Source organism: Thalassotalea sp. G20_0, from assembly GCF_017744175.1.
Lineage (GTDB): Bacteria > Pseudomonadota > Gammaproteobacteria > Pseudomonadales > Endozoicomonadaceae > Endozoicomonas.
This window is the reverse complement of sequence record NZ_JAGHQV010000023.1, coordinates 1-57671: the sequence shown is the minus strand read 5'-3', so window position 1 is coordinate 57671 and position 57671 is coordinate 1. Positions and strand designations below refer to the sequence as shown.

General features: G+C 48.2%; 51 protein-coding genes, 2 tRNA genes and 1 rRNA gene (1 of these 54 running past the window's edge). 22 read left to right on the top strand and 32 right to left on the bottom strand.

Translation table 11 applies throughout. The annotated features are described in order from the left end of the window. Positions 1–39, top strand: partial view of a tyrosine-type recombinase/integrase gene (locus J7438_RS14830; protein WP_209277146.1) — the end only. 1014 nt of this gene lie to the left of the window's left edge; the window shows 39 of its 1053 coding nt (coding positions 1015–1053); its start codon lies beyond the left edge, outside the window; its stop codon occupies positions 37–39. A gap of 86 nt (positions 40–125) precedes the next feature. Here the strand turns inward: J7438_RS14830 and J7438_RS14825 are convergent. The 5 genes from J7438_RS14825 to J7438_RS14805 form a co-directional block, all read right to left on the bottom strand. Then, positions 126–212 (bottom strand) — tRNA-Leu (locus J7438_RS14825). A 33-nt stretch (positions 213–245) separates the two neighbouring features. Beyond that, positions 246–332: transfer RNA gene (locus J7438_RS14820), tRNA-Leu, on the bottom strand. A 393-nt stretch (positions 333–725) separates the two neighbouring features. Then, the gene (locus J7438_RS14815) at positions 726–1085 is read right to left on the bottom strand and encodes a helicase (protein ID WP_209277145.1); all 360 of its coding nucleotides are present in this window, start codon (positions 1083–1085) and stop codon (positions 726–728) included. A gap of 181 nt (positions 1086–1266) precedes the next feature. Continuing rightward, on the bottom strand, positions 1267–1539 hold the full coding sequence (locus J7438_RS14810) for an HU family DNA-binding protein (protein WP_209203199.1): 273 nt from the start codon (positions 1537–1539) through the stop codon (positions 1267–1269). A 202-nt stretch (positions 1540–1741) separates the two neighbouring features. Continuing rightward, positions 1742–1912 (bottom strand): rubredoxin, encoded by a 171-nt coding sequence (locus J7438_RS14805; protein WP_503003912.1) that lies wholly within the window; start codon positions 1910–1912, stop codon positions 1742–1744. Between the two features lie 364 nt (positions 1913–2276). On the opposite strand from J7438_RS14805, the gene J7438_RS14800 reads away from it, so the two are divergent. The 5 genes from J7438_RS14800 to J7438_RS14780 all read left to right on the top strand — a co-directional run bounded on the left by J7438_RS14800 (position 2277) and on the right by J7438_RS14780 (position 7808). Continuing rightward, a complete protein-coding gene (locus J7438_RS14800; protein ID WP_209277144.1) occupies positions 2277–3974 on the top strand; it encodes an ABC transporter ATP-binding protein in 1698 nt (565 codons plus the stop codon). Further along, positions 3974–5074 carry an ABC transporter permease gene (locus J7438_RS14795; protein ID WP_209277143.1) on the top strand — a complete coding sequence of 367 codons (1101 nt, stop codon included), beginning with the start codon at positions 3974–3976 and terminating at the stop codon, positions 5072–5074. The genes J7438_RS14800 and J7438_RS14795 overlap by 1 nt, the downstream gene beginning before the upstream one ends. Next, positions 5074–6000, top strand: a complete 927-nt coding sequence (locus J7438_RS14790) for an ABC transporter permease (protein ID WP_209277142.1) — start codon at positions 5074–5076, stop codon at positions 5998–6000. Before J7438_RS14795 ends, J7438_RS14790 begins: the two co-directional genes overlap by 1 nt. 85 nt (positions 6001–6085) lie before the next feature. Continuing rightward, a complete protein-coding gene (locus J7438_RS14785; RefSeq protein WP_209277141.1) occupies positions 6086–7171 on the top strand; it encodes a BMP family ABC transporter substrate-binding protein in 1086 nt (361 codons plus the stop codon). Between the two features lie 7 nt (positions 7172–7178). Then, the gene (locus J7438_RS14780; RefSeq protein ID WP_209277140.1) at positions 7179–7808 is read left to right on the top strand and encodes a chorismate--pyruvate lyase family protein; all 630 of its coding nucleotides are present in this window, start codon (positions 7179–7181) and stop codon (positions 7806–7808) included. Positions 7809–7851: 43 nt separating this feature from the next. On the opposite strand, the gene J7438_RS14775 is transcribed toward J7438_RS14780, so the two are convergent. From J7438_RS14775 to J7438_RS14765, 3 genes are all read right to left on the bottom strand, one after another. After that, positions 7852–8742 carry an ankyrin repeat domain-containing protein gene (locus J7438_RS14775; RefSeq protein ID WP_209277139.1) on the bottom strand — a complete coding sequence of 297 codons (891 nt, stop codon included), beginning with the start codon at positions 8740–8742 and terminating at the stop codon, positions 7852–7854. Positions 8743–8774: 32 nt separating this feature from the next. Next, positions 8775–9740, bottom strand: coding sequence for an ankyrin repeat domain-containing protein (locus tag J7438_RS14770; protein ID WP_209277138.1), 966 nt, complete (start codon positions 9738–9740; stop codon positions 8775–8777). Positions 9741–9987: 247 nt separating this feature from the next. Then, positions 9988–10800, bottom strand: a complete 813-nt coding sequence (locus J7438_RS14765; RefSeq protein ID WP_209277137.1) for a DUF3050 domain-containing protein — start codon at positions 10798–10800, stop codon at positions 9988–9990. Between the two features lie 159 nt (positions 10801–10959). On the opposite strand from J7438_RS14765, the gene ubiA reads away from it, so the two are divergent. From ubiA to phoR, 3 genes are all read left to right on the top strand, one after another. Then, a complete protein-coding gene (gene ubiA / locus J7438_RS14760) occupies positions 10960–11865 on the top strand; it encodes a 4-hydroxybenzoate octaprenyltransferase (protein ID WP_209277136.1) in 906 nt (301 codons plus the stop codon). Positions 11866–12098: 233 nt separating this feature from the next. Continuing rightward, positions 12099–12788, top strand: a complete 690-nt coding sequence (gene phoB, locus J7438_RS14755; protein ID WP_209277135.1) for a phosphate regulon transcriptional regulator PhoB — start codon at positions 12099–12101, stop codon at positions 12786–12788. 115 nt (positions 12789–12903) lie between these two features. After that, entirely contained in the window at positions 12904–14232 is a 1329-nt protein-coding gene (gene phoR, locus J7438_RS14750; protein WP_209277134.1) for a phosphate regulon sensor histidine kinase PhoR, read from the top strand. 122 nt (positions 14233–14354) lie between these two features. On the opposite strand, the gene J7438_RS14745 is transcribed toward phoR, so the two are convergent. From J7438_RS14745 to J7438_RS14710, 8 genes are all read right to left on the bottom strand, one after another. Continuing rightward, positions 14355–14795 (bottom strand): H-NS family histone-like protein, encoded by a 441-nt coding sequence (locus J7438_RS14745; protein ID WP_209277133.1) that lies wholly within the window; start codon positions 14793–14795, stop codon positions 14355–14357. A gap of 369 nt (positions 14796–15164) precedes the next feature. After that, positions 15165–16667, bottom strand: a complete 1503-nt coding sequence (locus tag J7438_RS14740; RefSeq protein WP_209203211.1) for a SpoVR family protein — start codon at positions 16665–16667, stop codon at positions 15165–15167. Then, positions 16664–17941 (bottom strand): YeaH/YhbH family protein, encoded by a 1278-nt coding sequence (locus tag J7438_RS14735; protein WP_209277132.1) that lies wholly within the window; start codon positions 17939–17941, stop codon positions 16664–16666. Before J7438_RS14735 ends, J7438_RS14740 begins: the two co-directional genes overlap by 4 nt. 76 nt (positions 17942–18017) lie before the next feature. After that, the gene (locus J7438_RS14730) at positions 18018–19940 is read right to left on the bottom strand and encodes a PrkA family serine protein kinase (protein ID WP_101748262.1); all 1923 of its coding nucleotides are present in this window, start codon (positions 19938–19940) and stop codon (positions 18018–18020) included. A gap of 523 nt (positions 19941–20463) precedes the next feature. Then, positions 20464–21555, bottom strand: a complete 1092-nt coding sequence (locus J7438_RS14725; protein WP_209277131.1) for a dihydrolipoamide acetyltransferase family protein — start codon at positions 21553–21555, stop codon at positions 20464–20466. A 118-nt stretch (positions 21556–21673) separates the two neighbouring features. After that, on the bottom strand, positions 21674–22657 hold the full coding sequence (locus J7438_RS14720) for an alpha-ketoacid dehydrogenase subunit beta (protein ID WP_209203214.1): 984 nt from the start codon (positions 22655–22657) through the stop codon (positions 21674–21676). After that, complete coding sequence (gene pdhA / locus J7438_RS14715) at positions 22650–23774, bottom strand: pyruvate dehydrogenase (acetyl-transferring) E1 component subunit alpha (RefSeq protein ID WP_209277130.1); 1125 nt, start codon at positions 23772–23774, stop codon at positions 22650–22652. The genes J7438_RS14720 and pdhA overlap by 8 nt, the downstream gene beginning before the upstream one ends. Positions 23775–23785: 11 nt before the next feature. Beyond that, positions 23786–24832, bottom strand: a complete 1047-nt coding sequence (locus tag J7438_RS14710) for a Leu/Phe/Val dehydrogenase (protein WP_209203216.1) — start codon at positions 24830–24832, stop codon at positions 23786–23788. A gap of 411 nt (positions 24833–25243) precedes the next feature. On the opposite strand from J7438_RS14710, the gene J7438_RS14705 reads away from it, so the two are divergent. Next, on the top strand, positions 25244–25615 hold the full coding sequence (locus J7438_RS14705) for a PilZ domain-containing protein (RefSeq protein WP_209203217.1): 372 nt from the start codon (positions 25244–25246) through the stop codon (positions 25613–25615). Positions 25616–25684: 69 nt separating this feature from the next. On the opposite strand, the gene lrp is transcribed toward J7438_RS14705, so the two are convergent. After that, positions 25685–26173 carry a leucine-responsive transcriptional regulator Lrp gene (gene lrp, locus J7438_RS14700; RefSeq protein WP_020582577.1) on the bottom strand — a complete coding sequence of 163 codons (489 nt, stop codon included), beginning with the start codon at positions 26171–26173 and terminating at the stop codon, positions 25685–25687. Between the two features lie 444 nt (positions 26174–26617). Between lrp and potA the strand changes: the two genes are divergently transcribed. The 3 genes from potA (at position 26618) to J7438_RS14685 (ending at position 29775) form a co-directional block, all read left to right on the top strand. Next, positions 26618–27787: a polyamine ABC transporter ATP-binding protein gene (gene potA / locus J7438_RS14695; protein WP_209277129.1), complete on the top strand. Its 1170-nt coding sequence runs from the start codon at positions 26618–26620 to the stop codon at positions 27785–27787. Positions 27788–27943: 156 nt separating this feature from the next. Next, positions 27944–28894, top strand: a complete 951-nt coding sequence (locus J7438_RS14690) for an ABC transporter permease subunit (protein ID WP_209277128.1) — start codon at positions 27944–27946, stop codon at positions 28892–28894. A 50-nt stretch (positions 28895–28944) separates the two neighbouring features. Beyond that, positions 28945–29775, top strand: coding sequence for an ABC transporter permease subunit (locus J7438_RS14685; protein ID WP_209277188.1), 831 nt, complete (start codon positions 28945–28947; stop codon positions 29773–29775). 248 nt (positions 29776–30023) lie between these two features. On the opposite strand, the gene J7438_RS14680 is transcribed toward J7438_RS14685, so the two are convergent. The 7 genes from J7438_RS14680 to J7438_RS14650 all read right to left on the bottom strand — a co-directional run bounded on the left by J7438_RS14680 (position 30024) and on the right by J7438_RS14650 (position 39182). Then, the gene (locus J7438_RS14680) at positions 30024–32345 is read right to left on the bottom strand and encodes a macro domain-containing protein (RefSeq protein WP_209277127.1); all 2322 of its coding nucleotides are present in this window, start codon (positions 32343–32345) and stop codon (positions 30024–30026) included. Between the two features lie 313 nt (positions 32346–32658). Continuing rightward, positions 32659–33075: a hypothetical protein gene (locus tag J7438_RS14675; RefSeq protein WP_209277126.1), complete on the bottom strand. Its 417-nt coding sequence runs from the start codon at positions 33073–33075 to the stop codon at positions 32659–32661. A gap of 109 nt (positions 33076–33184) precedes the next feature. Next, positions 33185–34216 (bottom strand): hypothetical protein, encoded by a 1032-nt coding sequence (locus tag J7438_RS14670; RefSeq protein WP_209277125.1) that lies wholly within the window; start codon positions 34214–34216, stop codon positions 33185–33187. 157 nt (positions 34217–34373) lie between these two features. Next, on the bottom strand, positions 34374–35240 hold the full coding sequence (locus J7438_RS14665; RefSeq protein ID WP_209277124.1) for a hypothetical protein: 867 nt from the start codon (positions 35238–35240) through the stop codon (positions 34374–34376). 85 nt (positions 35241–35325) lie between these two features. Further along, positions 35326–36456, bottom strand: a complete 1131-nt coding sequence (alr, locus tag J7438_RS14660; protein ID WP_209277123.1) for an alanine racemase — start codon at positions 36454–36456, stop codon at positions 35326–35328. Positions 36457–36732: 276 nt separating this feature from the next. Continuing rightward, on the bottom strand, positions 36733–37737 hold the full coding sequence (locus J7438_RS14655) for a YcjF family protein (RefSeq protein ID WP_209277122.1): 1005 nt from the start codon (positions 37735–37737) through the stop codon (positions 36733–36735). Next, positions 37734–39182 carry a YcjX family protein gene (locus J7438_RS14650; protein ID WP_209277121.1) on the bottom strand — a complete coding sequence of 483 codons (1449 nt, stop codon included), beginning with the start codon at positions 39180–39182 and terminating at the stop codon, positions 37734–37736. The genes J7438_RS14655 and J7438_RS14650 overlap by 4 nt, the downstream gene beginning before the upstream one ends. Before the next feature lie 152 nt (positions 39183–39334). Between J7438_RS14650 and J7438_RS14645 the strand changes: the two genes are divergently transcribed. Further along, on the top strand, positions 39335–42100 hold the full coding sequence (locus tag J7438_RS14645; protein WP_209277120.1) for a hypothetical protein: 2766 nt from the start codon (positions 39335–39337) through the stop codon (positions 42098–42100). A 64-nt stretch (positions 42101–42164) separates the two neighbouring features. Here J7438_RS14645 and J7438_RS14640 read toward each other — a convergent pair whose 3' ends face one another. Continuing rightward, on the bottom strand, positions 42165–44309 hold the full coding sequence (locus tag J7438_RS14640) for a hypothetical protein (protein WP_209277119.1): 2145 nt from the start codon (positions 44307–44309) through the stop codon (positions 42165–42167). A gap of 299 nt (positions 44310–44608) precedes the next feature. On the opposite strand from J7438_RS14640, the gene J7438_RS14635 reads away from it, so the two are divergent. Further along, positions 44609–45043 (top strand): hypothetical protein, encoded by a 435-nt coding sequence (locus tag J7438_RS14635; protein WP_209277118.1) that lies wholly within the window; start codon positions 44609–44611, stop codon positions 45041–45043. 243 nt (positions 45044–45286) lie between these two features. Continuing rightward, on the top strand, positions 45287–45679 hold the full coding sequence (locus tag J7438_RS14630; protein WP_209203230.1) for a hypothetical protein: 393 nt from the start codon (positions 45287–45289) through the stop codon (positions 45677–45679). A 41-nt stretch (positions 45680–45720) separates the two neighbouring features. On the opposite strand, the gene J7438_RS14625 is transcribed toward J7438_RS14630, so the two are convergent. Then, a complete protein-coding gene (locus J7438_RS14625) occupies positions 45721–46173 on the bottom strand; it encodes an Lrp/AsnC family transcriptional regulator (RefSeq protein ID WP_209203231.1) in 453 nt (150 codons plus the stop codon). Next, positions 46166–47092, bottom strand: coding sequence for an SIS domain-containing protein (locus tag J7438_RS14620; RefSeq protein ID WP_209277117.1), 927 nt, complete (start codon positions 47090–47092; stop codon positions 46166–46168). Before J7438_RS14620 ends, J7438_RS14625 begins: the two co-directional genes overlap by 8 nt. Positions 47093–47228: 136 nt before the next feature. Between J7438_RS14620 and J7438_RS14615 the strand changes: the two genes are divergently transcribed. Continuing rightward, positions 47229–47705 (top strand): hypothetical protein, encoded by a 477-nt coding sequence (locus J7438_RS14615; protein ID WP_209277116.1) that lies wholly within the window; start codon positions 47229–47231, stop codon positions 47703–47705. A 146-nt stretch (positions 47706–47851) separates the two neighbouring features. Here the strand turns inward: J7438_RS14615 and J7438_RS14610 are convergent, their stop codons facing one another. Together J7438_RS14610 and J7438_RS14605 are read right to left on the bottom strand one after the other, a co-directional pair. Continuing rightward, the gene (locus tag J7438_RS14610) at positions 47852–48166 is read right to left on the bottom strand and encodes a Rieske (2Fe-2S) protein (RefSeq protein WP_209203234.1); all 315 of its coding nucleotides are present in this window, start codon (positions 48164–48166) and stop codon (positions 47852–47854) included. A gap of 100 nt (positions 48167–48266) precedes the next feature. Then, positions 48267–48449 (bottom strand): type II toxin-antitoxin system RelB/DinJ family antitoxin, encoded by a 183-nt coding sequence (locus J7438_RS14605; protein ID WP_209203235.1) that lies wholly within the window; start codon positions 48447–48449, stop codon positions 48267–48269. Positions 48450–48798: 349 nt separating this feature from the next. On the opposite strand from J7438_RS14605, the gene J7438_RS14600 reads away from it, so the two are divergent. Then, complete coding sequence (locus J7438_RS14600) at positions 48799–50784, top strand: transglycosylase SLT domain-containing protein (RefSeq protein ID WP_209277115.1); 1986 nt, start codon at positions 48799–48801, stop codon at positions 50782–50784. A gap of 89 nt (positions 50785–50873) precedes the next feature. Then, positions 50874–52109, top strand: coding sequence for a flavodoxin-dependent (E)-4-hydroxy-3-methylbut-2-enyl-diphosphate synthase (gene ispG, locus J7438_RS14595; protein ID WP_101748237.1), 1236 nt, complete (start codon positions 50874–50876; stop codon positions 52107–52109). Between the two features lie 170 nt (positions 52110–52279). Here the strand turns inward: ispG and J7438_RS14590 are convergent, their stop codons facing one another. Then, the gene (locus J7438_RS14590) at positions 52280–54616 is read right to left on the bottom strand and encodes a penicillin acylase family protein (protein ID WP_209277114.1); all 2337 of its coding nucleotides are present in this window, start codon (positions 54614–54616) and stop codon (positions 52280–52282) included. A gap of 328 nt (positions 54617–54944) precedes the next feature. Between J7438_RS14590 and J7438_RS14585 the strand changes: the two genes are divergently transcribed. After that, on the top strand, positions 54945–55604 hold the full coding sequence (locus J7438_RS14585) for a 7-cyano-7-deazaguanine/7-aminomethyl-7-deazaguanine transporter (protein ID WP_209203239.1): 660 nt from the start codon (positions 54945–54947) through the stop codon (positions 55602–55604). Positions 55605–55699: 95 nt separating this feature from the next. After that, positions 55700–56101 carry a PPC domain-containing DNA-binding protein gene (locus tag J7438_RS14580; RefSeq protein WP_209203240.1) on the top strand — a complete coding sequence of 134 codons (402 nt, stop codon included), beginning with the start codon at positions 55700–55702 and terminating at the stop codon, positions 56099–56101. Here the strand turns inward: J7438_RS14580 and J7438_RS14575 are convergent. After that, the gene (locus tag J7438_RS14575; protein ID WP_209277113.1) at positions 56098–56637 is read right to left on the bottom strand and encodes a chorismate mutase; all 540 of its coding nucleotides are present in this window, start codon (positions 56635–56637) and stop codon (positions 56098–56100) included. The genes J7438_RS14580 and J7438_RS14575 overlap by 4 nt on opposite strands. A 321-nt stretch (positions 56638–56958) precedes the next feature. On the opposite strand from J7438_RS14575, the gene J7438_RS14570 reads away from it, so the two are divergent. Continuing rightward, entirely contained in the window at positions 56959–57429 is a 471-nt protein-coding gene (locus J7438_RS14570) for a hypothetical protein (protein WP_209203242.1), read from the top strand. Positions 57430–57562: 133 nt separating this feature from the next. On the opposite strand, the gene rrf is transcribed toward J7438_RS14570, so the two are convergent. Next, positions 57563–57671, bottom strand: a 5S ribosomal RNA gene (gene rrf, locus J7438_RS14565); the annotation flags it as partial.

Here is a 57671-nt window from a genome sequence, read left to right as displayed (position 1 = left end):
TATATCCGGAAAACCCAGGAAGTACAGGGTACGAGATAACAAAAGGGAAGAGATATGAGAGAAGATATCACCGGGCAGTTGTCCGGTTTTTTTTGCCGCCAATTACACGACATATCTTTGAGAATTGGTGCCCAGGAGAAGACTCGAACTTCCACAACCATACAGTTACCAGCACCTGAAGCTGGCGCGTCTACCAATTCCGCCACCTGGGCATATACGACACTTTTATACTTTTTGACGATGTTTGGTGCCCAGGAGAAGACTCGAACTTCCACGACCTTGCAGTCACTGGCACCTGAAGCCAGCGCGTCTACCAATTCCGCCACCTGGGCATCGTCAAAAATTTTGCTGAACTCTATTGAACTTTCGTTCAAAAAACAAGACTATTTTTTAGCCAGAGGTTTTAGGATTTATTTTAGGAAACGACATATGTCATCTACCTTAACAAACCTGCAACCATTTGTTTTGCAAGGACAAAAGTCCGAAAACAAAACGACGCATGGTTTAACTCACACCAGCACCTGAAGCTAGCGCGTCTACCAATTCCGCCACCTGGGCCTTGCCATCGCTGTTCAACATCTCAGCGATGCGGCGCATATTAGAGATCGCTGGGTGGACTGTCAACCACTTAAAATCAGATTAACCAAAGATTATGGAAGCTACGTATCCTGCTATCGGTTATTTACATCGCATCCGATAGCAGGGCGTTAAGAGGATAGAATTTACTACCCCTTCATGGCTCTGGTCATGGTTTGAAACCACATCACTTTACTGAGATCACCGGTTGCCACGATATTCTGCTCCTGAACACCACGCATAAAGGCTTCCTGGGTATTTTTTGCCGTCAGGATTTCAAACCCTTTCGTGGCACTGGAGAAAGAAAGCTCAAATGTTGGCTCGGTGGTGGTTCCGGCAACCGGGTAAACCTGTTTGCCTTTGACAATATAGTGCCGGGCGACACCGTCTTTACTGCTGAGCTGAAAGGTCAGGTCCTGGCCTTCAAGCGTCTTCTGAAATGTGGGGTTCTTTCGACTGGCACGTTTCATCATGAAACCCAGTGCCCATAACAACAATTTGAATTTCACTACTTCAGTCCCGAACTCTATTTAAAAAGAAAACACTTCCCCATGGCGCAACTTGCAAAAGCTGGCAATGGAAAAATGCTTTCTGAGAGGTTGTGCAAACAGTTTTTATGAAGATAGTAAAACCGGTAGCCGGTTTACCATTCTCTGGCACATCAATGGCAGCTGGCCAGATGGAGATCTATCAGTTTACGGCTTCTTTCAGGGCTTTGCCCGGCTTGAAAGCCACCGTCTTACTGGCCTTGATCTGGATGGTTTCACCGGTTTGGGGATTTTTACCGGTACGGGCTGCACGGCTGCGCTGTTCAAAAGTACCAAAGCCAACAAGGTTGACAGAGTCTGCTGATTTCATGGCACCGGTGATGGCTTCAAGTATGGCATTAAGCGCCAAAGAAGCCTTGTCCTTGCTGATATCCGCTTCGTCAGCGATGACATTGACCAGATCGGGTTTACGCATAGGTAATACACTCCGTTTTGTTTTTCTTGTTTCTTCCCTTGAATCAAGGGTTTTTTGCTTCCTGAGCAAGGACTGCAACAGCTCTTGACTGCAGGTGTATGGCTCACAGACAAAAACAGACTAAAACACCGCTGCTCTCAGGGCAATAGTCTGGACCAACTGTTTGTAAGATTTTTGTCAGAAATCCGGGTTTTTCGATCAATCAACTCACTTCCATCATCTCAAAATCAGATTTGCTGGCTCCACAATCCGGACAGAGCCAGTCCTCCGGAACATCCTCCCAGGCAGTTCCGGCAGGTATGCCATCATCAGGCCAACCGACAGACTCATCATAAACAAAACCACAGACGATACACTGCCACTTTTTCATCATTCTCTCCGGTTCATACATGCCAATCGCTGTTTATTTCTGGCATGTTTTGTGCTTTTAAAAACACCCCAAATGCTCAACAGGTAAATCCATAAACAAAGATTCACACTGCAACTGCCAGCATAAATCTTTTCTGGTAGTAAAAAACTGTGATCTTCTGGCAAAATGCCCATCCTGAGTTTTGCATTATTGGCTGTTGCATTTCTGCTCTGAACAGAGTACTGCCTACGAGCGATTAAACTGTGCAAACCGTGAGATCCAGCAACATTATGTTTAGCAAAAAAAATCAAAAAAGCGCTGTATCAAACAGACTCCAGTGATAAACGGATTCACCTAGAAGAATAAATATACGTCATCAGAGATCATCATGCCCGCAAGTCACCAGCCGGAATCCAGCCGGTCACACCGCCTGGACAGTAAAGGCGCTGTTTTTGACAACCGCAGCGGTGAAGACCGCCGCTACCGTATTCGCTGTGCAGGAATCACCAAAGTCTATCCCGGGGTTGTTGCCAATGACCACGTTAGCCTTGCCATCCAACCCGGTGAAATCCATGCGCTGCTAGGCGAAAATGGTGCAGGCAAAAGCACCTTGATGAAAATTCTCTATGGTGTGACGCAGCCAGACAGTGGAAGTATCTGGTTTGATGGCCAGCAGCACACCCTTAAATCTCCAGCCCATGCAAGACGCCTTGGCATCGGCATGGTATTCCAGCACTTCTCATTGTTTGAAACCTTAACCGTGGTGGAAAACATTGCACTCTCTTTTTACGGGAAGGCGATGGATAAAAGAGCAGCAGGCCAACTGAAGGATCTAGCCCGACGCATCGAGGAAATCTCCAGCCATTACGGCATGCCCATTGATCCTCATCGCCATGTGCACAGTTTATCCACCGGAGAACGCCAGCGGGTTGAGATCATTCGCTGTCTGGTACAAGACATTAGTCTTTTGATTCTGGATGAGCCCACCTCGGTGCTGACACCACAAGAAGTCAGCAGCTTGTTTGTCACCTTGAAAAAGCTGGCCGCTGAAGGCTGCAGTCTGCTGTTTATCAGCCACAAGCTTCAGGAGGTCAAAGCCCTGTGTGATAGCGCCACAGTGCTGAGACACGGAAAAATTGCCGGAACCTGTGATCCAAAAACCACCAGCACTGAGGATATGGCCAGTATGATGGTGGGCAGCCAGACGACACTGGGTCAGCGCTACAGTTTTTCCACCAGTAAGAAAGGAGATAAACGCCTCGCCGTCACAGGGCTGACGGAAGCGGCAATGGGTGAGTTTGGCACTCCATTGCACGACATCCATTTTTCGGTAAAACCCGGGGAAATTCTTGGTATCGCTGGTGTTGCTGGCAATGGCCAGAAAGAGTTAATTCAGCTGCTCAGCGGGGAGAGGCTGGCTACCTCAGCGGATTTTATCACGCTGGATAATCAGCCCATTGGCCAGTTAACCCCCCGTAAACGACGACGCCTGGGCATGGCCGTAGTGCCGGAAGAACGCCTTGGTCGCGGAGCGGTGCCTGATATGTCGCTGTCAGAAAATGGCCTGCTCACCGGCTTTTTACAAAACCTGGTGTCCGGTGGTTTTTTAAGACAGCGACGAATTCACGGATTTGCCAACGACGTTATCAGCCGCTTTCGGGTAAAAGCCCACGGCAACTCAGCGGATGCCAAAAGCCTTTCCGGCGGTAATCTGCAGAAGTTCATCATTGGCCGTGAAATTTTACAAGATCCCAAACTGCTGATCTGTGCCAGCCCTACCTGGGGCGTTGATGTTGGTGCCGCCAACCTGATCCATCAGTCCCTGATTGATCTGCGGGACAAGGGCACGGCCATCGTCGTGCTTTCTGAAGACCTGGATGAGCTGTTCCAGATTTCGGACCGAATTGGTGCACTCTGCCACGGCAAACTGTCGCCGGTGAAACCGGTCAAAGAAACCTCCATTAACGAAGTGGGTCAGTGGATGGCCGGTGTGTTTGGTCACCCGGAAGCATCAGCACCAGCCTCAGTGCTCCCGGGCGGGATAGAAATGGAACCTGACAGACAGGCAAAGGAGTATACCCCCTGATGAAGATTGCCATTGAAAGACGGCCACAAGACTCCAGCCTGATGAAATATCTATCCCCCGTTCTGGCGGTGTTGCTCACCTTGATGGCCGGGAGTGTGATTTTTGCCTTGCAGGGGCAGGACCCATGGACCGGCTTATATACCTTCTTCATTCTGCCCGTCAGCGATAGCTATGGCCTGTCCGAGCTGGGTGTCAAAGCCGCCCCGATACTGCTCTGTGCCATGGGTCTGGCGGTGTGTTTTAGAGCCAATATCTGGAACATCGGCGCGGAAGGACAGTTACTTATGGGGGCTCTGATGGGCAGCTGGGCCGCCCTGAGCTGGATGGATTCAGAAGGCGTCTGGGTACTCCCCGCTGTACTGATAACCGGCGCTGCGGCCGGTTTGCTCTGGGCATTGATCCCTGCGGTTCTGAGGAATCATTTCAATACCAATGAAATCCTCACCACCATCATGTTGAACTATATTGCCCTGAATCTGCTGCTGTATGCCGTACACGGCCCCCTGAAAGATCCCCATGGTTTTAACTTCCCGGAATCCGCTCTATTTACCAATGCGGTTACGCTGCCACTGTTGCTGGAGGGAAGCCGCCTGCATATTGGCCTGGCCTTCGGACTGCTGACCGGGGTGTGCATCTGGGTCTTGATGACCAGGACCTTTCTGGGCTTTCAGCTGAAGGTCATTGGTCTGGATGCCAGTGCCGGGCACTTTGCCGGTTTCCGTGAGCGCCGACTGGTGTATTTCAGTCTGTTGCTGTGCGGTGCTTTGGCCGGGCTTGCCGGTATCTCGGAAGTCAGTGGCCCGATTGGTCAGCTGGTGCCATCGGTCTCCCCCGGATACGGTTATGCCGCCATTATTGTTGCCTTTCTTGGTCGCCTGCACCCTATTGGTATTTTACTGGCCAGCCTGCTGATGGCGCTGGTTTATATGGGGGGCGAGATGGGTCAGATTGACCTTGGCCTGCCTCTGGCCATGGGCAGTCTGTTTCAGGGGATGTTGCTGTTCTTCCTGCTGGCCTGTGACTTTCTGATCAGTTACCGCTTGAAAATCTCTGCTCATCAACCCCCGGCTCACGGACATCATGCAGGAGTCAATGGCTAATGGATATGGACCTGATCACTAACATTCTGTTTGCCATGGTTCGAACCGGCACGCCACTGCTGCTGGTTGCCCTGGGGGAACTGGTCTGTGAAAAGAGCGGTGTGCTCAACCTGGGGCAAGAGGGCATGATGCTTATGGGCGCGGTGATCGGCTTTATTGCCGCACTCACCACAGGCAGCCTGATCTTCGGGGTGATAATGAGCCTGCTGGTTGGCATGACCATGGCTATGTTGTTTGGCCTGCTGGCGATCCAGTTACGGGCCAATCAGGTGGCCACCGGCCTGGCCCTGACCATTTTTGGTGCAGGCCTGAGCGCTTATGTGGGCACTGACTACATCGGTCAGGCACTGGCAGGCTTCCAGCCAATGTTGATCCCGCTGTTATCAGACATACCAATTCTGGGCAAAGCCCTGTTCAGTCAGGACATTCTGGTTTACTGCTCTTTGGGTATCGCGTTGGCTATCTGGCTGTTCTTCCGCTTCAGCCGTCCCGGCCTGATGGTGAAAGCCATCGGGGAAAGTCCATATTCAGCCACGGCCGTAGGCTTACCGGTGATAATGACCCGGTGGCTGGCCTTGCTGTTTGGTGGTGCCATGGCTGGCCTCGGGGGCGCTTATCTGTCACTGGCTTATACGCCACTGTGGGCGGAAGGCATGACTGCAGGGCGCGGCTGGATTGCCCTGGCCCTGGTGGTATTTGCCAGCTGGAAGGTAGAGCGGGTATTACTGGGGGCCTGGCTGTTTGGTTTGGCAAGCATTATGCATCTGGTACTGCAGGGGATGGGTGCCTCTATCTCATCCAATCTGCTGGCGACCCTGCCTTATCTGGCAACGATTGTGGTGCTGGTACTGCTATCAAGCAACCAGTCCAGAAGCCGGTTGCTGGCACCAATGTCCCTTGGCAAACCCTACCATCCGGCGGGGTAGTCATTGACGTTTTCACTCTGGCCTGACAGGGAACCCGGGCCATTATTCTAACGATAAAACAGACCTGTAAGGAGTTGATCATCCCATGAAATCCCTGATTAAAAAGGCCCTCGTCTGTGTGGCAACGGCCGGATTGATGACCCTGTCGACACTCTCGTCGGCGGTTGAAAAGCCGCTGAAAGTGGGCTTTGTCTATGTCGGCCCGGTGGGTGATGCCGGCTGGACCTATGGTCATGATGAAGGCCGGCTGGAGATGGTTGAGAAGCTGGGCAAGAATATCGAAACCACTTATGTTGAGAGTGTCTCTGAAGGTGCCGATGCCGAGCGGGTCATCCGTAAACTGGCACAACAGGGACACGACCTGATCTTTACCACCTCGTTTGGCTACATGAACCCAACACTGAAAGTGGCCAAGCAATTTCCCAACGTTAAATTCCAGCACGCCACAGGTTACAAGCGTGGCAAGAATGTTGGTACCTACTCTGCCCGCTTCTATGAAGGCCGTTACCTGACGGGTGTTATTGCCGGACACATGACCAAGAACAATGTGATTGGCTATGTGGGTTCATTCCCGATTCCTGAAGTGGTTCAGGGGATCAATGCCTTTACCCTCGGCCTGCGCAGTGTCAACCCGGATGCCACCGTGAAAGTGGTCTGGATCAACAGCTGGTACGACCCAGCCAAAGAGCGTGAAGCGGCTGAGTCACTGATTGCCCAGGGTGCCGACATCATCAACCAGCACACCGACTCTCCCGCTCCGGTGCAGGCCGCCCAGGACAAAGGGGTGTATGCCTTTGGCTATGACACGGACATGACACGTTTTGGTCCCGATGCCCACCTGACCGGCAGCATGGTTCACTGGGGTGGCTTCTATACCGACACGGCCAAAGCGGTACTGGATAAGCAGTGGAAGGCAGAAGATGTATGGGGTGGCTTCTCCGCAGGTATGGTTGAAATGGCTCCTTATAACAAAGCTATTCCTGAAACCGTCGTGGCCCAGGTTGAAGCCTTCAAGGCACAGATTGCCGATGGCACCTTTACCATTTTTGAAGGCCCCATCAAGGCACAGGATGGTTCCATTAAAGTTTCAGAGGGTACAAAGCTTAACGATGGTGATATTCTGTCCATGAACTGGTATGTGGAGGGTGTTGAAGGCTCTTTGCCTAACTGATCCCCACTTGATTGACAGATCCCGGAGTCATCGGTTTGGCTCCGGGCAGGATGTACTGCCGATGCCCTTTGCTGACATGAACTGGCAACCCGCCCAAGATGCCAAAGCGATACCCAGCGCACTGCGTGACATGATACTGGATCAACATTCGTTGACCCGACGGCTGAAGCTAACACACAACAACGATTTTTTTGTCCGGGTCATCTCCCACGATTGGCAGGAACCGCATGCATCAGAGAAAGCCTTTCTTCATTGCGATGATCAGCGTGCCAGTATAAGAGAAGTCCTGCTGTTTGGCTCAGGTCAACCGGTGGTTTTTGCCCGCAGTGTGTTACCAGAGTCCAGTCTGTCCGGTGAGAATAGAGTACTTCTGGAACTGGGGGACCGGCCATTAGGTGAATATATTTTCAGTCAGCCCGGCCTACGCCGTGGACCGATTGAAGTCGCCGATATAAAAGCCAGTGAATTTAACGCACACCTTGATGTGGAATTTACCGCAGAAATCGCCTGGGCCAGACGATCCCTGTTTTATTTGCGGGAGAAACCTATTTCTGTTTGTGAGGTTTTTTTGCCGGAATGTGAGAGCGCAGAGAGGCTGTCTGAGAATAGCGCATGTTTACCTCCCCGAAGCATGTGAAGGGGTATTCCAGTAAGCCGGTAAATTTTTCGCTGCTAATGCCCTAAGAGCCAACGCTACCAGGCCGGGGCTTTAACTTGCAATTTACGTAAATAAAATTATCTGGATTAAGGATATTATCAAGAAAATTGTCTATGGATTCAGGATTTACATAAAGCCCCATTCCAAGCACTCCTTTAATGAAATAGGTACAAAAATCGGGTTTTTTAAATTGTTCATAATTTCGTTGTTCACGATATTCCCTTAATAAATTGCTGATAAGGGCCTGTTTAGCTCCCTCGTTAAAAGCTAAGTTAATTTCATCCACCACCATGCCATGGTCATCAAGAATTTCAGTGTCAGCTCCCCACCCTAATAATTGCTTCACTACGTCTATATGCCCGTACATAACCGCCAACATGAGCGCAGTACGTCCATGAGTCCCGTTTTCGCAGTGAAATGCCTGGTTTACTTGTTCCTGGTTGGCATAAAGCCCCTTGGCTAACGCCAACTGACCGAATCTGCAGGCAAGGGCAAAAGGGGTGATATCAGGGTAAGTTTTATCTTCGAAAGAAAATGAGCATCGGTACCTGGCCAGTTCTTTGGCACCGTATATGGATATCAGCCTTTCAGCCCTGGAGGTATCATTGTTGTTTACAGCGTCTATAAGCGCCTTCACCAGATTGTCCAATAACTGCTCATTGAGTACCGGCATACAGCGCCGTTCGTGCATCTGACTAACAAACGGTATTTGGTCACCTTCGTATAAATAAAATCGTTGCAGATAAAGATGTTCAAGGAGTGCTGTGTTGACCTTGAATATACCAAAGTAAGCTTTATTGCCAGAGCCTTTACCTTCTCTTTGTGCCACATGATCCTGCGGTTTTTGAGAAGGAGCCTTAACGGTCGTACCACCAAAATCTGATGGCTGATAGCTAATTTCAGATGTAAGCATGTTGAAGAGTATCAGTAAATTCTACAGTCGCTTTATTTGGAGAATAACCTGGCGAACAGGCCGAGCTCATGGGAACCTTCTTGAAGTTTGTTGTAGTCAGGATTTAAATAAGCAAATTCCTCACCCATATAACCTATAACATCCTTATCAGTGAATTCATTGTAACCAAGCCGGATAGGGGAATCTTTACAAGATATCAGGTCATTTTCTTTATAATATTCTATTACTAAATTTCTGATTTTTTCACGTGTGTCTCCCTGGTTAAGAACTTTACCAATTGCATCAACCACATTGCCATCATTATCAAGAGTTTGAGGTTCAGCTCCCCACATTAATAATTGCCTGATCAATTCAGAATTCCCGCTCACAGTAGCTAACATGAGTGATGTTTGTCCAACACCTTCGTTTGTGGTATCAAATGTCTGGTTTAGTTGTTCCGGATTGACGTATAGCTCCTTGACCAAATCCAACTTGCCAAGTCTGCACGCAAGAGCAAAAGGCGTGATGTCAAGGTAAGTTCTACCTTCAAAGGAAAACGAGCATCGACACCCGGAAAGTTTAGTGGCACCGTGTTCGGATATTAATCTTTTGGCGTTGGAAGTATCAGTGTCGGTAATCGCCGTTAACAGCGTTTTTATAGAACTGCCCTGTTCGGTGCGGTCTGCAGAGGAGTTAATAGACTCTCTTTTCATCAATTCACACATTGTCGATTCATCGTCTGAATCGTTAATGAATGGCCTCTTCAGTGATTCGGAGGCATTGCTGCCAGCGATTGAGGCAGCGTCACCTGAATTGATAACCTTGCAGGATATGCCAGCAATGGGAGTAGTGGGAGATGTCGAAGCATAGCTTTGTGTTGCGATTTGTGGCGGAATTTCGGTAATTGCAACACTGGAATCCGCAAAACGTTGATCACTTTTAGTTTGTTTATTTAAATCTGCATCAGAAGATTGATCATATTTCGGTAGCTGAGGAGGGTAAGTATTTGTTGCCTGCATTTTAAATCTCCATCAATGGTTATTTTTATCGAATACAAATGCCCGGCAGAGTCGATCATGAGCATTTGTAATGTGATGAAGAAGGTGTCTGTACAAAAACTTGTATAATCCCGTAAATATTATTTTGACTGGAATATACAAATTTCGGACAAAAACTTTCCTGGAAACCTCAGAAACCATCACAGATGAATACTCTGACAGTAATTATCAGCCAAAGTTCCTTCTTGAATTGAAAAAACGCAATGTCTCAAATAAAACCGGGAAGTCTAGTCTCTGCTTTATGAACAGCTCCCTGCCCCTCTTCAGAGGTGACCTCGTCTAATTGCTTCTCAAGACCATCCCAAAATTTTATTCGTGCTGAAATAGACTCTTTCGCCTTGGCAACTGCAGATATTTCTGCCGTTTTGTCCCCGTTAATGCACTGTTTCAGCAGGTTCTCTGCTGCCGGGCCATGTTCATTCCCATCAAGGTCGATATGTCTCTTAAGATAGTAGGTCATGGCAGGGACGGACTCCGGGGGGATTTCCCAATGATTCAAAAGGGAAGAAAACATCTGCGGAATGGCATCTTCACGTCCGAAAAGAAAATAACTGGCCACTTCCGGTAACGAGCCATACTGGGCTACCTTCATGGTATCCGAAACAAATGCCTGAATGTATTCCGGTACCTCAGCAACCACCAGGGCCTGCTGCCAGGGAACACCGGTCCTGATGCTATAGATTACCTGCTGGATTTTGCTGGTGTCTGCAGATACTTCACCCATGGCTGCGAGATACATTTCCAAGTGACTCATGGGCGTGCCATGAAGATCCTTATCCGTCTCTTCATAGAGAATAATTTCATTAATGAAGCGGGCAGACGGGGCATCCGTAACTGGCACCCAGGGTAGCGGCATGGAAGTAAACTCAAGCTGCAATCTTTTCGCCAGCGACATAAAATCCCATACAGCAAAGACATGAGCTTCCATAAAGGCCGACAACGTCTCCACACTGGTAATTTTCTGGTAGATGGAGTGATGGAAAAGTTGTTCTTGAAGAGGGCGTAAGTCTTCTGTAAACATGATAGTCTCCCGCGATAAGCAATTTGCTCTGGCAGGCCGACAAGACTACATAGACATTGGACACATGGCAGCCTGGCTGATCATTTTTTTATCGGCAAAACATGTGTCGGCTGGAAGGCCCTGACTATATTTCCAAAACACAGAACTCCAAGGGCGCAGATGAAATTTATACAATCGATAACAGGCGCTGATAAATGTGCAGAGCTGCTGGATCAGCACGTGCCACGCTGGAAAGACTTTATTCAACTGGCTCGCCTTGATCGCCCCATTGGCATTTATCTGCTGCTATGGCCAACACTCTGGGCGCTCTGGCTTGCGGCCGAAGGCATACCCTCTGTTGGTAATCTGGTGGTTTTCATTCTTGGGGTGGTGCTGACCCGCAGCGCTGGCTGCGTGGTTAATGATTATGCTGACCGACATTTTGATGGTCATGTAAAACGAACCCGGCAACGTCCGTTGGTGACCGGAAAGATAACCCCGAAAGAAGCCCTGATATACGCCGCCAGCCTGTTTTTCGTGGCCTTTCTGCTGGTATTGACCACCAATGCCCTGACCATCTATCTCTCCTTTGCCGCCCTGCTACTCGCCTCAGCCTATCCTTTTGCCAAACGACACACTTATCTGCCGCAAGTGGTATTGGGTGCCGCATTTGGCTGGTCCATCCCCATGGCATTTGCCGCCGAGGCCGACACGTTGACCACCCAGACATGGCTGTTGTTTATCGCCAATCTGTTATGGACTGTCGCCTACGATACCCAGTATGCCATGGTGGACAGAGATGATGATCTGCAGATCGGCATTAAGTCCACCGCCATTTTATTTGGCGAAATGGATAATCTGATTATTGCCTGTTTTCAGACGTTTACCCTGATAGCCCTGGTGATGCTGGGGTTACAGCTGGAATTAGCCTGGCCATTCTATGCCAGCCTTGTTGCAGCAGCCGCAGGTTTTACCCACCAGCAATGGTTGACCCGCAACCGTGAAAGGGAGCCTTGTTTTAAAGCCTTTCTTTCTAATCATTGGGTTGGTTCAGCCATATTTCTCGGTCTGGCCTGTTCTCTGTGATGACTGACGGAAACACCTGAATTTGAAGGTTGAGCAGAAAGTGCTCAACCTTCACCTCCCCTTTATCACTTCAACGACAGGAAAACAGCAGCTCATGGGTTGGACAGCCAGAAAAAAGTCCATCAAATTTTCCTCAACGTCATTTTTCTGTAACATTCCCTCGCTGTAATACCTGTCATAAAGATAAACGGTTACCAAAGCAATCTTCTCTCATTCAACCCCGGGGTATTCTCATGTCTGGCAAAACAATTCTAATTGTGGATGATGAAGCACCCATCAGGGAAATGGTGGCTATGGCGCTGGAAATGGCTGGTTATCAGTGCCTTGAAGCAGCCGATGCAAAACAGGCGCACTCACTGGTGGTTGATAACCGACCCGATTTGATCCTTCTGGACTGGATGCTACCGGACATCTCGGGTATCGAACTGGCCAGACGACTTAAGCGTGACCAGCTGACAGCAGAAATTCCGATCATTATGTTGACCGCCAAAGGGGAAGAAGACCATAAAATCCAGGGGCTGGAAACCGGTGCGGATGATTACATCACCAAGCCTTTCTCTCCCCGCGAGCTGGCTGCCCGACTCAAGGCCGTACTGCGCAGAACTCAGGGGATGGACGAACAGTCGGCTATCGTCGTCAAAGGACTGGAACTGGACCCTGTCAGCCACCGGGTCAGTATTGATGGCAACCCCGCCGAAATGGGGCCAACGGAATACCGGCTGTTGCAGTTCTTCCTGACTCATCAGGAGCGGGCCTATTCCCGTGGACAGTTGCTTGACCAGGTCTGGGGTGGCAATGTGTATGTTGAAGAGAGAACGGTGGATGTCCATATTCGCCGCCTGAGAAAAGCATTGGGCAGTGGCTATGAAAATTTCATTCAGACCGTCAGAGGTACTGGCTACCGTTTTTCCACTAAAGCATAGAATGCTGGAATTCAATGAAAATGGCTTCAGTGACGTTTTCCTCATCACCGCCTGATGACATAAGAATGATGGTCAGGATCAATCACCATAAGCTCAACAAACTGCGGAACTGCCTGTGACCACCTCTGTCCGATCCTGGTTTACCGGTCGAATAGTATCAATGCTTGCCATCGGGCTGCTGGTCGGCTGGCTGGCTGACCGGATTTTTCTGGGGCTTTTTCTTGCCACATTATTCTACCTTCTCTGGAGCCACCAGCAACTGCACCTATTGCTGATATGGCTTGATAAGGCTGCCCACAAAGAGCTGGATCCCCCGGAAAGCACAGGCGTATGGGGTGAGATCTTTGATGGAATTTATAGAATTCAGCGAAAACACGACCGCTCAAAACAGCGACTTGCCAGCGTGATAGAACGCATACAGGAATCAACGGCAGCATTAAACGACGGAATCGTCATGGCCGACCAGAATGGTTCCCTTGAGTGGTGGAACCGTGCCGCCGGAGAGCTACTGGGCCTGCAAATGCCCGATGACCAGGGACAACTCCTGACAAACCTGGTCAGAAATCCAAAATTTGCCCGCTATATGGACAATAGCCAAGGCAAAGAGCCCATTAAGATCGATTCACCGGTTCACGACAGCCGACAGCTTCAAATAGCCATTACCGTTTATGGTCAGGGTAATCGACTTCTGTTGGTCAGGGATGTCAGTCGGTTGCATCAACTTGAAATCATGAGAACCGATTTTGTTGCCAATGTTTCCCATGAATTGAGAACACCATTGACCGTGATTTCCGGTTATCTGGAGACCATGAGTGATGGTATGGCAATGAATCCGGATACACCGCCCATCTTTAATCGTGCCCTTGGTCAAATGCAGGAGCAGGCAACCAGAATGCAGCGGCTGATTGAGGATCTTTTGTTACTTTCACGGCTTGAAGCAACTGAACCGGAAAGAATAAGTCAGTCAGTGACGCTTAAGCCTCTGCTTGCCGGTATCGTTAACGACGCCAAAGCATTGAGCGGTGAAAATCAGCACCAGTTACAACTTGAATGCGACGATGATGCCTCATTAACGGGTGATGCCATGGAGCTGCGCAGTGCCTTTTCTAACCTGGTTTATAACGCTATCCGCTATACCCCGTCTGGAGGAAAGGTGCAGGTGAAGTGGTGGCAGGATCAGGAAGGTGGACACATGATGGTTCAGGACAATGGTGTTGGCATTGACCCTGTTCATATTCCAAGACTGACTGAACGTTTTTACCGGGTGGATAAAAGCCGCAGTCATGCGACAGGGGGCACAGGTCTTGGACTGGCGATTGTAAAACATGTGTTATTAAGGCATGAAGGTCGTATCAGTATCAGTAGTCATCCGGGAAAAGGCAGCCGTTTTATATGTCACTTTCCCTTGTCGAGAATCAAGCAAGCCAACGTCGTCAACGTATAGCAGACCGGTTGAACACGATCTTTCCGGTAAATGGTGATATTAACGCCGTATTTGCCAAAACAAACTCATGAAAATAAAAAAAGGGTCTGCAAGACCCTTTTTTTATTCAGAGTGAATAAAACTTACTCTTCGATCTGTTCCAGAGCACAGTCCAGGCGCTTCTTGCCAGTGCGCTCCAGGTACGCCTGGAAATCACGTGGCAGACGGCCAGTAGTGGCACCTTCCCACTTAATGCGCTCACCCGCTTCGTTCTCGTATTCAAAAGTGTACTTTTGAATGTTTCTGCGACGCTTCTGTACTGTCTCTTCCGGTTCCAGATTACCTACACCCAGATCATTCATGGAAACACCACGGTCAGCCATAATCTGCTTGATGGCTTCAATGCTTTCCTGCTTCTTCTTACGCTTTTCTTCGTCTTTGGCACGAGCTTCCTGCTTCTCAGTCAGCACATCGTTCAGACGGGAAATGATACGCTCCAGATCTTCCGCGTGTACATCTTTAAACAGTGAGCGAATACGGGTTTTGCTGCTGAGGCGATGCAGAACTTCTTCAAAAATATTCATTTACTCTACGACTCCTTGGTCTTGATAGAACTTCCTACTTAGGAATAAAGATGTTCAATTCGATGAACTTTATACAGCAAGATTTTTTTAGATGGAAGTACCATTATATAAATTTTAAAAATAATGTGAATCACTGATAGTAAAAACTGTCAGGTTATTAATCCGAAATCAGGCAGGTTGTTTTTTTGATCAGAAGGAATAAGTTGTATAACTCCGATATGGATCATGTTGAATGGGAATCACAAAACACACAAAGAGCACAAAGGAAAAGAAAAGCTCTTCTTCGTGCTCTTTGTGTCCTTTGTGGTTCAAAAATGAATGGATAGTTGCTTAATATTTACCGTAAATGTATCAGCTATCAATCGACGTTTATTTGCGTTTCTTATTCTCACTGCACTGCCAGCTTTGAGTGACTGTGCCATTTTCAAACGACTCAATCTCCACATCAAACTGCCAGATCCTGTGTATATGCTTCAACAGCTCGTCGGTCTCTTTTCCCAATGGTCGACCTTCATGCTGGTAATGACGGAGCGTCAGCATGCGGTCGCCCCGGACATTGACATTATAAACCTGAATGTTGGGTTCCCTATTACCCAGGTTATACTGAGCGGCCAGTGACTCACGGATGGCCTTATAGCCTGTTTCATCGTGAATGCTGTCCACCTCAAGATAAGTGCGGGACTCATCATCCAGAATTGAAAACAGTCTTAAATCCCGCATCACTTTGGGTGACAGAAACTGCAGGATAAAGCTTTCATCCTTAAAGTTTTTCATGGCAAAGTGAACAGTATCCAGCCAGTCGCTGCCGGCAATATCCGGAAACCACTCCCGGTCTTCATCGGTAGGGTTTTCACAAATACGACGAATATCCATAAACATATGGAAGCCGAGGGTGTATGGGTTGATGCCACTGTATTGCGGGCTATCAAAAGGTGGCTGATAGATAACGCTGGAATGGGAGTGAAGAAACTCCAGCATAAAACCATCGGACACCTTGCCCTCGTTGTACAGCTCATGCAGAAGGTGGTAATGCCAGAAACAGGCCCACCCCTCATTCATCACCTGAGTCTGTTTCTGAGGGTAGTAGTATTGGGCAATTTTTCTGGCTATTCGCAACAGCTCCCGCTGCCAGGTTTCCAATAACGGTGCATTCTTTTCCAGGAAATAGAGCAGGTTTTCTTCCGGGTCTTTAGGAAAACGTTCTTCCTGTTCCTGCTCATCTTTCTCAACCTTTGGAATGGTGGTCCAAATGTCGTTCAGAGTCCTCTGGATATACTCCGCCCTCTCTTCCTGCCTGGCCTGTTCCTGCTCAGCGGATAAGGGCCGGGGCCGTTTATATCGATTAACCCCCTGATTCATTAATGCATGACAGGCGTCGAGTATTTCCTCAACCGCCTCAATGCCATACTTCTCTTCACATTCCGAAATATAATGTTTAGCAAATAACAGGTAGTCGATAATAGACTCGGCATCGGTCCAGGTTTGAAACAGATAGTTCCCTTTGAAGAATGAGTTATGACCATAGCTGGCATGGGCTAATACCAGTGCCTGCATGGTCATCGTATTTTCTTCCATTAAATAGGCAATGCAGGGATTTGAGTTGATCACAATTTCATAGGCCAGCCCCATTCTGCCCCGTTGGTAGTTTTGCTGGGTATGAAGAAAGTGTTTACCAAAACTCCAGTGGTTATACATTAATGGCATACCCGTTGAGGCATAGGCATCCATCATCTGTTCAGAGCTGATAATCTCAATTTGATTCGGGTAGGTTTCAAGGCGGAAGCGATCAGCAAGACGGGCCAGTTCCCTGTCGTATTCCTGAATCAGCTCAAACGTCCACTCCGGCTCACTGGAAATCAACTGGCTGCTCATGCATTTTCCTTTTTTTCAAACAGTTTACGGAAAACCGGGTAAATATCACTGGGCGATTTAATCTGCTGCATGGCAAAGTGATCTTTAAACTTCTCCGCTACACTCTGGTACTCACGCCATAAATTCTGGTGGGCACGGTCGGTAATTTCCACATAACAGTAATACTGGACCTTTTGCATAATCTGCTCGGTGAGAATCTTGGTGCAGACACTGGAATCCCCTTCCCAGTTATCACCGTCCGATGCCTGGGCAACATAAATATTCCAGTCCACCGGGCTGTAACGCTTATTGATCACATCACGGGTCATTTCCAGGGCACTGGAAACAATGGTTCCCCCGGTTTCCCTGGAATAGAAAAAGTCATCCTCATCCACTTCTTTTGCGGCTGTATGATGACGGATAAAGACCACTTCAATCTCTTTATAATTACGCTGCAAAAACAGATAGAGCAGAATAAAGAAGCGCTTGGCCATGTCTTTGATGTCCTGAGTCATGGATCCGGACACATCCATCACACAAAACATAACGGCCTTATTACTGGGCGAAGGCACTTTGACCATGTTGTTGTATTTCAGGTCAAAGTCATCAATAAATGGTAGCCTTTTCAGCTTGGCATTCAGCTCTTTTATCCGTTCTCTTAACTCAACAACTCGTTGCTGATTCGTTTCATCCGGGCTGACTTCCATTTCCCGGAGCTCTTTTTTCAGTGCCCGTATCTCCCGACGATCACCGCCGGATAAGGCAATACGACGAGCATGGGCTGAACGCAGGGAACGCACCACATTCAGACGGTCCGGAGAGCCTGCTGTCGTATACCCTGCCTGTCGAATCTTGAATTCCGTCATATCCTCCAGCTGTTTCCGAACCAGGTTTGGCAGCTCAAGGTTATCAAACATATGTTCCAGGAACTCATCATGATTGATCTGGAAGCTGAATTCATCCATCCCTTCGCCGCTGTTGCCAGCCTTGCCCTTACCGCTTCCGGAGCCACCGCCGCCCGATGGCCGCTTGATACGATCACCACTGACAAACTCCTTGTTGCCCGGATGAACCTGCTTATAACGCCCACCCTGACCGTGGCGGAATACCGGCTCAGAAAGATCTTTTCGGGGAATGGTGACTTCGCTGCCAGAAACCACATCAGTAATGGAGCGTTTATTTACAGCATCAGACACTGCTTTCTTGATATGCTTCTTATATCTCTCAAGAAACCGCTGGCGATTGACGGTACTTTTATTTTTTCCATTCAACCGTCGATCGATAATAATACTCATGAACACGCTCCTTGTGTGCCCTTTATGACAAACAGGGCGAGAATCCATTCGCCCTGCCTCTCTACCCGGACGGCAGTTACTGCGACTTGCGCACCCGGATATACCATTCAGCCAGCAACCTGACCTGCTTCTCGGTATACCCTCTCTCTACCATGCGCTTAACAAACTCATTGTGTTTGCGCTGATCTTCCTGACTGCCTTTGGCATTGAATGAAATCACCGGAAGCAGGTCTTCCGTATTGGAGAACATTTTCTTCTCAATCACGGTGCGCATTTTTTCGTAGCTGAGCCAGCTCGGGTTTTGTCCATTGTGATTGGCCCTGGCCCTGAGCACGAAATTAACGACTTCGTTACGAAAATCTTTTGGATTGGCGATACTGGCCGCTTTCTCGATTTTCTCCAGCTCATCATTGATTGCCGAGCGGTCGAGAATATCGCCGGTTTCAGGATCACGATATTCCTGATCCTGAATCCAGAAGTCAGCATAGGTGATGTATCGGTCAAAAATATTCTGTCCATACTCGGAGTACGACTCAAGATAGGCAGTCTGAATCTCTTTGCCCAGGGACTCAATGTATTTGGGTGCCAGGAACTCTTTCACATAGCGCAGATAACGTTCATGCACCTCTTTCGGATACTGCTGCTGCTCAATCTGCTGCTCCAGTACGTAGAGCATGTGCACGGGGTTAGCGGCAATTTCCGTAGGGTCAAAGTTGAATACCTTGGAAAGAATCTTGAAAGCAAAACGGGTAGACAAACCTTCCATGCCTTCATCAACACCCGCTGAATCCTTGTACTCCTGTAGTGGCTTGGCATTGGGGTCGGTATCTTTCAGGTTTTCGCCATCATAGATCCGCATCTTGGAATACACATTGGAATTTTCCGGCTCCTTGATACGCGAAAGGACCGTGAACTTAGCCAGCATTTTCAAGGTATCCGGTGCACAGGGGGATTCCTTGAGCGAGCTGTTGGCCAGCAGCTTTTCATAAATATGAATTTCTTCCGTCACCCGGGTGCAGTAAGGCACCTTGACGATGTTCACCCGGTCAATAAAGGCTTCATTGGTCTTATTATTCCTGAATGACTGCCACTCGGATTCATTAGAGTGGGCAAGAATAATACCGTTATAAGGAATGGCCCCCATACCTTCGGTACTGTTGTAGTTTCCTTCCTGGGTAGCGGTCAGCAGCGGGTGGAGTACCTTGATGGGAGCCTTGAACATTTCCACAAACTCCATCATGCCCTGATTGGCACGGCACAGTGCGCCAGAGAAGCTGTAGGCATCAGGGTCATCCTGAGAGTATTCTTCCAACTGTCGTATATCCACCTTGCCCACAAGGCTGGATATATCCTGGTTGTTCTCATCGCCGGGTTCGGTCTTGGCAATACCCACTTGATTCAGAATACTGGGATGCAGCTTCACCACTCTGAACTTGGTGATATCACCGCCAAACTCATTTAACCGCTTAACCGCCCAGGGTGACATGATGCCGCCCAGGTAACGATTGGGAATGCCATATTCTTTTTCCAGAATGTCGGCATCTTCATCAGGATTAAACAGATTAAGAGGCGACTCAAAAACCGGTGAACCTTTTATCGCGTAGAACGGGACTTTCTCCATCAACGCCTTCAGCTTTTCAGCCAGAGAAGACTTACCGCCACCCACTGGCCCCAAGAGGTAAAGTATCTGCTTCTTCTCTTCTAACCCCTGGGCAGCGTGCATAAAATAGGAAACGATCTGCTCAATCGCCTCTTCCATACCATAGAATTCACGGAATGCCGGATAACGCTTAATCAGTTTATTGGAAAATATACGACTGAGCCTTGGGTCCCTTGAGGTATCCACCATCTCCGGCTCACCAATGGCCATAAGCATGCGCTCAGCCGCATTGGCATAGGCAGAAGAATCCTGCCTGCACAGTGCCAGATACTCTTCGATGGTCAGCTCTTCCTGCTGGGTTGATTGAAATCTCTGCTGATATGTATTGAAGATGTCCATGCCTTCACCCACCTTTGTCTGCTTGATTTCCTGAAATCATTACCAGGAACGTTTGACCGATAGCTCATCTGGAAGCTTAACCTTCACAAATACGCTATCGGCAGAGTCAGAACTTTGACCACATTTTTTTATAACTTTTATCGAGCAGGTCTGAATGCCAGAAAAGCAGTTCATACTGATCAACAATGCTATAGAAAAAGGTGACATAAAATGCCTGTCCGACAAACCAGAGAACTCGGTGTCATGACCGGCAAAAGCGGGATACGAACATTCAGTCGAAAAAATCTGGCCTACATTGATGCACTTTTCATAACAACAGTCTTATAACAACGGACTTCCTTGCAGCATGCTGGCAGAGATATTATTCTTCATCGCTCGCAACTTCTGATGGTCTCGCACTTAGCCTTTTCGTCCTGGAAAAGCTGCCCGACAGGCATGGCACTATCAACACAGCCCTGCTTTTTTAACAGCAAGCTGATAGCGCATTTTTCTTTGCCCCAGAATTTATAATGTGGATTTTTAACTACTTCTGCAACTGTTGAATCATTGCATGGAGGAAACGTGTTGCTTCACCACCCGTTGCTGCGCGGTGATCAAACGACAGTGACAAAGGCAGGGTACGGTGGCTCTCAGGCTTGCCATCAACGCTGACGATTTCTTCCCTTAACCTGCCAACACCGATAATACAAACGGTTGGCGGCACAACAACCGGTGTCGCGTATTTTCCGGCAAAGACACCAAAATTACTCAGCGTGATGGTTGCCCCCTGAAGCTCTGAGTTTGGCAGACTTCTGTCTTTCACCCCTTCCCTGAGCTTATTGATACTCTCACGTACTTCTGCTTTCTTCATTTTTGCCACATCACGCATCACCGGAACGAAGAGTCCCTCTTCACTATCTACCGCCAGTCCCAGGTCAACAGCATCGTGAAGCTGACGGCTCATGGAAGCGCCATCAAACCAGGCATTAAGCGCAGGCTCCACGGCACTGGCATTGGCAATCGCCTGAATCAGACGAACGGTGATGTCTTCTTTATCATCCCAGTGATCAATATCCACATCATCAAACAGCGTTACCTGGACGACGGAAGCATGAGACTCTGCCATGGTGCGGGCCATATGCTTGCGGACACCTTTCAATGGCTCTGGATGTTCCAGGGGATAGGAAATGGCAGGTTGTGCAGCGGTTCTATGATTGGTCACCGCAGCAAGGTCCACCTGAAATTGCTCAGCCAGTGATTGAAGTCCACTTTGAACCATGTGAGATGAAGACGACGGTTGCACCTGGCCATCCGCTGGTGAACCAATAATAAAAGCATCATCGCTATTGGTGCTGGCATCATCAATGGCCAGTTTACCCACTACCGTACCGCTATCTTCCTCATCGGTTACAAACTCCACCAGCGGGGCTCCGGTAAGAATAGTGTCACCAGGTTGACCACAGAGACGGGCAATCACTCCGGTGCAGGGTGCGGGAACTTCCACAACGGCTTTGGCTGTTTCGACAGAGACCATAGGCTGGTCTTCCCTGATGCTATCCCCTTCTCCCACGTGCCATTCAACAATATCGGCTTCAGGTATACCTTCCCCTAAATCGGGTAAATTGAAAAAACGCATGAATGTACCTTTTTGTTATAAAAATACCGCCTACTTCTGGTTTTGCAGTCATACAGTTCTGGCAGTATTTGCCGCTCAGGGCTATTGAAATAATGATTCCGGTATTAACAAATGATGGTTAGTGTCTGGCAAGACTCTTGATCGATGCCCTGACAATATCATCGACCTGAGGCAGATAATGGTCTTCCATCCTGTAGTAGGGCATTGTCGTATCAAAACCGGTCACCCGTTCAACGGGTGCCTTCAGATCATCAAATGCCCTTTCCATAAGACCGGCAGCAATCTCGGCCCCCACACCAAAACTCCGACAAGCTTCATGAACGATGACACAGCGTCCGGTCTTTCTGACTGACGTCAGAATTGTCTCCATATCAAGAGGCTTGATGGTAGCCACATCAATCACTTCTGCAAAAATGCCATGCCCCTCCAGAATGTCGGCTGCCTCCATGGTTTCACGAACCGATGCCCCCCAACTGACCAATGTGACATCTTGCCCGACTTTTAACGTGAAACAGGTGTCCAGTGGCAGAGGGTCACTGGCAGCATCAATTATCTGTTTACTTGCCCGGTAGATACGCTTTGGCTCCAGGAAGATAACCGGATCCGGTTCATTAATGGCAGCACGTAGCAAACCGTAGGCTCTGACCGGTGACGATGGAATAACCACTCTTAACCCCGGAATATGGGCAAACAGTGCTTCCGTGCTTTCCGAATGATGTTCCGGGGCATGGATACCTCCGCCGAAAGGAGCCCGCAGCACCAGGGGACACGCCAACCGCCCCCGGGTTCGGTTTCTCATGCGGGCTGCGTGGCAGATTAATTGTTCCATTGCCGGAAAAATAAACCCCATAAACTGTATTTCCGCCACCGGTTTCATCCCCTGGGCCGCCATACCCACACTGATACCGGCAATCAGGGTTTCCGCCAGCGGAGTATCCATCACCCGCTTCAGGCCATATTTATCCCGCAGCCCCTGGGTTGCCCGAAAGACACCACCATTGACCCCAATGTCTTCACCAAGCAACACAACATCCGGATCATTGTCCATAGCATGATCAAGCGCCAGGTTGACGGCCTCAACCATGGTCAGTTTATTATCCATTGAGATGGCCTCCGGCTGATTTCATGTTCTCCTGACGCATCTGTTCTCTGGCAAGCGCCTCGTTTTTCTGCTGCTCCAGTTGGGCTGGCATATTCGCATAGTGATAATCAAACAGGTCTTCAATAGCAGGCAGCGGAGTGTTCAGATAGGTTGCCACGGCCTGCTCAATGATACGGTCAGCCTCATCTTTTAAAGCCTGTTCTTTGCGCTCATCCCACACCCCCCGGTGATGCAGGAAGTTACGGAGCCGCTTGATGGGTTCTTGTTGCCAGGCATCCTTGAGTTCTTCACTGGCACGGTAACGGCTGGCGTCATCGGCCGTGGTGTGATCGCAAAGCCGGTAGCTGACCGCTTCTATCACGGTAGCGCCCTTACCCTGGCGTGCACGGTCAATAGCGGCACTGACCACTTCATGAAGCGCAATGGCATCATTTCCATCAACCTGGTAAGACGGGAGGCCAGCAGCCAGCCCTTTCTGGGCCAACGTCGGTGCACCGGACTGAATTTTTCTGGGAACCGAAATCGCCCACTGATTGTTGTTAATGATATAAACCACGGGCAGCTGCCAGGCACCGGCCAGATTCAGGGCTTCGCCAAAATCCCCTTTCGAGGTAGCGCCATCACCCAGTGCACATAAGGCCACTTGCAACGGGTCTCCGGCCTCGTGGCGGATTTTAATGGCGGTGGCGATACCTGCCGCGTGGCCAGCCTGTGTCGCAATGGGGACACAATTCGGCAGATCCTGACCCCAGGCCGGACTGGCACTCCCGCGCTCATCACCGCCCCAGTAGAGCATGACATCACTCAGAGCAATGCCTCGTCGCATCAACCCCGGAAGATCCCGGTAATAAGGAATCAGAACATCTTCTTTTTCCAGCAGGGCAGCACACACCGTGCTGATGGCCTCCTGTCCAAGACAGGAAGGGTAAGTGCCCATCTTACCGGTCCGCTGCAATGCCACCGCTTTCTGATCTGCCTGCCGGGCGATCACCATGGATCGGTAGTAATCAATGAGAATGTCTTGATTACTGACCCAGGCTGGCAGTCGTTTGATGACTTCGCCTTCAGCATCCAGAAACTGTTCCATGGCGAGGGAAGGGTTTGCTGTTAAATCCATTTCTGTTCTCCCTATGCCGTCAATTGTGAAGAGTTATCACCATGCACAATGGCTTCGGCCATCTGGTCAGCAATAACACTGGCGGGTAACCCGGCCTGATTCTGTCGGCTGAAAATCTCTAACAGGGTGTCATGAATGCCACGGAGGCGACGGTGCATATCACTCTGACTGCTTTGCAGGTAAGTCATGGCCACAAAAATCAATCCACCGGAATTAATCAGGTAGTCCGGGGCAAAGAGAATGTCACGGTCGAAGAGGGCAATACCGTCTTCCTCAGTCAGCAGCTGGTTATTGGCTGAGCCGGCAACAGCAGCACACTGTAACTTGCCAATGGTGTCGCTATTGAGGATGCCGCCAAGGCCACAGGGGCTGAACAGATCGCAGGGCACCGAATATATGTCATCCGGTGCAACCACTTTGGCACCGAACTCCCGGACACACTGATCAACACGATCCTGATTGATATCGGCAACAATCAATTGTGCCCCATCGTTAAACAGTCGCTGACAAAGGGCATAGCCAACATTACCCAGCCCCTGAACAGCGACCCTTAAACCTTTCAGATTATCTGGCAGAGAAGGATGGGCTTTAAGGCAGGCAAGCACTCCATAATAAACCCCTTCAGCGGTAAAAGGTGCCGGGCTGCCACCGGATGAAGTACAGGTCACATGGGCTGACTGAGTAGCAATGGTGTCCATATCCGCCACCGTTGTGCCACTGTCCATAGCCGTTGCATAACGACCGCCAAGCTCATTGAGAAAACGCCCGAACGCTTTGAAAAGCGCTGTCCGGTCATAGTCTCCTTCCGGTTCCATAATGACCGCTTTGCCGCCCCCGAGATCCAGGCCAGCCAGTGCTGATTTGTAGCTCATACCACGGGCAAGGCGAATGGCATCAGTGATGGCTTCGTCAGGGGAAGAATAGGGAATGATTCGACACCCACCGAGGGCTGGACCTCTGCGGGTACTGTGAATAGCGATGACGGATTTGAGGCCGGATTCTTCATCAAATTTGCAATGAAGATCGTTGATACGCGCCTCGGCAATCTGTCTGAACATGACGGGATCCCTCCGTATGTTGCAGAGCAGCAGGCTCTGGTTTAGTGCCCTGTCTATCGGCATCCCGGGGTTAGGGCAAGCTGACAGACGTGGCTGTTTATTGTTGTTTTATATGGTAGAACTTTAATCACAGTCAGCGGTTAAAGCTCTATCAACAACCAGGCTTTCTGATAACGCCTTATTCGATTACAGAGGAAGTTAAGTCCTGTTGTCAACAGTCAATAAGTTTTAGGAAACGTCATGCTCTGCCGCCATTGGCCGCTATTTAAATCAACTAATTGACTTAAAATCTCACCAGCCATAAAGCACGTTTTCATAAAAACCTGTTTTGGCAAAACAGGTAAAAGATGCATTTTGAAAACAAAAGGTGATAACTTAGTTCTTCCTTCCCTCTAATCCATGGAGGCCAAAATGTCGCAAACACAACAAGAAAAGCGTCGATTTCCCAGAAAAACACTGGAAAAAACCGCAGAAGTGCTGGATAACGACACCGGTTTGTCTATCGGCATTCTTGAAGATGTCTCAAAAGGAGGATTCAGCATACTGACCAATCAGGGTGTCAGGCCATCAGAAACCCGGAATGTCACACTGATCTTGCCAGGGCCACAGGAAGGTGCTTATCGAGTATCCATGAGTGCAGAGTGCGTCTGGTGTCAAACCGTCAGTGAACAGGCTGATTTCGCCGCAGGTTTTGTTTTACGCAGTATCGAAGATCAGGACGAAGTCGCATTGAACTACTACATAAGGGATTATCAGGTAGCGGGCGAACTTCAGGAAGGTTAGATACCTTTCTGAAGCTGATCAGAGTATAAGTAAGCACTCACAAACAATCTTAAACAAGCCAGGAAACAGTTAATCTGCAATTGGCAGGCTAAGCGTTTCCTTGAGTTCTTCCATCACGATATAGCTCTTGGACTCCCTGACCCCTGGCAACTTCAGAAGAATATCCCCTAACAGCTCACGGTAAGAGGCCATCTCTGAAATCCTGGCTTTGACCAGATAGTCAAAGTGACCAGAGACCAGATGGCACTCCAGCACGTTTGGCAGCTTGATGACCGCTTTGCGAAAGTCATCAAAAATATCAGCGGATTTGGTATAGAGGCTGATTTCCACAAACACAAGAAGCCCTGCCTGAAGATACTTCGGGTTCAGGCGTGCAGAATAGCCCTGAATAATACCTTCCCTTTCCAGGCGCTTGACCCGTTCCATACACGGCGTCGTACTCAGCCCGACCTTATCCGCCAGCTCTACATACGATATACGCCCTTGCTCTTGCAGGGTGCGGAGAATATTACGATCGATACGATCCAACTGGCGAACAACTTCTTTTCGGCTTCTCATGATTTCAGTCGTTTATTGACAATGCGTGTTCAGGCACCAGGAAAAGTGGAACACAATAGCAATAGGGATTAGTGAGCTTTGTATTCATCTTTTTTAGGACAGATCCTGATTAAGACAACCGTTATTCTAATATCTAATGGGTAAATCACCTCCCCTTCAGCAGAGGGAGGTTAGGGTACCAATGATGAATCTGCAAGTGAGGATTACTAATATCCTCCATCAGGGTTTATCGCAAAATCATTTTCAATCCCTGCATTTTTATGGACAATGCGCGGGCTTTTCACTTCCTTGAGGGTTTGAAGGCTCTTTTCATAAGCAAAGAACTCATGGTCGCCACAAGCGAACCTGAGTTTCTAACGATAAACTTATGTCAACAGAGCCTATTAAAGCACACTCACCGGGTTCTACCCTGTTCTTTATATTCCGGGCTGGAGAAAATTTTAGATGAGTACAGCATCTGCCTCCCCGAAACATCCCCCAACGCCGTCGACGCTTTCGACACCTGCGACAAAAAGTCGCTCAGGCAATGAGATCCTGGTCAAAATCGACCAGGTCACCAAAAAGTTCGATGACGTTATCGCTGTTGATAATGTCAGTCTGAATATTAAAAAGGGTGAGATTTTCGCACTGCTGGGTGGCTCTGGATCTGGAAAATCCACATTACTGCGGATGCTGGCGGGCTTTGAAACACCGTCTGAGGGCAAAATTTATCTGGATGGGCAGAATATTACTCATCTGCCACCGTATCTGCGCCCCATCAATATGATGTTTCAGTCCTATGCCCTGTTCCCTCATATGACCGTGGAACAAAATGTGGCATTTGGCTTAAAGCAGGACCGCCTGCCCAAAGACATCATTGCCCAGCGTGTCGAGGAGATGCTGACACTGGTGCATATGCAAAAGTATGCCCGCCGTAAACCCCATCAGCTTTCCGGCGGTCAGCGCCAGCGTGTAGCCCTGGCGAGAAGCCTGGCAAAGCGGCCAAAGTTGCTGTTGCTGGATGAGCCCATGGGTGCGCTGGATAAGAAGCTGCGCAGCCGCATGCAGCTTGAGGTTGTGGATATCATCGAAGAGGTAGGCGTCACCTGCATTATGGTGACCCACGATCAGGAAGAGGCGATGACCATGGCCGAGCGCATTGGCATTATGGATGCCGGCTGGATTGTCCAGGTGGGTACCCCTATCGATATCTACGAAAACCCCAACAGCCGCATGACCGCCGAATTCATTGGTTCCGTCAATATGTTTGAAGGAGAAATCACCGAAGAAGAAGCGGGTTACGTCATCATTCAATCGCAACAGGTGCAACAGCCGATCTACATTGGCCACGGTATCATGGCACCACTGGAAGACCGCAAAGTCTGGATTGCCGTGCGTCCTGAAAAAACCATGGTGACCCGGGAGCAACCGGAAGGGAACTACAACTGGAGCAAGGGTGTGGTACACGACATTGCCTATCTGGGAGGACATTCGGTTTATCATATCCGGCTTCCGTCGGGCATGACGGTACAGTCCAACATGGCGAATGTGATCCGGACCGCCGACAACCCGACCTGGGGTGATGAAGTCTATATCAGCTGGGATGATGACAGTGGTGTCGTCCTGAATAGCTGATCAATCACCGCTAACCTTATTCAATATTTTTCGTGTTTAAGAACAGTCTGAAGGCTTTCCATTGGCTAAAAGCCGAAGGCTTTCTATTTTGTAAACTATTCAGGCTTACCGTCGTACATGTAAGCCACTGGTAACGGATATTGTGTGGAATCTGTCATGTCCAACCTGTTAACAAAAGGTGCCTCCGCGATAGCGTGTGGACCAGAGAGGCTAAACGCCTTAAGGGAGCTGTGGGGACGTCGCCTCGTTCTTGGCGTCCCCTATCTCTGGCTACTGTTATTCTTTCTTGTCCCCTTCCTGATTGTGGTCAAGATCAGCTTTTCATCGGCAGAAATTGCCATTCCGCCCTATTCGGCCATCTTTGAGTACTTTGATGAAGTACTGACACTGAATTTAAATCTGGGCAACTACCTGTTCCTGGCCGAGGATGAGATGTACCTGCAGGCCTATCTGACCTCGATCAGGCTGGCCCTGGTTGCTACCTTTTTCTGCCTTCTACTGGGCTATCCCATGGCCTACGCCATGGCTCAGGCACCGGGAAGAAAACAAAGTTTCCTGCTCATGCTGGTGCTACTGCCATCATGGACCTCATTCCTGATCCGCATATACGCCTGGATGGGAATACTGAAAAATAACGGGTTATTGAACAACCTGCTGATGTGGTGTGGCCTGATTGACCAGCCCCTGCAGATCCTGAACACCAACATTGCCGTTTATATAGGCATCGTTTATGCCTATCTGCCCTTTATGGTGCTCCCTATTTATGCCAACCTGACCCAGCTGGACAAATCACTGCTGGAGGCGGCCAATGATCTGGGCTGTCGTCCATGGGAAACCTTTTTCAGGGTTACACTGCCACTGTCCATGGGTGGCATTGTCGCAGGCTGTATGCTGGTCTTTATCCCTGCCGTGGGTGAATACGTGATTCCTGAGCTGCTGGGTGGGCCTGAGAGCCTGATGATCGGTAAAGTGCTCTGGCAGGAGTTTTTCAACAATCGTGACTGGCCGCTGGCCAGTGCCCTGGCCATGATCATGCTGTTGATCCTGTGCTTGCCCATCGCCTTCTTCAATCGCCAGCAGGCGAAACAATTGGAGGCCAGCCTGTAATGACGCTTTCTACAGAAACAGCAACTGAACGCACAAGCACCCTGGGAAGAATCAAAACACCGGGCTTTTCCACCATCATGCTGATACTTGGGCTGACCTTCCTCTATCTGCCCATGTTTATCCTTGTGTTTTACTCCTTTAACGCTTCACGACTGGTGACCGTCTGGGCGGGCTTCTCAACCAAATGGTACGTGGAGCTGTTTCAGGATGAACAACTGATGGGCGCGGTATGGATCAGCTTGAGAATTGCTTTCTATAACGCGTCCATGGCGGTCATTCTGGGTACGGTGTCGGCTTTTGCCCTTGACCGCTTTGGCAAATTCCGTGGCAGAACCGCCTTCAACAGCATGTTGACGGCTCCCCTGGTGATGCCCGATGTGATTACCGGCCTGTCGCTGCTGCTGCTGTTTGTCACCATGGCCGACCTGATCGGCTGGCCCATGGAACGGGGCATGCTGACCATCTGGATCGCCCACGTCACCTTCTCCACCGCTTATGTGGCTGTTGTCGTTAGTGCCAGGTTGCGGGAGGTAGATCGCTCTATTGAAGAGGCGGCGATGGATCTCGGTGCAACACCACTGCAGACGTTCTTTCTGATCACGATTCCAACCATTGCCCCATCGTTAGCCGCTGGCTGGTTACTGGCGTTCACCCTGTCTCTGGATGATCTGGTGATTGCCAGCTTTGTCTCCGGCCCGGGCTCGACCACTCTGCCAATGGTGGTATTCTCTTCGGTGCGCCTGGGTATCTCACCGAAAATTAACGCCATGGCGACACTGATTATTCTGGTGGTCTCTCTGGCAGCCCTGTTTGGCTGGTGGTTTATGCGCCGCTCCGAAAGGGAAAGAAGGGCCAGCCTGGAAAGGTTTGGCACCAGTTAACATGATAATCAGAAGCCGGATCTCATCCGGCTTTTTAATTCGTTCCTCAACGTTTATCAGACCCGGATGCTCCGGGACTGTCCCGACGTGCATTTCTGCTTGACGTCCTCACCCCGAAAGCCTGAGTCACACTCAGTCTGGCTACATCAAGCTCGTGCGACAAGAAACGCCTGCTCCCTGGATGGCCTTTGTCCCAACCCGTTGTCGTTTGTGTAAAAGCATCACCCGGCATCAACGACACCTTGCCTTTATTTACCGACAAAATAGAGTTTTGGCAGCGTCCCTTGCCTGGCCATCGATAATACCTGAGGATCTGAATAAACCTGCTTCAGTACAGCTTTGAGCTGACTATCTGTAGCCTCTTCAAGCTTATGCAGTGGGAACACCAGCCTTTCTTCCCGAGCAGCGTTGGTGATTAACGTTACCAGCTGCTGCGAAAACCCACTTATATCCGTTATTTTTGGAAAGAGCACCGAATGAATTTTCTGGCAGCCTTTAAAGCCGTCAGTCTTTTTATAAAGCCATGCCTGACATTGATAGTATCCCTTGCGAATGAAGGTAGCCTGACCGCCGTCTATGAGCATGTGCTCTATATACCCCCCTACGCCCCCCCCCTGAAGCGCCACATCAGTTTTCAGCAGATCATCAGGTTTCTGCACGGCATTTACCAGTGAAAATGGCTCACTATTGCCATAGTATCTCCGAGCAAAGGCAAGCACCCCAACCGGATGACTAAACAGCCTGGCAGCGCTTTTTGGTATGGGCGAATCGGCTGGCGTTGAAACCCGGGATTGAGGCTGAGACCTTGAGGGCACTGCTGGTTCAGATCTGACCGCTCCCGATTGGGCTGCCTGGAAATAAGAGGCGGTTTTCTTTGGGATTGCACCATGTCCTACGGCAAGCATAGTGCCAGAAACACCTGCCGGGTGGGTACCGACAGGTGTTATCCCCGTGGGTAAATGTACCGGTTTAGCCGCGTTCAGGCTCTTGAAAGCTTTAATAAAATCGTCGTGTACTTCCTTATCCTTATTATTCTTATTATCCCAACCCACGAGTATTAATTTGGGTACTTTGGATAACTTCTGTATACGAGGATCCTGATAAGCCGCATGGAGCGCACGGGCCATATCCTCACCACTGCCACCAAAAATTGCACAGCCTATAAAACAACTGACAATGGTATTGCTGCCATTGTTACTGGCTCCAAGGAGCAGTGAAACAAAAGCATTGGTGAAATCCAGCTGATACTTTTCTACCCCTGCACCAGAACGGTTAACACTCGCATCATAATCTTTCTTATTTGGGGCAACCACGTTATGAATATGCTGGCAATGGCGCAAACCACGGGTGGAATCAGTGGCATATCCATAGGGCCCGGTGGTATAACACTTGCCAGTTCCAACCTTATGAATGCTGGTATCGTGGTTAAATTGAGCGCCAAGATCACTTGAAAATTGTCCTGCGACACCCCCGCTATGTCTCATTTCACAATTTGCAGCATTGACCAGATCGAATGGTTTTCCTTGTTTCGAGAGTTCTCTGGCACGACCAAACATACCTTTATCAGGGTGCATTGCTATTTCCAGCTGATTAGGAATCAGCTTTGTCGTTGCCTCCTTGTCAGCACGGCCTGTGCTTGCTGCCGTGTTAATTGCCGTGGCCACAGCCGCGGAGCTGCTCATTGCAGCGGGCGTTGTTACACTGCGAACCGGTGAACCTGTTGCAGAATTGCGTTGAGCCAGCACATCCCAGCGACTTGCAAAGTCTCGGCATGCTGTCCGGTCACTGGCTGCAGAAGACCTGCCCACCAGAATCAGTTCTGGTGCTTGCCTGCCTGTTGATTCAAATTTAGCCTTGGCTTTCGAAATCGCTTCTGCCAAATCTTTTCCTGTGCCACCCGCAAGACCACAACTGAGCAGAGGGCAGTAAATCCGACGTAGTTGATTGGTTTCAGCCGCTTTAAATAACTCAAAAAACGTTTTTTCAAGCTTTTCTGCAAACTCCCCATCACCCGCTAAAGGAACCAACACATTGTGAACTGCCCGACAATTTTTGAATTCAGGTGGTTTGTGACCACGAGTACAGTCATAAGTAAAACATTGACCGTTTCTGATAAGATTCCCGGGCTGCTGAGACACCTGAACATAGTTACTATTGTTGCCACCAAACTTTTCTTTGATAACCTTTGCAATACCTCTATGAAATTGCATGTTCGGGTCCACAGAGCTCACTATCCCATAGGGGACAAGGTCATCTTTACGCTCTACCCATCTCAATAATCCCTCATTACAAGTAACCAGTGTTACCCTGCCAGGCAATCTTTGTTCAGTCTCATTAGCCAGATTGATACAATATCGTGACACATCCTCTTTTTTGACAACCTTTTTGCCAACTATATGCCTAAGGGATGGATACTTTTCCAGTTGTTTAAGCAGGCAATCATTATCAACTTTACGAACTGCTAGCCCAAAGACCAGCTGTTTCGATTCTTCATTAATGCCACACTCCTTCATAATAAGAGAATCGTGTCTCACTACCCGAGCACAGAATGTTTCAATGGCACCATCCATTTCAGCCTCCTTAAATTATCGTGAAATTAGTATTGATTTGTGCAATCAAATTAAGGGCAACTGTAGACCCAATAATTGAGTTAGACTGAAAATCGGTAATATAGTTCCAAAATTAGCAAGCATTTTCTCTCACGCGATTCCTGGCAGGTAAAGTGACTGGTATGAGTTTCCTTTATTTTTCAAGTATTACCGGAAGCCGCTGATGACTTAGGGCTCGTTCTCCTGTAGCTTTCTGCAACAATGACATAGTGGCCAGAAACAGGGAGAACAAGACGTGTGTTCACACCTCAAATATGTTTATGAAATATCCGGGTTAGCTGCTGTGTGAGCCATTTTGATCCATCAGCGTCAGCGGTAAAGGTTCCTGAACAGACTCAACAGACCTTGCACCGATAGCCTTTTTACAGGCAAATACACAACACACCCCTGCGGCATATACCATTAAACCGGTCAGGGCACCGTAGATGACATTAACTTGTGTATCAACCTCATTCGCCTCCAGCCCCCGGGAGTGGGAATAGAGAAAACCACCGCCCACACCACCACTAACCATCAGAACATACCCACCCAATAACCCGACAGTAGAATTCAGACAACAACGCCGCCCAAATGCAGTCACTCTCGCAGCCAGGGTAGCCGCAGCTTCATTGGCCCCGTTGGGTTGAGCAGCCTGTGGATATACGATACCTCCGGAAACACCGTTCACTGACCGGTCACCTCGTGATTTCACCAGTAAGTTCCCGTGACAGGCGTAGCCAGTCTTGAGAATTGGTCATCTGACTTTTTGCAAAAAGCAGAGCGTGGACAGCCTTTAGGTCGAAAAGTTCCGAATTGGTTCACTACTTAGTCAGACCATTAATAAATGTGTCCCAATCGAACTCATCTTTATTATTAATTAATACTCGATTAAAATGTGCCTTTCTCATTCTGCCCAGGTGAATTCTATTATTTTCAATCATATTGGCTAATGAATCCACCTTATCAGTTTTATCTTCAGTTTTTATTACTTGCTTAACCTGTAATGCAATGTTTAAAAAAGACAAAGCAAATGTTGTGGCATATGTCTCACCTTTTAAACTCATTCTGTTATTAATATCTATCGCTAATGAACAAATATGTGCTGTAAACAAGACATCCGCTGGATCTAACTGCACATTTTTGACTGGTAAAACCTCAGTTTCTGTCATGACTTCAGCAATTTTACCAGGCTGTAGAGGATTGCATGTAGAATCTAACTGCTCATTGTTGACTGATAAAACCTCAATTTCTGTCGTCATTTCAGCAACTCTATCAGGCTGCAGAGGATCATCTGTAGAATCTTCCGGTCGTTTGTGCTCAGTTACCGATGAATCACCCTTGGCGAGCATGCATAGTTGTTGAAATAATTTAACAAAATCGTATGGTTGATAGTCATTAATGCCAAAAATATCTTTTATGATAAGTCTTGCCGGACCCGGAGATAGGGCAATAGCCGGTATAATTACATTCAGAGACTGATCAGTTTTAATTTCTTCATCAATATCAAAAGAGTATTTTTCTGCTTTTTGTTTTAAATCCTCAAGCCTTTCAAGAATTCTTACTTTTGGTTTGTTTTTAAAAGCCAATTTTACTAAAAGATCGTCTGATCTAAGAGAAAGGTAATTATCCACATTGATTGAGCTAAAGGCGAGAAAGTCCTTCAAATTAAGGTGTTGGGTAATTTTAAATTTTAATTCCTGGGAGAATGGCAAATAATTGTTTTCTGCAGGCTCTGATTTCACCTTTCGTAACGGGGTGAATATATTAGCTGTTGGATTTTTTACAAATTCACTTGACCTATGATACTCAGAAATATTGGCAAAACTATCAACAATGGCATTTTCAGAATTCATACTTATGCCTACATTTCTGCAATTCCATATTGGTTTGATCATCAGATTGGGAAAAAGTTCCGCTTCGAATTGATCAATGAAAATCCTGAGTCAAATCCCCACTTCATCGCCAGTTTTATTTTTTGTTGGATACCATAAAAAGTAGATCGTGGACAGCCTAAAGATCGGAAAGTTCCAGTTTTTTATTCTTCTTTATTCGCAGATAATCAATAAACTTTTCCCAATCAAACTCGTTCTTATTTCTTAATACTGATTTAAAATAATAAACTTCACTCAGATTAGCTATTATAATTTCATTATTTTCAATCATATTGGCTAATGTATGTAGCTTCTTATCTTTTTCTTCAATACTTATCAGTTGGTTTACTTTTGATGCAATCTCTATAAAATATAACGCGCGAAGTGTAGCACCTTCAGTTTTTTTACCGTATTTTAAACTCATCCTGTTATTAATATCTATTGTTAACGAACAAATATGTGCTCTAAAAAAGACATCCGTTGAATCATCATTGGCAAGCGTACATAGACATTGAAATAATTTAACAAAATTAGCTGATTGATATTTATAGTATACAGGATCTTTCTTTAAGATAAGTCGTGCAGGCCCGGGAGATGTGGCCACAGGCGGTATTATTGCGTGATGATTCTCATTCAATTCAATTGGCCCATTAATTTCGAAGGGATATTGTCGTGCTTTTTGTTTTAAATCATTGAGTCTTTCAAAGAATACTACCTGCGGTTCATTTTCAAGAACTCTTCTTACCAAAAGGTCGTCCGATCTAAGCGAAAAATAATTATCAACATTGATTGAACTAAAGGCGATAAAGTCCTTCAAATTAAGATAACTGGCAATTTCAAATTTTAAGTCGTGACTCAATGGTAAATAATTATTTCTTGCAGGCTCTGAACTTACTTTTCGTAACGGACTGAATATATTGGCTGTTGGATTTTTTACAAATTCACTTGACCTTTGATAATCAGAAAAACTGACAAAACGATCAATAATAGCATTTGCAGCGTTCATGATTATGCCTTTACTTTTTTCCCTTCCTTCAGAGCATAGGTTTGGGAAAAAGTTCCGCTTCAGAAATTTGCAAATAGCATTGGTATCAGATCTCCATTTGATCAAAATCCAGTTGCTCAGGGATGAGAATGCCGTGATATAGCACAGGAACACGGTTCAAATTACAAAGCAGCTGATAAGGAATAGTATCTGCACCCTTTGCCACCTCATTAATAGGCAAGTCATCTCCCCACAGGATGGCACGGTCCCCTATCTGCACATCGGGCAAATCGGTTAAGTCCACCGTCAGCATATCCATGGATACTCTGCCCACCAGCGGTACACGGCAGCCGTTAATATACACCGGTGTACCATTGGCGGCATGGCGGGGGTAACCATCTGCATAGCCGATAGCCACCACACCGATCCGGGTGGTTCTCCGGGCGATCCACTGACTGCCATAACCCACGGAACTTCCGGCAGGGATGGTTTTGATGCTGATGATGGCTGAACTCAGTTCCATCACCGGTTTTATTGTTTGCTGGATATCATGAATTTGCGCAAATGGAGAAACCCCATACAGCAGCAGACCAGGACGATTCCACTCACTCTGCACTTCTTTCAGGGCAACCAGCCCGGCAGAGTTACAGAAACTGCGCTCACCAGGCAGGCCATGGGTATAAGTATTGAACGTTGTCAGCTGCTGTTGTGCATGATCACTGCCCGGCTCGTCGGCACAGGCGAAATGACTCATCAACACAATGTCTTTGACAAAAGGGAGGTCATTGAGTTGTTCCCAGACTTTGCGGTACTCATCAGGAGCAAAACCAACCCGCCCCATACCGGAATCCATCTTCAGCCACAGCCTTACCGGATGTTTGGGACGGTGGGCGACTAATGCATCAATCTGATACTGATGATGGATCACCGTATCCAGACGATACTGGTCAATCATTTCCAGTTCTGAAGGTTCAAAGAAACCTTCCAGCAGCAGTATGGGTTGTTTGATGCCAGCAGCACGAAGTTCCAGGGCTTCTTCAATAAAGGCAACGGCAAACCCGCTGGCAATATCCGCCAGCGCGGTTGCACAGGCTGTTGCACCATGGCCATAGGCGTCCGCCTTGACCACCGCCATCACCTGACCATTACCAGTGCCCCTGGCAGACAGTTGTTGGATAATACGATAATTATGACGCAGTGCATCAAGGTTTATCTTTGCTGTTGCTGGTCGGCCCATGCCTTTTGAGACTCCCCCGGAAATGCCAGTTAAGGGCAGCATCCTATCAATTAATAACTAACAGCTCTTTATGTGTTTATCGAAATCATTATATTGAATAAATAATACCCTTTGATCGTATTTATCCATAGCTTTGATTGCTTTTTAATCTTTAATAGACCGTAATAGTCCACTGAACAGAGTCAGTTTCTCAGTGAAAATGCAGACGTCATTGGGAATAGAGATTAAGGAGCAACCTGTAGCTGCAGGTGCTCCTTCAATGAGGTGGGAATAAAACTATTCTGCTTTTTTTCCGGGATCAGCCATAGTCCGAAACCGGGCGTCCATGGCAGCGAGAATACTTCTGGCTAAACGACCAATACCAGGTTTCTGACCATCAGCATAAGGAATTGGACGACAGAGCGCCATGGCCCTGAGCCCCATGCGGGCGGAATAGATACCGACGCCAACCCCGCTGGCAGCCTGGGAGCTGACCACGCCAAGCAACCGGTTGGAAGTAAAGTCTGATAGCTGATCAGACAGCAGTTCTGTAGCACCAGCCAGCACCATCTGTTCCAGAACCATGGTTAACAGGTGGCTACGGGCAGGCAATGAAGGCCTGACACCGTAGACCTGACAGATCTCATCGAGCATCCGGATACTGCGCCAGACCGACAGCAGCATATCAACAGCGGCAAATGGGCTGAGAGCCACCATCAAGGCGACTTGCTGGCTATGTTGTGAAATACAGGCAAGTGCTCGCTGGTCCAGTGTCTGGAAAAAATGGCTATCCAGGTAAGCCAGCAGCTCGCTGTCATCACTGTAATCCGGCATCTCAGACAACACTTGTTGCAGCAGCATCTGCTGGGGCTTACCCTGATAGAGCTTACTCAACTGCCCGGTCCATTGGCTGGTTAGTACTGTCGTTCTCTGGTCTCGAAACTGTGCAGCCTGCGCCTGTAGTTCGGTGATCTGTCGGAAGTCCCGTTGATACAGGAAAAACTCCACCACGGCTTTAACGACAGTGACCGCCAGGGCCAGAAAAAGCAAGGCAAACACTAAGGCCAAAGACCAATGCAGTTGATGGAGAAAAAGGCCCAGTTCCACCGTTTGCCAAAGCACCAATATCAACAGCAGGGTCAGAAGCCCGTAACATGCCGACCTGATAAAGCGCAGTGGTTTGGCAGCCAGCTCAGGTCCCTGCAACACCGGATCCTGGAAACCATCACTGATGGACTCCGGAGTCTCCAGGGGTTGCTCTGGTTCCAGAGGGATAAAGTATGGATCGTGATGTCGGGTCATGAAAACCGGTCTCCCAGCAGATCATTAAGAATGCTATCCAGACGAATATGGGGTAATCGGCCACCAGCGACCAACTGCAGCCCCCCGGGCGGCATCAACCGGTGCAGTTGCCACTGGCCCAGAGCCTGCCAGTCATCCAGCGCCGGAATCTGTTCCGGAATATCCGGGTGCAGTATCACTCCCGGCCCCTGCTCCGTCATCCCCTGCAGAGCCTGGTGCCCCTGATAATCGATATATGTCGTTGAGCGAACGGCGGCAACCGCTTCACAGCGGACATCCGTCGCATTAAACTCCGCTCTGCGCCTGGCCTCCTGAACCAGGTTTGCTGTCAGCCCCCTCACGGCTTCATGCTGGTCAGGCAGTACCTGATCAATTTTACTGGCGGCAAAAACGACCCGGTCAATGCGTGGCTGAATTAATCGTCTGAGCAGGCTGTTGCGCCCATAATCGAAACTTTGCAGTACCTGAGTCAACGAGAAGCGAAGATCATCAAACGCTTCCTGGCCACGGTTCAACGACTTGAGCACATCCACCAGCACCAGCTGTCGATCCACCTTCTGAAAGGTATTTTGATAAAAGGGTTTGACCCGGGTTTCCAGGTAACGCTGATAATGCCTTTCACACACTTTGAATAAAGAACCCTCCACAGCTTCATCCAACTGATCTTCTGAACAGCCAATGATGGCCAGCAGGGGGATAAACGGCAGTTTACTCTCTTCACCTGAAGGTGCGGCATGCAGCCAGCGTCCGGGTTGAATCATGGTCAAACCCGCCTGCTGACAAGCCTTGAGAAAGGTCAGTTGTTCCTGCCACAGTACTTGCAGTTCCAGCTCGGAAATGGTCTCCAGAGGATTAATGGACTTCAGCTTTTCGATAAAACTCCGGCCAATAGACCGGCGCATGGCACTGTCAAAAAGGGCGTGACATTGCCCACACCAGGCACGGTAATCCATGGCCAGTAGCGGCAGATCCAGCAGCCACTCCCCCGGATAGTCACGAATCTCCAGATAAAGACGACTGATCCCCGGTTTTCCCCGGCGCAATAACCCGGGTGGCTGACGGAACTTGATCTCCAGCAGACAGCCAGACTCATCCCTTGTAGCTTCCGGCCACCGCCCTCTTGATAAAGCGTCAATACCCCGCTGATAAGGAAACAGTGTGGCACCATTCAGAGCGGACAGTTTTACCCCCAATAAACGATCCTGCAGAACCGGGGGGAAGGCAGCCAGAAGGGCATCAGGATAGTGCTGTAACTGATGAATAAGACTGGTGATCAGGGTAGTTTTGCCACTGCCACTGAAGCCGGTCACTCCCAGTGTCATTCGCCGGTTAAGCAGCCGGTCGACGCCATTTTCCAGGGAACTGGCTGCTGACCTGGCAAAATCCACCGCTTTATCCTGCCCAATCAGCAAAGACTGCTTCACCTTGTTCTTTATTGGTTTCATTGAACCATTCTCGATTTTAAGAGTCTAAAAACCTGACAAATTATTAAAACAAATTAAAAATCATTATGTTAGCCTATCCAGCTTAGTGATATTTCATCATCTAGCTTACTTTCATCAGATCTCTTTATTAATCATAAAAGGGAAGTTTCTCTATGCATACTCGTTTAACTTCAAGTCTCCCAGTGAATTCATATACTGGATCAGAAGAGGTTACGAATTCAGAAGCAGAGGTTACATTTAAAGGATCAAAAAGGGTACTGAAGGTAGGAGCCTCAGATGATTCGCCCCCATGCAAGCAGCAATCATTAAACTCTGCTGTCAGATGCTGCCCTGAAGAGAAAATCAATGGCAGGTCAGTCACTAGTTTCACACCTTTTTTCTACTCTAAAAACAACAATCCCAACAAAATGCTTCCATGGAGTGATCATTTCGAGTGTATCTATCATTCCCTTGCGAAACAAAACACCCTGAACATTGAGGCCCAGTTAAATAATCTCAGTGATGCTCAGATTAAAAGCCTGTTCACTGTTACCCGCCCCACCCAATCAGGGGGAAAATGTGGATATCCGGATTCACTTCTGGAATTGGCCTGCACCTCCCAAAAGGCAGGCAGTATTTTTTACCGGGTTTTATTTGACCGGCTACCCTCGGAAGAACTCCGGCATGCACTTTTAGAATCTTTCAATGACAAATTAACGTTATTACATTCAGTAAGCTGTGTTATGGATGAGCCATTATTCAGGAAGCTGGAAGAGAAATTAGATAGGCAAACCCTTTTGGAGATGGTCACCCAACCCATTAATGATCTTGCTTCTCCCCTTGCATTTACCTGTCTTTATAACAAAAATGCCTATCTGTTGGAGACCGTCATTCATGAAAACAAGCAATTGATAAAAAAACTCCTGACGGGGAGTCCCGACATGGATCAAAGCTTACTACAGTTCATGTGCAATGATCTTATACAGCCCTATGGAGAGTTCCAGCTCACTAAAGAAGAATACCATGATCGTATTACATACCTGTTAAATACCCTGACCAGTCAGGAACGCTTTGACGCTCTACTTTTTACCGGAAAATCCAATAAATCGCCTTTGCTATGGGCCTGCTCAAACCAACACTACTCTAGTGATGAATTGATGTTTATATTAACTGAAACGTTGGATGATGGTCAGAAAGCTGACCTTTTTACAGCGCAAGCGGAAACGGGTGATTCACTGATACAAAAGTGCCTTGAACTTGAGAAGCCTGATAACGCTGTCAAATTCTGTATGGCATTCTGTAATCCATTACACAGGTTGCAGGTGTTTTCGATTTGCACATTGGAAGGTCACTCCTTCTTTCAAAAGTGGCATCTTGACTCTGATGAAAAAAATATAGAGTACATGCTGCGTGATATGGATGATAACCAACAGGATCTGATCATTGCTGGTGATGGATCTATTTGGGATCAGACAACCGACAGTACCAAACATAAATACATGACACGGGCACAAGAGCAAACTCCAATTGTAGATGCCATGAACAGGGATGATATGCGCTTTGCTGCATTTCTCTGGAACAAGATTGCGGATCCGGAATTACAAATTAAACTACTGCTTTACAAAACCAAACACCAGTCAACCCTGTTGCAGCACATACTTGATGATGAGGACCAGTGGCAATGCATCAAAAACAGGTTCGAGAACACCCTTAACGAGGCCTTGCGAAATTCATTTGCTGCTGAATTGAACAGCCATGCCTTAGCAGCCGGACGCTTTGACGATGCTGACTATTACTTCAAACAAATAAGTGATTCAGAATTAAAACGCGACCTATCTGACAATAATCGCAAATGTTTTTTATTGAATATTGGTAAGAAAACAAAGGCGGATATTGAACATTTTTTCAGTCAGAAAACTCCATCCCAATGCACAGAATCTGTTATCTATACACTTGAACATAGTCTCTACAATGAAAAAACCTTGACGAAAAAACTTCCTCACCTGATTACATTGCAGAAGGAATCAGGCAATAAAGATACTTTTGTTAAATGGGCTACAAGACCGCAACAAGAAAAAAAGTGTCCCCTAACCACAGCCCTGAATCGATTTGACATAGCTTACCACAAAATAAATTTTCCTGATAAATTCCGAGACATTAGAGATAAGAAAACCGTAAAAAAGGAAGCCCTCTTGAATAAGCAGATATTCCAGGGAATGATTAGCATGATGAGTGAGGAACAAATAAAGGAATTCTTATTATCTTTAAAGGATGAGCGTTCTCTACATCTGCTTGGTTGTAAAAATATCCTTGAAGCTATCGTTGATACCCTGGGTGATTCGGGCAGCTCCTTTCTTGAAAAAATAAATCCTGCGACCGGTGGAAATTTATTGCATATCCTGTTTGAAGCTGACTTTTTTTACTGTACAGATATAGATCCGAACGAACTCGTTAATACCGTTGAATGGCTGAATCAAAACTATGAACTACTCTCATTTTTGCAAGGTCGTTTGAAAAACGATGGCTCAACCCCTTTACACGTACTTTTGGTAACTCCCCCAAAAACAACACGTTCTTTGGGCAGTATGTTTCCAAAATCACAAAAGTATATTATGGAGCAGCTATGTCAACTAATTGCAAATGGTCTTCCGCTAGTTGAGTTACTTAAACTAAAAGACAACGACGGCTGCACACCTCTACACAAATTCTTTTCCTGTGAAGCTTCCCGTGATGAAATCGGTGATCTGTTAATTCATAGACTTGGTCCTGAAACATTTTTCAAGCTGATGCATATCAAAGACAAACAAGGCAATACTGTTATGGATCATTGTTCAAAACTCCACAATCATTTGCATAAGGAATACAAAAATTTGTTTCTGAAACTTCCCGCTGCAGTTAAAGTTCAGGAGCCCGATTATGAAGTATCCGCTGATGCATAAGTAGTTAAAAGAGAACATGAAAAAATTACGAAAAGCAATCAGTGGCTCTTCATTAAATCAAAATCTAAAGTTGATCAGAACTGACTGAATTTGTAGCAACACCTTCGGATAATATCAGATTCCAGTCTTTTCCGGTCAACTTGGCCAGGCCGCAATAAATTGCATTATTTTTGGATTCCATCATCAGTTCACGCACCTGTTGGAAGAAAGTCCCTCCAAACTCACCTCGCAAAAACAACGCCAGGTCATCATCAGGGCTGCCTGCCTTTGGCTCAAGAAGCGATCTTATCTCTGCATCATAAGTCATGTTCCCATAAAACAATTGCCCAATAATTTTATCCAACAGACTTTGTCGACCGTCCCCATCCCTGAACAATGACGCCAGTAAGGCATCATCGGAAAAATCCGCCCTGAGGATCTGAAATAAAGTGGGAATCAAGAGTGAAAAATTATCACAAATATCACCAACCAACTCATTCACATCTATATCGCGTCCAGCATCTTCCGTACTCACAGGACACTCCACAGTCGTTGCCCTGAAAACATCAAAACGTCTGAAAGACAGGGGGGCAAGTTGCGATCTGAGATCGGGCATATTTAAACCTGAAGTGCGATAAGCAATCAGCTTCTCCAAATTCACGTTGTTTCTTCGTAACTCTTTGCCACACCCTATGAGTTTTACCTTAAGGACTTCAGGAATCGCCCCGGGTAACAGACTATTGGCCAGAGAGAGGCATGCCAGCCATTCCTGCTGGTCTTCACTCAACAACCCACTGCTATACGTGATCGCTTCCAGGAGACATGGACGAAAGTGTGATTCAGCAAAATGATTGGCGCCAACCATTCCTGCAAACCCGGACACCAAATCCTGAGTTGCTATCGGGGATAACAATGGCCTTAGCTTTTTACACAGGTCCAGCGCCACAGAATAGTAGTTGTATGCCTGCAAATCATGGGTGAGGCTTCTGCCAAGCTGCTCAATTCTTGCTCGCTCAACACTGGCAACAGGGTTATGCACGGCAGAAGCATACTGCTTTTTGGCTGGGGGTGAGCCAGGCAGCTCAGGCAGCGGAGTATCACCATCAGGCCGCAAAGGCAGATAAGCCTTGCCCAGCAGATTCATAAACGTAGCGCTGTTAGCCCCTTCCTGAATCAGGGGGCGATCAACACTGCTGATCCATTCAAATAATGGTTTGGGTACCGGGCCACAATACAGAAGCTCGACAGGTTCATGAACAGAGTTCTCCCATTCCCTGTTCTGCAAATCATAAAATGGCACCTGCAACGATTTTTGTAATACCCGGAGCCGTTCAAGGCTTGCCAGTGGACTCAATACCAAAACAACCGTTTTCTCCAACTCTGAGGTATGGCTTTTCACGACCCCTGACAGCAATCTTCTGATAATCACGTCATGGGCAGGCTCCAGGGCATGATGGTGAATACCATAAAGTGGCAGCAAATGAATTCTGCCGGCTTCCGTCTCTCTCAGGATTTTTATCAGGCTGGCGGCTCTTGAGTCGCCCTTCATTAGCGCCGGGATATCCGGTTTTTGCGATAAATAAGCGGTCTGATAGTTTGCCAGCGCCGGAAGGTCCAGGTTCTGATGCATGCCATTGCACCGCTCGATTCTGGGCGTCGTGTTGCTCCATTTGAAGGGCGGGATAACAATCGCCACTTTTGACACCAACCATGAGCGGTTACCGTTCATGGCCCAGAAACCAAGGGGTTGCTCCAAAGGTCTGTGGTTAATAGTGCAATGATCCGCCAACTGTTTAAAAGGAATGCACTCACACACCAGGCCAGAATAATGCAAAGTCTGTACGCCATCATTCCCGGGGTTAAATTCTGGCAGGAATAACCGGAGCTTATCCTTCATCCGCTGCCATTCATCCTCCCCATTAAATTTCAGAACCAGCTCAACCCTGCCTTTAAAGCCAAGGTGAGCCAGCCCTTCGATGATACTGAATGCAGCCGAATGGTCTCCCTGGCCGGGACTCTCGGCCAGCCCCACCCGGATAACAGGAATGGCACCCAGCTTCTCGGACAGGCTACTCTCCGCAGTATCAACCTTCCTCTTACCCAACAGGGTTTGATTAATGTCTTTTTTGGGCGACTCATTAGCACAACCGGGTAAATGGTTGCGAATAGCGTTAGCTCGAATGGATGAATAAACTGGAGAATCAGGAGGTCGCTTGCCACCCCTACCCATCGATCGCCTGGTCAGGGCATTTACAGACAGTGACGAATTCACGGCTACATCCGATTAACAAAGTTCCTTAATATAGCTTGTCCCTCGTCCCGCTGCTCTGACAAGGCGGCAAGTTATACTGACAATCAACTTGGGAAACCTTTCAACCGAAACAAATAAACGAATCCTCCCCAAATGGTCTACTTTTCTAACGGCGTTCCTGCTGCAGCATAAAAAGTCAATTGGACTGTGATACGGGGTTCTATTCCCTGCTGTGGTGGCCGCTGATTCAATCTCATTTAATGAATGGTCTGCTACCCATGAAACGTTTACTGACATTTATAGTGACGCTGTCACTGTGTTCAATTGCACAGTTCTCAATTGCTGCCCAGTATCTGGATATGCCGCCCAGCTATGAAGATGCAACTACCTATACGATTCACCTGAAACCGGGTGATGACAGGGAAATCAGTATGAGTGAAATCTTTCGTCTTTCCAGTGAGGGCTATACGTCAATAAGAATCAAAGTGGCTACTACTAACAGGGTTAATAGAACCAAGCCAACCAGGCGGTATCCGTTTTACCATAACGACATAGCTGAACGAATCCCTCATTGCCGCCTGTTAAGGCAGCATGACTACGATGATAATTATCGGGTATTACTGGACAACACCATTTATCAGTCCAATCTCAGCTACGATGATGCCGTTTTATTGATTGGCAAACTCGTATCGGTGAACTCCTGTACATTTTGATGTCCTTGGGCACAGCTTAAAAAATCCTGACCCGGCCCTTCATCACAGGGCCAAGGAGCAGGACGCTATAACCTATTGATTAAATTACTAATATTAAGAATCTGACTGGCTCGGGAAACCATTTCGGCTCTACATTCACTCTCTTAATGTTTCAATAAGGAACTATTTTCCAATTTATCAGTCTGATTTTTAGTGAAAACCCTTTAATTTTTACTAATTGAATAATTTACAAGGACTGATTCCATGAAACTCACCTACTCACTGTTCAGGCTATTTTCCCTGATACTTTGTACTACTGTACTGTCAGCCGGGGCTTTTGACCTTGCAGCACCTGCTTACCATAATGATTTACCGCCCAGCTATGAAGATTCCGTGGCCCATTCCACGTATACCATCCAGCTCAAGCCCGGTGACAACAGATTCATTAGCTTCGTTGAACTTTTTGGTCGGGGCTATTACAACCTGAGAGTCAATGTAGCCAGTGATTTGAAACAGCCACACTGCCGTCTCTTTAAGCAGAGCAACGGTTATTACCGTGTTCAACTGGATAATATGATTTATGATTCAAACCTGCATTATGACGATGCCGTCCTGGAGATTGGTAAACTCGTCTCTGTGAACGCCTGTCGATTCTGATCTCTGCAAAGATTGTAATAATGGGAGCCGTATTGCTCCCTTTACAGAGGAAGCGCAGTGGTGAACTTCATCTGTTCCATGGCGAAACTGGAGGTTACATCGGTCAGTCCCTCCACGCTGTTGACCAGTGCCTTATAGAAGCGATCAAACGACTGAATATCTTTTACGACAACCCTGAGTAAATAGTCGTATTCACCACTCATTCGATAGCACTCAGCAATTTCCGGAAAGCTGGCCACCACCTTGCTAAAAGACGCCAGCCATTCACTGTTGTGATGACGGGTTTTAATATGAACAAAAACAGAAACCCCTAACCCAACCTTGTCAGGATTGACCAGGGCGACACGCCTTGTGATATAGCCTTCAGCCTCCAGACGCTTAATGCGCTTCCAGCAGGGTGTTGGAGACAGACTGACTTTTTCAGCCAGTTCAGCCAACGAGGGAGTCGTATCCTCCTGCAACTCCCGTAATATGTCACGGTCAATTTTATCCATTCAGCAGACCCACCACATTCTGGTCACGATCTTTCACCACCAGCGTATGAACTCCCTGTTCTTTCATTAACAGCCGGGCCTCTTCAGCACTGATATTTTCCTGAACGCAGACCGGTGCACCATTCATAATATTTCTTGCATTGATACCCTTAAGATTCTCAACACCCGCCAGATTACGGCGCAGGTCACCATCAGTAATAATGCCACACAGTAAATCGCCTTCCATGACCAGACACAGGTTGGTTCGATGGTTGGTCATGGTCTGCATGACCTGCGTGAGACTACAATCCGGGGTTACTGTTGCCAGGTCACCACGGCGGATCACATCACGGACCCAGACCATTTTCTGGTCACTTTGCTGCGCTTGCGGGGAACTGAACAGGCGTCGGCGAATCAGGGTTTCAGCCAACAGGTCGCCAATAGCCAGCAAAACCGTGGTATAGGTCGTGGGGGCCTGCTCCCGGTCTTCACGACTCTCAACCACACTGGCATCCAGCACAATATCCGCCTGCTCAGCAACCGGCCCCACCGGATCACCGGTAATGGCAATCACTTTGTTACCCATTTGCCGAATTGCCGGATAAAGCCGTAGCAGCTCCCCAGTCCTGCCACTGTACGACAACATGATAATAACGTCACCGGGGCCAATCATACTCAGATTGTCTTCCCAGGTTTCAGCGGCATTCAGTATATGCGTAGACAAGCCTGTTGCATCAAGCGTTGCAGCGATTTTCTGCCCCACCAGGCCAGACTGCTTCACACCAAACAGGATGGCGCGTCCACGGCACTCGGCCAACAACTCGAGGGCTGCAGTAAAGCTACTATTGATTCTGGCTTCCAGTGATTTGAGCGCTTCGATCTGTCCGGCAACACTGTTACGCATGGCATCAGAAACCAGCATGTTGTTGTCTAAATTCATGGTCCATCTCTTCTAATCATTTTCCCTCAGTGTGACACAAAGGCCTTGATAAATAATTGATCAGGAGCATTGATGCATAAAACATTTGGTCTTAGGAACCTTTTACTGTGTTTAAGTGTCAGATCAGGTGTCATTAATGAAAACGGGAGACGCCATGAATATTGGCAATATGGCAACAGGTTTGGCAGGGGTTGGTCTGGCAGCGGCCGTCAGTCTCAGTACTGATGTTGTTAATTCTTCTATTCTGAAAAAGTGGCGAACCCGTGCTGTCATGGCTCTTTCTAGCACCCTGGGCACCAGCTTAAGTCTGGTGCAATGCATTCGGGAAGGCAGAAACATATCCACCAGAACACTGGCAACACTGGCAACGAACGCTGGCGTTCTCGCATACAGTTACCTGCAACCCTGGGCTGATGATTTCAAAAATGATCTATTGGCTATTGAATCGATTTGGAAAAAAAAATGTCTTAAGGATTATTGGACGTATGGCAAAATGCCCAGCCCGATATGCGATCGTTTTCTTGATAATGTTGAAGTGATCGAATGGAAGAAAGAGCAAGTCACTGGCAAATCGTACAAGCTGCAAAAAGTGACATGGACTCGTTTCGGGTAGCTGCCGATTTTCAATCCAGGGGTGCTGGCATTATCCAGCCAATTGTATCTTCGGGCATTGCGAGACACTCCAGGGTAATGCCGTCGTTCATATCACCAGCGATACCCACGGGACACAAGTAACGTAGATGGCATGTTAAATGGGTATTATTTCAGGTAAACAACTCCCTCAATGACTTCGCACTCCAGGGCAGTCAGCCGGTCTCCCGGGCAAGGTCCTGCTATACACTCCCCCGTCTCAATCAGAAACTGGGCACCGTGGGTGGCACACTGAATCAGCCGCTTTTCAGAATCCAGAAACTGATCCGGCTGCCACTCAAGGTTAATACCAAAATGCGGGCAACTATTTTCGTAGACGTATACCTGATCGCCCTTACGTACGGCAAAGATATGTCCACGCTCATTACGGAAGCCTTTGCTACCGGGATCCTGAAGCTCATCGATAGAACACAAACGAATCATTACTTCACCATGATGTCAAAGACGATAATAATATGGTCGCCCGGCTGAACCCGATCCTGCCAAACCGGTTTGCATGGCTTTACGACAAGTCTGGTCAACCTTATTTTCTTCCGGGCTCTTCTGGCAGACGCACGTCAAAAGGCATACCCCGCTGCAACACAATCTGACTGAAATAGATATTAATGGCCTGGGAAGTGGTTAGCCCGAGTCGGCGCAGAATCTCTTCGGCCTCCTGCTTTAATGGCTCATCAATTCGTGCCCGGACAGTAGTCTCTTTTGCCATAATCACTGCACCTCATGCATCTTTTCTGGAATATTTCTGCAAACAATAAAAATTATAAAAAACATCCCATGCTGCGGGAAAACGCTACTTTACGCGCAGCCGCTACACCCTGTTATCAATCTGCCGATTGACTGTTCTAAGCTGACAAAATATAACAATGTATAAAGAGTTGCCATGAGACGTTCACCAAACTTCCGTCAATGCTTTCGCAGGGTAAGTGACTCACGGCCAGTGCTTTTATCACACCAAAAGTAAAACAGGACGTTTTACGCAGTCACTAACAGGGATCATAGAGATTGAAGCTTTCGTTATGTTGAACAAGTTATCTCATTGCTTACTCCTTTTTTCATTGGCCACATCACTTCTGCTCCCCACATACAGCCTGGCTAACGAGTCAGAACGGCAGCAGATGCTGTTCAAGCGCGTTGAAAAAGCACTGAAGACAGGGGACCATAAACTTTACGAGAGTTATCGATCTGAACTCAGTGATTACCCTCTGGCTCCCTACCTTGAGTACCTTAGCCTCACCAACGATCTCGAACGTATCAACCAGAGCGATATTGACCAGTTTGCCAGCCAATACCCCGATTTACCGCAAACCAGCCAGCTCCGGTACAAATGGCTGCGGCATCTGGCCAGTAACCAGCGCTGGCAATCCTATCTTGCTGCCTATCAGCAGGATGATGGCGGCCGCTATCAGTGCCTGAAAGGCATAGCCCTGCAAGCACTGGGACAGACCGAACAGGCCTGGCTGGAGGCAAAAAGTCTCTGGCTGAAAGGCAAGTCACAACACAAGGCCTGCGATCCGTTATTCGAAAGCTGGAAAGCCTCTGGCGAACTCACCCAAAGCCTGATTATTGCCCGCTTCTGGATGGCTGCTGAGCAAAACAACCTGTCCCTTGCCCGCTACCTGAATAAGTCAATTAAAGATACGTCTTTCAAGGTATCAACAGAGCTGTTCTGGGAGGTCAACAAACATCCCGAACTACTTCATACCGCCCGCTTTAATGGTGACCTGGAACATCAGCGGATCATTATGCTTCATGGCATCAAAAAACTGATTACCAAAGATCTGGACCTCGCCGTCAGCACCTGGTTGTCAATGCGCAACCACTATCCTTTTTCCCCGAAGCAGCGATCCGCTGTCGACCAGCGGATCGCGATGAAAGCGGCCAAGAACTTTGTGGACAACGCCGAAGAAATTATTGCCAGCATTGACCCCGATTTCCATTACCAAAAGGTCACCGAGTGGCGAATCAGACTGGCACTGGCTGATCAGGACTGGGAAAGAGTCCTGATACTGTTAGAACATCTGCCAGCGACTATCAGAAACAGCAGCCGCTGGCGCTATTGGAATGAAGTCGCCCTGCTCAAGTTTCAGGAGGCAAGCTATCAGCTGGTCGGGATGCCTATGCCGAGTAAACCCATGTTGCTGCAAACACCAACACTGAGCGCGCTGGGCCAGGAGCGGAACTTTTACGCTTTTCTGGTGGCAGACCTGAAAGGACAACCCTTTCAACTGAATCACCAGCAACAAGCCATTCACCAGCAGGATCTGCACAAGCTCAAGCAATACTACCCGGGTTTTAAACGTATTCGTGAGTGGCTGCACCATAAGCGCTTTTATAACGCCCAGATGGAGCTGAACCGGATAACCCCAAGCCTGGATAAAACCCAGCAACAGTTAATTCCCTATCTCGCCCATCAATGGGAATGGCACCATCAGGCGATTATGGCGGCTGCCCGGGCAACACTCTGGGACGACCTTAGCCTCCGCTTCCCGACACCGGACGCTGATATTTTCAGTGCGCAGGCAGAAAAACGTAAGCTGGATTATCCCTGGGTTCTGGCCATTGCCCGTCAGGAAAGTGCTTTCCATCCCATGGCGCGCTCCAGTGCTGGTGCCATGGGGTTAATGCAGTTGATGCCGACAACCGCAAAGCAGGCGGCGAAAAAGGCCGGAATACCGTATAGAAAGAAGTCAGAACTGTTTAAACCAGAAATTAACATCGCACTTGGAACTACCCACCTTGCCTGGTTGTCCAAACGATTTGAAGACAGCCGAATTCTGGCAACAGCGGCATACAACGCCGGGAGTACTCCGGTGAAACGCTGGCAGAAACAGAGAGGGCATCTGCCACTGGATATCTGGATTGAGACCATTCCCTACGATGAAACTCGTAAGTACGTCCAGAATGTCATGGCTTATCGCGTGATTTACAGTCTGCTGGAAGACCAGCCTGCACGTATGCTCTCATCTCAGGAGATGGCCTCCCTCAGTCTTAACCTGCAGGAGTCCAAGGTCATTGCCCAGAGAGAGCATGGGCAACCATGACAGGATGCTTCGGTTTTCCGCTCAGGAAAAGTCTTCAGGTTCTGATACACTGATTATTTCTAATTTTTATTACTTGGAGAACAACGTTTATGGACAGGCGTCATAAAACCCATGCTGTTCAGGTTGGACACGTCACCATTGGCGGTGATGCTCCCATTGTGGTTCAGTCAATGACGGACACCGATACTGCGGATGTCCAGAAAACCATTGACCAGATTCGCCTGCTGGCGGATGCAGGCTCTGAAATCGTTCGCGTAACAGTGAATTCAGAGGAAGCAGCGGCTGCTATTCCGGCAATCTATGAAGGTCTGGCCAAACACAACTGCAATGTACCCATTGTCGGGGACTTCCATTACAACGGTCACCTCCTGCTGACCAAGTACGATGAAACCGCCAGGCTGCTGCACAAGTACAGAATTAACCCTGGTAATGTCGGCTTTGGCGATAAGAAGGATGACCGCTTTAATGCCATGATTGATGTTGCCATCAAATACGATAAACCGGTGCGTATCGGCGTTAACTGGGGCAGCCTCGACAAAGAGCTTTCTACCCAGCTGATGGATGAAAATGCCCGATCCGCCAACCCAAAGTCTTCCCAGGAAATCCTCCATGAAGCATTGGTCCTGTCTTCCCTGACCAGTGCCGATGCTGCGGTTAAGCGTGGTCTCGGTGCCAACAAAATCGTTATCTCCTGTAAGGTCTCCCGGGTACAGGATCTGATCAGCGTCTACCAGATGCTGGCTGATCGGTGTGAATACGCCCTGCACCTTGGGTTGACCGAAGCCGGTATGGGCAGCAAGGGCATTGTGGCATCCAGTGTCGCCATGGGCATTCTCCTGCAGCACGGTATTGGCAACACTATCCGCACCTCCCTGACGCCAGAGCCCGGTGCCTCCCGCGATAAAGAGGTGATTGTCTCCCAGCAGATCCTTCAGGCCCTGGACGTTCGCAGTTTTGCTCCGGAAGTGACTGCCTGTCCTGGCTGTGGTCGTACCACCAGCACCTTCTTCCGGGTTCTGACCGATGAAGTGGATGGCTTCCTGCGCAGTAAAATGGTGAACTGGCGCCACCAGTACGTCGGTGTGGAGAATATGAAAGTTGCCGTGATGGGTTGTGTGGTTAATGGTCCGGGGGAAAGCAAGCATGCCAACATCGGTATCAGTCTGCCGGGTACCGGTGAGGCACCTTCTGCCCCGGTATTTGTTGATGGTGAGAAGTTCACCACATTGAAAGGCGAGAATATCGCTGAAGACTATAAGAAACTGATCGAAGAGTATGTTCAGAAAACCTATGCTCCCCGGGAGCAGGTGATCGCCAGCAACTGATGATTACAGACTGATAAATCAGCACCGCTACACTGTGGCGGTGCTACCCTCTTCATTTTTCCCTCAGCAAAATTGACATCCATCTAATTTCAAAACTGAATCGCCAGCTTTGCCCTGATAGGTCTTTCACTTCATCGGAAAGACCGTTATCAGGACAAGCTTCAGGGGATTTAAGGCGTCAGAGTCAGGGTATATTTTGCATCACCCGGTAAGAACGGACTGGCCTTCCCTTCCACCCAGTCCATATAACCTGCGCTAAAGAAAGGAGAGAGCGGGTGGCCACTCTGACCACCCGGCATATGAAATATTGCTTCATCTTCACGCCCGGGAGACACCACCAGCCGTTCAGATACCCCCTGATCGGCACGCTGGGCCCTGGGCATCCAGACATCACCAGAAAGAGGTACGGCGGGCATCTCCAGCAGTTTGCCAAAAACAGGAATGGCATCACTCAATGGGTGGCGGATATCAGCGGTATTTCTCTGTCCCCAGGTGGCATTGCCCAGCTGATCTTCGCCACCGAGATCACTCACTACCTGATCCACGGTTTCGAGCAGCAACTCATCCCAATTTTCGTACTGAGGACTCAGCCAATGTAGCGGACGTTCTTCCAAAAGACGCCATATCATCTCGCTTTCATGGTTTAACTTCTGCATAAAGCCATCCTCTACATCCTCTTTGGCTTCTGAAGAGAGGGACAGAAAGTAGCGTCCCAATGACGACATGATCTTCAGTTTAAGAGCATCTTTATACTCACGGACCAAACGGTAACCAACATCGTCAGTGGCAGCCTTACCAGACCAGTTGCTCACATAACGATAAAACGTCTGCCGGGAAAGATTCCCTGCCATCACGTCTTCAGTGAGTGTATCCAGCACCAGCCGCCGCCAGTTATCCATATAGAGAGCACGATGATCCAGGGCAATCTCCAGCAACGCCTGTTCATCAGCACGCTCAAGTGCCATCAGCGCATCACGAATCTGTAGCTGCCGGGGTCCGAGGGCATAACCCCCGTTGCCCATCTTGTCGTAGTCTGCTCCGCTTACGATACGGGCATTGGCAGTCCAGACCCGTTGATCCGCAGGGTTATATACGCGTGGATAATGCACATCCGGAAGCCAGCCATCCCAGTTATCATCAGCCTGCTGCCAGGGCAGTGGGTAAGTGGAATCGATACCTGAACGGTTTGGAATCTGTCCGGCAACGGTCCAGCCAATATTCCCTTCACGGTCACCCACCGTAAAGTTCTGGGGTGGAATTCCACTGCGGTTGGCAATGGCCATTCCCTGTTCTACATTGCGGGCAACTTCCAGGCTCACCAGATTGACATTGGTCGCCTCCGGACGATGGGCAGTCCAGCGCAGGGCATATTGCGTATCGTCGTAGGCCGAATCAACCACCGGCCCCCAATGGGTGCCTGAATATTCAACGACAACCGGTTCCTGATCTTTGATATTGATGGTGTCAGTCCAGCGTTCAAGGGATTTTGGGCCATCATTGGTCATGTACTGGCCATCATCAATATCCAGCTCCACCAGATCAACCCAGTCACCAGCAGTATTGGTAAATCCCCAGGCGATATGGGTATTGCTGCCAACCACAATAAACGGTGTGCCCGGTAAAGTGACTCCGGTAATACTGACCCTGTCCTCTGGTCGGTCCGGGTGTGGATAACTCAAAGAAGCCCGATACCAGATGGTGGGCACCCGATGGCTCAAGTGCATATCATCCTGAATGATGGCTCCACCATGGTCCGTTAACTCTCCGGATACCGCCCAGTTGTTACTGCCAATAAGACTGTCTTCCAGCGTCGTTCCACCCAGATTGGCATAGAGCTCTGCCTCTTTACTGCGCAGGTCAACCAGCTCTGCCCCCGGAGTTGGCACATCCGGCAACTCACCAGGCTGCATTGGTGAGTCCCAGCGGGTTTTCAGTGGCGAAAGAAAATCGATAACAGCAGGTACGGTTACACGACTGAGGAAGCCTTTCAGGTTATCCAGTTTTACTTCATCATCATTGAGATCCATATACATGCTGAAGATCGACAGAAAAGAGTCTTCGTTTTTCCAGGGCTCAGGCTCCACACCCAGCAACAGATATTCAAAAGGCTTCTGTCCAAGATCTTTCAGGCCATGATTGACACCATCGGTATAGGCCTTCAAAAGAGCCTGATGTTCAGCGCTCATAATCTCAACCGCCTGCTGAGCGACCTTGCGGAAACGATGTTTTCTCTGACGTCTATCGTGATCCAGCGCCAGTTCACCCACCAGTTCAGACAGTTCACCCGCAGAGTTGCGTCGATTCAAATCCATCTGAAAAAATCGTTCCTGGGCATGGAGATAACCGGTAGCAAAGGCAACATCCATACGATCACTGCCGGATATCAGGGGAACACCCTGAGCATCCCGCTCAATCGTAACCGCAGCATTCAGAAAGGGAGCCTTCACTTCACCCTCCAACATGGGGAGACTTTGGCGAAGAAGAACAAACGCCGTAAGAATGATCAACAGAGATATTGATACAAGGAGAAAGAAGCCTCTCCTTAACCAGATCAGCATCGATACTACTCCATTATTGTTATTATATGAGGCAGGAAAAATAGCACAGTTTTACCTGGCTGCCCATGGAATCCTAAACCCATACCTGAGAGACGCTGGTCACATACAGATGCTCCAGATACATCGTCAGCCCTGATCAAAATAGCATCATACAAAAATTATCACTTGGTCCAACGTTGTAAATCCCGATAGAATACTGCTCATTTTTAATGGTTCTAACGTACTAATAATTGGTACTGCGCCTGAGTTCCCTCACCTCAACTAAAAAGGACTTGCCATGCAAACCAGCAATCGCGGCCTGAACATTCTGCTTTTATTATCGATATTTCATATCGTGACCATCACTGCCAGTAACTATCTGGTACAAATACCGTTTCAATTCTTTGGTATGCACACCACCTGGGGAGCATTCACCTTTCCTTTTATTTTCCTGGCCACAGACCTGACCGTAAGAATCTACGGGTCTGAGCGGGCCCGGAAGATCATATTTACCGCCATGTTCCCGGCCCTGCTGATCTCCTACCTGGTGTCAGTCATGTTCGTGGATGGAACCTTTCAGGGATTGGCAAGCCTGGCCAGCTTTAATACCTTTGTTGCCAGAATTGCCGTTGCCAGCTTTGCGGCATACCTGGTTGGACAGATCCTGGACATCACCGTTTTCAACCGTTTGCGCCAAAATGCCCTGTGGTGGGTGGCACCGGCCTGTTCAACCATTGCTGGCAACCTGATTGATACCCTCAGCTTCTTCAGTCTGGCCTTTGCCGGTTCATCAGACCCCTTCATGGCGGCACACTGGATGGAAATTGCCCTGGTGGACTACGGCTACAAGCTGGCCATCAGCATGCTGTTCTTCCTGCCTATGTATGGGGTGTTGCTAAACTTCCTGGTGAACAGGTTGAATGTACCCATCCAAATGAACTCTCAACAGGCTGCATAAAAGCCTGTGTATAAAGCAAAGCCCCGTTTAACGGGGCTTTACATAAATCCTGAAAAGGATAAGTTGATTGAGAGATCGGGGGATATAATAAATCAATGAGCATTTCCGTAATAGCTAATCGCCTTACTCAGGGCGCTGACCTGAAAACAGCCGTACAGGAACTGGTTAACAAGCACCGGATTTCTGCAGGTTCACTGGTATCCTGTGTTGGCAGTCTGTCCAGAATAAACCTTCGTCTTGCTGGCGCAGAAACTACGTTAGCGGCCGAAGGTTCGTTTGAAATCGTCTCTATAATGGGAACACTGACACCGGATCATCAGCATATCCACATGGCTGTGGCTGATGCTAAAGGGCATGTTTTTGGAGGGCATCTGCTAGAAGGAAATATCGTTGACAGTACTGCTGAGATGATTATTCACAGTTATCCACAGCTGAGCTTCTCAAGGGCTTTTGATTCATCCACAGGCTACACGGAACTTGTTATTGATAAGCACTAGTTTTTGATTAGACGTATCATCTGAAGGCTTTCAAACATTTTCTTTTTATCGTTTTCCGATAGATGCCTGGTATTTACTGTTCTGACAAAGTCTTTCTGCTGTTTATTGTCAAAAGCCCCTCCACCTTTCAGGTATTCGCTGATTCTCACCACAATTTCATCACCAAGCGCCAAAATCTTTGGCCTGACCTCAGAAGCTAAATCCCGATACTCACTATTTTCAGGATGTGTAGATAACCAGTCAGCCATATAGCGATATTGAATCGCCTTGGCAGCATCCATCTGTGCCTGGAAGAAATCAGCAATAGAGTCCGGTTGCAAACCTGCCTGCTGCGCATTGACCAATGCCTTCTCAAGCACCTGCTGTTCTCTGGCCAGGTCTTCGACCGCACGATGGTTCATGGCTTTGAATAAGGCAACATCCTGCATATAATTCAACCGCTGGTTGATTAACTGAAAGATTCCATTCGACATTGTATCTGCAACCGCCAAGGTGGAGAGCGTCAAACAGAGCAACCCGGTTACGAAAAGCTTCATACTTCCCCAACAATCCTCAGAGCTTAGAACCAGTTTCATTCCATTGATTCAGCCAGTGACGCCCAGTTCATATTTTACCCAATACCTATAAATATCTGCCAGGAGCCTGTCGGACTTAAGCGTCCGTCTAGGCGACCCCGTAGCGAGGATTGCGAGAAATTGAGGATAAAAATTTCTGCTTCTGAGGAGAAATAACTATGCCCCCCAAAAAAACGAAATGATTATGTTAGCACCACTGACCGATCTGTTATCACCATTGCAGGGAACAAAAGGTACTGTCCTCGCATCAAACTCTCTGAAAACCTACTGAGGATCACACCCATGCCAATAAAAACGCACCTGCAAGTATTCATTGCAACACTACTCTGCATTAGTTTTTTCAGCTTTGCTGAGACGGTTCAACCATGGAAAACAGGTAAAGCAAGACGAATCGGCAGGGGCGGGATGCCAGTAATCCAGGTATATGAACATGACGTCAATGGTTTTATTGCCTGTTATTCACATGACGATATTCCACCAGACCTTGTAACAGGAGATAAGCACCTCCAAGGTTTTGTGGCTATGAAGGGAATATACAAAGGACGCATTTTTCATCCCGAGGGGTATTTAGATATGGATATCACCCCTTTTCATACAACGCCCAGCGTCATGTGCCAGGACTACATTCCATCCTGCCAGGATGAGGGCAAGGAATGCTGGGCAGATGGTAATACCGGTGGCCACTTCGGTCGCCTTGTGAGAGCACTTGAAGCCGTTGATCGAATGCTGGACAGGCTGGCCCCATACCGATAGCAACTTTGGTAGCCTTATTCAGGCACGTGAAGCTGTTGATCCAACCGTAACAATCTTTCTCCACAAAGCAAAAACCCCGACAGATTGCTCTATCGGGGTTTGCAGCCTTGAGCGGACTCAAGGTAAAAATGGTGCCTGGCGATGACCTACTCTCACATGGGGAGACCCCACACTACCATCGGCGATCGGTCATTTCACTGCTGAGTTCGGGATGGGATCAGGTGGTTCTAACCTTCTATGGT

Coding starts and splice junctions, on each gene's coding strand:
- J7438_RS14765 (WP_209277137.1), bottom strand. CDS start 10,800: ATGTTTACAGAAGACTTACGCCCTCTTCAAGAACAACTTTTCCATCAC.
- J7438_RS14795 (WP_209277143.1), top strand. CDS start 3,974: ATGAAGATTGCCATTGAAAGACGGCCACAAGACTCCAGCCTGATGAAA.
- J7438_RS14790 (WP_209277142.1), top strand. CDS start 5,074: ATGGATATGGACCTGATCACTAACATTCTGTTTGCCATGGTTCGAACC.
- J7438_RS14575 (WP_209277113.1), bottom strand. CDS start 56,637: ATGAAGCTTTTCGTAACCGGGTTGCTCTGTTTGACGCTCTCCACCTTG.
- J7438_RS14740 (WP_209203211.1), bottom strand. CDS start 16,667: ATGAGCAGCCAGTTGATTTCCAGTGAGCCGGAGTGGACGTTTGAGCTG.
- J7438_RS14725 (WP_209277131.1), bottom strand. CDS start 21,555: ATGCGTTTTTTCAATTTACCCGATTTAGGGGAAGGTATACCTGAAGCC.
- J7438_RS14625 (WP_209203231.1), bottom strand. CDS start 46,173: ATGGATAAAATTGACCGTGACATATTACGGGAGTTGCAGGAGGATACG.
- J7438_RS14670 (WP_209277125.1), bottom strand. CDS start 34,216: ATGAATTCTGAAAATGCCATTGTTGATAGTTTTGCCAATATTTCTGAG.
- J7438_RS14620 (WP_209277117.1), bottom strand. CDS start 47,092: ATGAATTTAGACAACAACATGCTGGTTTCTGATGCCATGCGTAACAGT.
- ubiA (WP_209277136.1), top strand. CDS start 10,960: ATGAAATTTATACAATCGATAACAGGCGCTGATAAATGTGCAGAGCTG.
- alr (WP_209277123.1), bottom strand. CDS start 36,456: ATGGGCCGACCAGCAACAGCAAAGATAAACCTTGATGCACTGCGTCAT.
- J7438_RS14635 (WP_209277118.1), top strand. CDS start 44,609: ATGAAACGTTTACTGACATTTATAGTGACGCTGTCACTGTGTTCAATT.
- J7438_RS14655 (WP_209277122.1), bottom strand. CDS start 37,737: ATGACCCGACATCACGATCCATACTTTATCCCTCTGGAACCAGAGCAA.
- J7438_RS14810 (WP_209203199.1), bottom strand. CDS start 1,539: ATGCGTAAACCCGATCTGGTCAATGTCATCGCTGACGAAGCGGATATC.
- J7438_RS14785 (WP_209277141.1), top strand. CDS start 6,086: ATGAAATCCCTGATTAAAAAGGCCCTCGTCTGTGTGGCAACGGCCGGA.
- J7438_RS14585 (WP_209203239.1), top strand. CDS start 54,945: ATGCAAACCAGCAATCGCGGCCTGAACATTCTGCTTTTATTATCGATA.
- J7438_RS14630 (WP_209203230.1), top strand. CDS start 45,287: ATGAAACTCACCTACTCACTGTTCAGGCTATTTTCCCTGATACTTTGT.
- J7438_RS14745 (WP_209277133.1), bottom strand. CDS start 14,795: ATGAATATTTTTGAAGAAGTTCTGCATCGCCTCAGCAGCAAAACCCGT.
- J7438_RS14615 (WP_209277116.1), top strand. CDS start 47,229: ATGAAAACGGGAGACGCCATGAATATTGGCAATATGGCAACAGGTTTG.
- J7438_RS14770 (WP_209277138.1), bottom strand. CDS start 9,740: ATGCAGGCAACAAATACTTACCCTCCTCAGCTACCGAAATATGATCAA.
- J7438_RS14805 (WP_503003912.1), bottom strand. CDS start 1,912: ATGATGAAAAAGTGGCAGTGTATCGTCTGTGGTTTTGTTTATGATGAG.
- J7438_RS14580 (WP_209203240.1), top strand. CDS start 55,700: ATGAGCATTTCCGTAATAGCTAATCGCCTTACTCAGGGCGCTGACCTG.
- J7438_RS14645 (WP_209277120.1), top strand. CDS start 39,335: ATGCATACTCGTTTAACTTCAAGTCTCCCAGTGAATTCATATACTGGA.
- J7438_RS14710 (WP_209203216.1), bottom strand. CDS start 24,832: ATGTTCAGACAGATTGCCGAGGCGCGTATCAACGATCTTCATTGCAAA.
- J7438_RS14610 (WP_209203234.1), bottom strand. CDS start 48,166: ATGATTCGTTTGTGTTCTATCGATGAGCTTCAGGATCCCGGTAGCAAA.
- J7438_RS14800 (WP_209277144.1), top strand. CDS start 2,277: ATGCCCGCAAGTCACCAGCCGGAATCCAGCCGGTCACACCGCCTGGAC.
- J7438_RS14680 (WP_209277127.1), bottom strand. CDS start 32,345: ATGGATGGTGCCATTGAAACATTCTGTGCTCGGGTAGTGAGACACGAT.
- J7438_RS14730 (WP_101748262.1), bottom strand. CDS start 19,940: ATGGACATCTTCAATACATATCAGCAGAGATTTCAATCAACCCAGCAG.
- J7438_RS14570 (WP_209203242.1), top strand. CDS start 56,959: ATGCCAATAAAAACGCACCTGCAAGTATTCATTGCAACACTACTCTGC.
- J7438_RS14640 (WP_209277119.1), bottom strand. CDS start 44,309: ATGGGTAGGGGTGGCAAGCGACCTCCTGATTCTCCAGTTTATTCATCC.
- potA (WP_209277129.1), top strand. CDS start 26,618: ATGAGTACAGCATCTGCCTCCCCGAAACATCCCCCAACGCCGTCGACG.
- pdhA (WP_209277130.1), bottom strand. CDS start 23,774: ATGGATTTAACAGCAAACCCTTCCCTCGCCATGGAACAGTTTCTGGAT.
- J7438_RS14605 (WP_209203235.1), bottom strand. CDS start 48,449: ATGGCAAAAGAGACTACTGTCCGGGCACGAATTGATGAGCCATTAAAG.
- ispG (WP_101748237.1), top strand. CDS start 50,874: ATGGACAGGCGTCATAAAACCCATGCTGTTCAGGTTGGACACGTCACC.
- J7438_RS14690 (WP_209277128.1), top strand. CDS start 27,944: ATGTCCAACCTGTTAACAAAAGGTGCCTCCGCGATAGCGTGTGGACCA.
- lrp (WP_020582577.1), bottom strand. CDS start 26,173: ATGAGAAGCCGAAAAGAAGTTGTTCGCCAGTTGGATCGTATCGATCGT.
- phoB (WP_209277135.1), top strand. CDS start 12,099: ATGTCTGGCAAAACAATTCTAATTGTGGATGATGAAGCACCCATCAGG.
- J7438_RS14775 (WP_209277139.1), bottom strand. CDS start 8,742: ATGCTTACATCTGAAATTAGCTATCAGCCATCAGATTTTGGTGGTACG.
- J7438_RS14650 (WP_209277121.1), bottom strand. CDS start 39,182: ATGAAACCAATAAAGAACAAGGTGAAGCAGTCTTTGCTGATTGGGCAG.
- J7438_RS14720 (WP_209203214.1), bottom strand. CDS start 22,657: ATGGATAATAAACTGACCATGGTTGAGGCCGTCAACCTGGCGCTTGAT.
- J7438_RS14665 (WP_209277124.1), bottom strand. CDS start 35,240: ATGAACGCTGCAAATGCTATTATTGATCGTTTTGTCAGTTTTTCTGAT.
- J7438_RS14735 (WP_209277132.1), bottom strand. CDS start 17,941: ATGAGTATTATTATCGATCGACGGTTGAATGGAAAAAATAAAAGTACC.
- J7438_RS14705 (WP_209203217.1), top strand. CDS start 25,244: ATGTCGCAAACACAACAAGAAAAGCGTCGATTTCCCAGAAAAACACTG.